At 36.1% G+C, this 56,716-nt stretch carries 65 protein-coding genes and 1 pseudogene (1 of these 66 running past the window's edge); 21 read left to right on the forward strand and 45 right to left on the reverse strand.

All coding sequences use genetic code 11. From position 1 onward, the window contains the following. The 4 genes from lpdA to pdhA all read right to left on the reverse strand — a co-directional run. Positions 1-305, reverse strand: the start of a protein-coding gene (lpdA, locus tag ACM5BR_RS07320; protein WP_416826998.1) for a dihydrolipoyl dehydrogenase. The gene continues 1,108 nt to the left of window position 1, outside the view; the window shows 305 of its 1,413 coding nt (coding positions 1-305); it begins with the start codon at positions 303-305; its stop codon lies off the left edge, out of view. 5 nt (positions 306-310) lie between these two features. After that, complete coding sequence (locus ACM5BR_RS07325) at positions 311-1,594, reverse strand: dihydrolipoamide acetyltransferase family protein (protein ID WP_416826999.1); 1,284 nt, start codon at positions 1,592-1,594, stop codon at positions 311-313. Positions 1,595-1,679: 85 nt separating this feature from the next. Continuing rightward, complete coding sequence (locus ACM5BR_RS07330; RefSeq protein WP_416827000.1) at positions 1,680-2,657, reverse strand: alpha-ketoacid dehydrogenase subunit beta; 978 nt, start codon at positions 2,655-2,657, stop codon at positions 1,680-1,682. A gap of 3 nt (positions 2,658-2,660) precedes the next feature. After that, entirely contained in the window at positions 2,661-3,776 is a 1,116-nt protein-coding gene (gene pdhA / locus ACM5BR_RS07335) for a pyruvate dehydrogenase (acetyl-transferring) E1 component subunit alpha (protein WP_416827002.1), read from the reverse strand. A 563-nt stretch (positions 3,777-4,339) separates the two neighbouring features. Between pdhA and ACM5BR_RS07340 the strand changes: the two genes are divergently transcribed. After that, positions 4,340-4,498, forward strand: coding sequence for a YjcZ family sporulation protein (locus tag ACM5BR_RS07340; RefSeq protein WP_416827003.1), 159 nt, complete (start codon positions 4,340-4,342; stop codon positions 4,496-4,498). A 111-nt stretch (positions 4,499-4,609) separates the two neighbouring features. Next, on the forward strand, positions 4,610-5,161 hold the full coding sequence (gene def, locus ACM5BR_RS07345; protein WP_416827004.1) for a peptide deformylase: 552 nt from the start codon (positions 4,610-4,612) through the stop codon (positions 5,159-5,161). Positions 5,162-5,197: 36 nt separating this feature from the next. On the opposite strand, the gene ACM5BR_RS07350 is transcribed toward def, so the two are convergent. From ACM5BR_RS07350 to ACM5BR_RS07365, 4 genes are all read right to left on the reverse strand, one after another. Continuing rightward, positions 5,198-5,347, reverse strand: coding sequence for a FeoB-associated Cys-rich membrane protein (locus tag ACM5BR_RS07350; protein ID WP_416827005.1), 150 nt, complete (start codon positions 5,345-5,347; stop codon positions 5,198-5,200). Between the two features lie 15 nt (positions 5,348-5,362). Then, on the reverse strand, positions 5,363-7,363 hold the full coding sequence (gene feoB / locus ACM5BR_RS07355) for a ferrous iron transport protein B (protein WP_416827006.1): 2,001 nt from the start codon (positions 7,361-7,363) through the stop codon (positions 5,363-5,365). Continuing rightward, the gene (locus tag ACM5BR_RS07360; RefSeq protein ID WP_416827007.1) at positions 7,363-7,596 is read right to left on the reverse strand and encodes a FeoA family protein; all 234 of its coding nucleotides are present in this window, start codon (positions 7,594-7,596) and stop codon (positions 7,363-7,365) included. The genes feoB and ACM5BR_RS07360 overlap by 1 nt, the downstream gene beginning before the upstream one ends. Positions 7,597-7,734: 138 nt before the next feature. Further along, positions 7,735-8,508, reverse strand: coding sequence for a Cof-type HAD-IIB family hydrolase (locus ACM5BR_RS07365; RefSeq protein ID WP_416827008.1), 774 nt, complete (start codon positions 8,506-8,508; stop codon positions 7,735-7,737). A gap of 322 nt (positions 8,509-8,830) precedes the next feature. On the opposite strand from ACM5BR_RS07365, the gene ACM5BR_RS07370 reads away from it, so the two are divergent. Both ACM5BR_RS07370 and rnjA read left to right on the forward strand, forming a co-directional pair. Then, positions 8,831-9,046 (forward strand): DNA-dependent RNA polymerase subunit epsilon, encoded by a 216-nt coding sequence (locus ACM5BR_RS07370; protein ID WP_416827009.1) that lies wholly within the window; start codon positions 8,831-8,833, stop codon positions 9,044-9,046. Between the two features lie 3 nt (positions 9,047-9,049). After that, positions 9,050-10,717 (forward strand): ribonuclease J1, encoded by a 1,668-nt coding sequence (rnjA, locus tag ACM5BR_RS07375; RefSeq protein ID WP_416827010.1) that lies wholly within the window; start codon positions 9,050-9,052, stop codon positions 10,715-10,717. 96 nt (positions 10,718-10,813) lie between these two features. Here rnjA and ACM5BR_RS07380 read toward each other — a convergent pair whose 3' ends face one another. From ACM5BR_RS07380 to ACM5BR_RS07455, 16 genes are all read right to left on the reverse strand, one after another. Next, the gene (locus ACM5BR_RS07380) at positions 10,814-11,398 is read right to left on the reverse strand and encodes a DUF3501 family protein (protein WP_416827011.1); all 585 of its coding nucleotides are present in this window, start codon (positions 11,396-11,398) and stop codon (positions 10,814-10,816) included. A gap of 65 nt (positions 11,399-11,463) precedes the next feature. After that, on the reverse strand, positions 11,464-11,892 hold the full coding sequence (locus ACM5BR_RS07385; protein WP_416827012.1) for a rubrerythrin family protein: 429 nt from the start codon (positions 11,890-11,892) through the stop codon (positions 11,464-11,466). 318 nt (positions 11,893-12,210) lie between these two features. Further along, positions 12,211-12,813: a response regulator gene (locus ACM5BR_RS07390; RefSeq protein WP_416827013.1), complete on the reverse strand. Its 603-nt coding sequence runs from the start codon at positions 12,811-12,813 to the stop codon at positions 12,211-12,213. Next, the gene (locus ACM5BR_RS07395) at positions 12,810-13,946 is read right to left on the reverse strand and encodes a sensor histidine kinase (RefSeq protein ID WP_416827014.1); all 1,137 of its coding nucleotides are present in this window, start codon (positions 13,944-13,946) and stop codon (positions 12,810-12,812) included. Before ACM5BR_RS07395 ends, ACM5BR_RS07390 begins: the two co-directional genes overlap by 4 nt. A 101-nt stretch (positions 13,947-14,047) precedes the next feature. Continuing rightward, positions 14,048-15,076 (reverse strand): Delta(5) desaturase DesA, encoded by a 1,029-nt coding sequence (gene desA / locus ACM5BR_RS07400; protein ID WP_416827016.1) that lies wholly within the window; start codon positions 15,074-15,076, stop codon positions 14,048-14,050. Positions 15,077-15,225: 149 nt separating this feature from the next. Beyond that, entirely contained in the window at positions 15,226-16,245 is a 1,020-nt protein-coding gene (locus tag ACM5BR_RS07405; RefSeq protein ID WP_416827018.1) for a cytochrome d ubiquinol oxidase subunit II, read from the reverse strand. A gap of 16 nt (positions 16,246-16,261) precedes the next feature. Further along, complete coding sequence (locus ACM5BR_RS07410; RefSeq protein ID WP_416827019.1) at positions 16,262-17,395, reverse strand: cytochrome ubiquinol oxidase subunit I; 1,134 nt, start codon at positions 17,393-17,395, stop codon at positions 16,262-16,264. Positions 17,396-17,675: 280 nt separating this feature from the next. Beyond that, on the reverse strand, positions 17,676-18,131 hold the full coding sequence (locus ACM5BR_RS07415) for a TlpA disulfide reductase family protein (protein ID WP_416827020.1): 456 nt from the start codon (positions 18,129-18,131) through the stop codon (positions 17,676-17,678). Between the two features lie 110 nt (positions 18,132-18,241). After that, on the reverse strand, positions 18,242-18,790 hold the full coding sequence (locus tag ACM5BR_RS07420) for a peroxiredoxin (protein WP_416827021.1): 549 nt from the start codon (positions 18,788-18,790) through the stop codon (positions 18,242-18,244). Positions 18,791-18,993: 203 nt separating this feature from the next. Next, a complete protein-coding gene (locus ACM5BR_RS07425; RefSeq protein WP_416827022.1) occupies positions 18,994-20,118 on the reverse strand; it encodes an N-acetyldiaminopimelate deacetylase in 1,125 nt (374 codons plus the stop codon). 183 nt (positions 20,119-20,301) lie between these two features. After that, positions 20,302-21,027: a 2,3,4,5-tetrahydropyridine-2,6-dicarboxylate N-acetyltransferase gene (gene dapD / locus ACM5BR_RS07430; protein WP_416827023.1), complete on the reverse strand. Its 726-nt coding sequence runs from the start codon at positions 21,025-21,027 to the stop codon at positions 20,302-20,304. Positions 21,028-21,121: 94 nt separating this feature from the next. Continuing rightward, positions 21,122-21,997 (reverse strand): LysR family transcriptional regulator, encoded by an 876-nt coding sequence (locus ACM5BR_RS07435; protein WP_416827024.1) that lies wholly within the window; start codon positions 21,995-21,997, stop codon positions 21,122-21,124. Between the two features lie 78 nt (positions 21,998-22,075). Next, positions 22,076-22,519, reverse strand: a complete 444-nt coding sequence (cbpB, locus tag ACM5BR_RS07440) for a cyclic-di-AMP-binding protein CbpB (RefSeq protein WP_416827026.1) — start codon at positions 22,517-22,519, stop codon at positions 22,076-22,078. A 138-nt stretch (positions 22,520-22,657) separates the two neighbouring features. Beyond that, positions 22,658-22,849, reverse strand: a complete 192-nt coding sequence (abbA, locus tag ACM5BR_RS07445) for an antirepressor AbbA (RefSeq protein ID WP_416827865.1) — start codon at positions 22,847-22,849, stop codon at positions 22,658-22,660. Between the two features lie 89 nt (positions 22,850-22,938). Then, on the reverse strand, positions 22,939-23,451 hold the full coding sequence (locus ACM5BR_RS07450) for a ribonuclease H-like YkuK family protein (RefSeq protein WP_416827027.1): 513 nt from the start codon (positions 23,449-23,451) through the stop codon (positions 22,939-22,941). A 270-nt stretch (positions 23,452-23,721) separates the two neighbouring features. Continuing rightward, positions 23,722-23,958 (reverse strand): YkuJ family protein, encoded by a 237-nt coding sequence (locus ACM5BR_RS07455; protein WP_416827028.1) that lies wholly within the window; start codon positions 23,956-23,958, stop codon positions 23,722-23,724. A 244-nt stretch (positions 23,959-24,202) separates the two neighbouring features. On the opposite strand from ACM5BR_RS07455, the gene ACM5BR_RS07460 reads away from it, so the two are divergent. After that, positions 24,203-24,442 carry a glutaredoxin domain-containing protein gene (locus ACM5BR_RS07460; RefSeq protein WP_416827029.1) on the forward strand — a complete coding sequence of 80 codons (240 nt, stop codon included), beginning with the start codon at positions 24,203-24,205 and terminating at the stop codon, positions 24,440-24,442. 54 nt (positions 24,443-24,496) lie between these two features. Here ACM5BR_RS07460 and ACM5BR_RS07465 read toward each other — a convergent pair whose 3' ends face one another. Both ACM5BR_RS07465 and ACM5BR_RS07470 read right to left on the reverse strand, forming a co-directional pair. Then, positions 24,497-24,979, reverse strand: a complete 483-nt coding sequence (locus ACM5BR_RS07465) for a DUF3993 domain-containing protein (RefSeq protein WP_416827030.1) — start codon at positions 24,977-24,979, stop codon at positions 24,497-24,499. Between the two features lie 265 nt (positions 24,980-25,244). Then, positions 25,245-26,462 carry an EAL domain-containing protein gene (locus ACM5BR_RS07470; RefSeq protein WP_416827031.1) on the reverse strand — a complete coding sequence of 406 codons (1,218 nt, stop codon included), beginning with the start codon at positions 26,460-26,462 and terminating at the stop codon, positions 25,245-25,247. A 184-nt stretch (positions 26,463-26,646) separates the two neighbouring features. Here ACM5BR_RS07470 and ACM5BR_RS07475 point away from each other — a divergent pair, with 184 nt between their 5' ends. Then, positions 26,647-26,817: a hypothetical protein gene (locus ACM5BR_RS07475; protein ID WP_416827033.1), complete on the forward strand. Its 171-nt coding sequence runs from the start codon at positions 26,647-26,649 to the stop codon at positions 26,815-26,817. A 115-nt stretch (positions 26,818-26,932) separates the two neighbouring features. On the opposite strand, the gene fadH is transcribed toward ACM5BR_RS07475, so the two are convergent. Next, a complete protein-coding gene (gene fadH / locus ACM5BR_RS07480; protein ID WP_416827034.1) occupies positions 26,933-27,697 on the reverse strand; it encodes a 2,4-dienoyl-CoA reductase in 765 nt (254 codons plus the stop codon). A 149-nt stretch (positions 27,698-27,846) separates the two neighbouring features. On the opposite strand from fadH, the gene ACM5BR_RS07485 reads away from it, so the two are divergent. Both ACM5BR_RS07485 and ACM5BR_RS07490 read left to right on the forward strand, forming a co-directional pair. Next, on the forward strand, positions 27,847-28,710 hold the full coding sequence (locus ACM5BR_RS07485; protein WP_416827035.1) for a metallophosphoesterase: 864 nt from the start codon (positions 27,847-27,849) through the stop codon (positions 28,708-28,710). Positions 28,711-28,827: 117 nt separating this feature from the next. Further along, positions 28,828-29,037, forward strand: coding sequence for a hypothetical protein (locus ACM5BR_RS07490; protein ID WP_416827866.1), 210 nt, complete (start codon positions 28,828-28,830; stop codon positions 29,035-29,037). A gap of 70 nt (positions 29,038-29,107) precedes the next feature. On the opposite strand, the gene ACM5BR_RS07495 is transcribed toward ACM5BR_RS07490, so the two are convergent. Next, a complete protein-coding gene (locus tag ACM5BR_RS07495) occupies positions 29,108-31,222 on the reverse strand; it encodes an RNA degradosome polyphosphate kinase (RefSeq protein WP_416827036.1) in 2,115 nt (704 codons plus the stop codon). 97 nt (positions 31,223-31,319) lie between these two features. Beyond that, positions 31,320-32,858, reverse strand: a complete 1,539-nt coding sequence (locus ACM5BR_RS07500; RefSeq protein WP_416827037.1) for a Ppx/GppA phosphatase family protein — start codon at positions 32,856-32,858, stop codon at positions 31,320-31,322. A 260-nt stretch (positions 32,859-33,118) separates the two neighbouring features. On the opposite strand from ACM5BR_RS07500, the gene ACM5BR_RS07505 reads away from it, so the two are divergent. Further along, positions 33,119-33,571, forward strand: coding sequence for a YkyB family protein (locus ACM5BR_RS07505; protein ID WP_416827038.1), 453 nt, complete (start codon positions 33,119-33,121; stop codon positions 33,569-33,571). 133 nt (positions 33,572-33,704) lie between these two features. Here ACM5BR_RS07505 and ACM5BR_RS07510 read toward each other — a convergent pair whose 3' ends face one another. Beyond that, complete coding sequence (locus tag ACM5BR_RS07510; RefSeq protein ID WP_416827039.1) at positions 33,705-34,349, reverse strand: YkyA family protein; 645 nt, start codon at positions 34,347-34,349, stop codon at positions 33,705-33,707. Between the two features lie 474 nt (positions 34,350-34,823). Here ACM5BR_RS07510 and ACM5BR_RS07515 point away from each other — a divergent pair, with 474 nt between their 5' ends. Next, positions 34,824-35,048, forward strand: a complete 225-nt coding sequence (locus tag ACM5BR_RS07515; RefSeq protein ID WP_416827040.1) for a phage holin — start codon at positions 34,824-34,826, stop codon at positions 35,046-35,048. A 7-nt stretch (positions 35,049-35,055) separates the two neighbouring features. Here the strand turns inward: ACM5BR_RS07515 and ACM5BR_RS07520 are convergent, their stop codons facing one another. After that, complete coding sequence (locus ACM5BR_RS07520) at positions 35,056-35,496, reverse strand: hypothetical protein (protein ID WP_416827042.1); 441 nt, start codon at positions 35,494-35,496, stop codon at positions 35,056-35,058. A 151-nt stretch (positions 35,497-35,647) separates the two neighbouring features. Here ACM5BR_RS07520 and ACM5BR_RS07525 point away from each other — a divergent pair, with 151 nt between their 5' ends. Then, on the forward strand, positions 35,648-35,956 hold the full coding sequence (locus tag ACM5BR_RS07525) for a metal-sulfur cluster assembly factor (RefSeq protein ID WP_416827043.1): 309 nt from the start codon (positions 35,648-35,650) through the stop codon (positions 35,954-35,956). Between the two features lie 134 nt (positions 35,957-36,090). Here ACM5BR_RS07525 and comJ read toward each other — a convergent pair whose 3' ends face one another. After that, the gene (gene comJ, locus ACM5BR_RS07530) at positions 36,091-36,483 is read right to left on the reverse strand and encodes a competence protein ComJ (protein ID WP_416827044.1); all 393 of its coding nucleotides are present in this window, start codon (positions 36,481-36,483) and stop codon (positions 36,091-36,093) included. 10 nt (positions 36,484-36,493) lie between these two features. After that, positions 36,494-36,814 (reverse strand): annotated as a pseudogene (locus ACM5BR_RS07535) (NucA/NucB deoxyribonuclease domain-containing protein); the annotation flags it as partial. Positions 36,815-37,097: 283 nt separating this feature from the next. Here ACM5BR_RS07535 and ACM5BR_RS07540 point away from each other — a divergent pair. Then, positions 37,098-37,868: a DUF3967 domain-containing protein gene (locus ACM5BR_RS07540; protein ID WP_416827046.1), complete on the forward strand. Its 771-nt coding sequence runs from the start codon at positions 37,098-37,100 to the stop codon at positions 37,866-37,868. A gap of 52 nt (positions 37,869-37,920) precedes the next feature. Here ACM5BR_RS07540 and ACM5BR_RS07545 read toward each other — a convergent pair whose 3' ends face one another. Further along, positions 37,921-39,201 carry an ATP-binding protein gene (locus tag ACM5BR_RS07545; RefSeq protein ID WP_416827047.1) on the reverse strand — a complete coding sequence of 427 codons (1,281 nt, stop codon included), beginning with the start codon at positions 39,199-39,201 and terminating at the stop codon, positions 37,921-37,923. Positions 39,202-39,411: 210 nt separating this feature from the next. Here ACM5BR_RS07545 and ACM5BR_RS07550 point away from each other — a divergent pair, with 210 nt between their 5' ends. After that, positions 39,412-40,575 (forward strand): aminotransferase A, encoded by a 1,164-nt coding sequence (locus ACM5BR_RS07550; protein ID WP_416827048.1) that lies wholly within the window; start codon positions 39,412-39,414, stop codon positions 40,573-40,575. Between the two features lie 177 nt (positions 40,576-40,752). Here ACM5BR_RS07550 and ACM5BR_RS07555 read toward each other — a convergent pair whose 3' ends face one another. After that, entirely contained in the window at positions 40,753-41,265 is a 513-nt protein-coding gene (locus ACM5BR_RS07555) for an SDR family NAD(P)-dependent oxidoreductase (RefSeq protein WP_416827049.1), read from the reverse strand. A 583-nt stretch (positions 41,266-41,848) separates the two neighbouring features. Beyond that, the gene (locus ACM5BR_RS07560; RefSeq protein WP_416827050.1) at positions 41,849-42,304 is read right to left on the reverse strand and encodes an RDD family protein; all 456 of its coding nucleotides are present in this window, start codon (positions 42,302-42,304) and stop codon (positions 41,849-41,851) included. 355 nt (positions 42,305-42,659) lie between these two features. On the opposite strand from ACM5BR_RS07560, the gene ACM5BR_RS07565 reads away from it, so the two are divergent. Further along, the gene (locus ACM5BR_RS07565; protein WP_416827051.1) at positions 42,660-43,295 is read left to right on the forward strand and encodes an SdpI family protein; all 636 of its coding nucleotides are present in this window, start codon (positions 42,660-42,662) and stop codon (positions 43,293-43,295) included. Positions 43,296-43,364: 69 nt separating this feature from the next. Here ACM5BR_RS07565 and ACM5BR_RS07570 read toward each other — a convergent pair whose 3' ends face one another. After that, positions 43,365-43,655 carry a DUF3928 family protein gene (locus tag ACM5BR_RS07570; protein ID WP_416827052.1) on the reverse strand — a complete coding sequence of 97 codons (291 nt, stop codon included), beginning with the start codon at positions 43,653-43,655 and terminating at the stop codon, positions 43,365-43,367. 230 nt (positions 43,656-43,885) lie between these two features. On the opposite strand from ACM5BR_RS07570, the gene ACM5BR_RS07575 reads away from it, so the two are divergent. From ACM5BR_RS07575 to ACM5BR_RS07585, 3 genes are all read left to right on the forward strand, one after another. Beyond that, on the forward strand, positions 43,886-44,218 hold the full coding sequence (locus tag ACM5BR_RS07575) for a hypothetical protein (RefSeq protein ID WP_416827053.1): 333 nt from the start codon (positions 43,886-43,888) through the stop codon (positions 44,216-44,218). A gap of 46 nt (positions 44,219-44,264) precedes the next feature. Beyond that, positions 44,265-44,540 carry a hypothetical protein gene (locus tag ACM5BR_RS07580; protein WP_416827054.1) on the forward strand — a complete coding sequence of 92 codons (276 nt, stop codon included), beginning with the start codon at positions 44,265-44,267 and terminating at the stop codon, positions 44,538-44,540. 151 nt (positions 44,541-44,691) lie between these two features. Continuing rightward, positions 44,692-45,312: a DUF955 domain-containing protein gene (locus tag ACM5BR_RS07585; RefSeq protein WP_416827055.1), complete on the forward strand. Its 621-nt coding sequence runs from the start codon at positions 44,692-44,694 to the stop codon at positions 45,310-45,312. Positions 45,313-45,343: 31 nt separating this feature from the next. Here ACM5BR_RS07585 and ACM5BR_RS07590 read toward each other — a convergent pair whose 3' ends face one another. Continuing rightward, positions 45,344-45,493: a YvrJ family protein gene (locus ACM5BR_RS07590; RefSeq protein ID WP_416827056.1), complete on the reverse strand. Its 150-nt coding sequence runs from the start codon at positions 45,491-45,493 to the stop codon at positions 45,344-45,346. A 412-nt stretch (positions 45,494-45,905) separates the two neighbouring features. Next, positions 45,906-46,685, reverse strand: a complete 780-nt coding sequence (locus ACM5BR_RS07595) for a carbon-nitrogen family hydrolase (protein WP_416827057.1) — start codon at positions 46,683-46,685, stop codon at positions 45,906-45,908. 99 nt (positions 46,686-46,784) lie between these two features. On the opposite strand from ACM5BR_RS07595, the gene ACM5BR_RS07600 reads away from it, so the two are divergent. Next, the gene (locus ACM5BR_RS07600; RefSeq protein ID WP_416827058.1) at positions 46,785-47,957 is read left to right on the forward strand and encodes a pyridoxal phosphate-dependent aminotransferase; all 1,173 of its coding nucleotides are present in this window, start codon (positions 46,785-46,787) and stop codon (positions 47,955-47,957) included. A 326-nt stretch (positions 47,958-48,283) separates the two neighbouring features. After that, entirely contained in the window at positions 48,284-48,541 is a 258-nt protein-coding gene (locus tag ACM5BR_RS07605) for a hypothetical protein (RefSeq protein ID WP_416827059.1), read from the forward strand. Between the two features lie 205 nt (positions 48,542-48,746). On the opposite strand, the gene ACM5BR_RS07610 is transcribed toward ACM5BR_RS07605, so the two are convergent. Both ACM5BR_RS07610 and ACM5BR_RS07615 read right to left on the reverse strand, forming a co-directional pair. Continuing rightward, entirely contained in the window at positions 48,747-49,628 is an 882-nt protein-coding gene (locus ACM5BR_RS07610) for an NAD(P)-dependent oxidoreductase (RefSeq protein ID WP_416827060.1), read from the reverse strand. A gap of 140 nt (positions 49,629-49,768) precedes the next feature. Next, complete coding sequence (locus ACM5BR_RS07615) at positions 49,769-51,049, reverse strand: GGDEF domain-containing protein (RefSeq protein ID WP_416827061.1); 1,281 nt, start codon at positions 51,047-51,049, stop codon at positions 49,769-49,771. Between the two features lie 278 nt (positions 51,050-51,327). On the opposite strand from ACM5BR_RS07615, the gene ACM5BR_RS07620 reads away from it, so the two are divergent. Together ACM5BR_RS07620 and ACM5BR_RS07625 are read left to right on the forward strand one after the other, a co-directional pair. Next, positions 51,328-51,546 (forward strand): hypothetical protein, encoded by a 219-nt coding sequence (locus tag ACM5BR_RS07620; RefSeq protein WP_416827062.1) that lies wholly within the window; start codon positions 51,328-51,330, stop codon positions 51,544-51,546. A 103-nt stretch (positions 51,547-51,649) separates the two neighbouring features. Continuing rightward, entirely contained in the window at positions 51,650-51,904 is a 255-nt protein-coding gene (locus tag ACM5BR_RS07625) for a hypothetical protein (RefSeq protein WP_416827064.1), read from the forward strand. Between the two features lie 15 nt (positions 51,905-51,919). Here the strand turns inward: ACM5BR_RS07625 and ACM5BR_RS07630 are convergent, their stop codons facing one another. From ACM5BR_RS07630 to ptsG, 4 genes are all read right to left on the reverse strand, one after another. Next, complete coding sequence (locus ACM5BR_RS07630; protein WP_416827065.1) at positions 51,920-52,222, reverse strand: ArsR/SmtB family transcription factor; 303 nt, start codon at positions 52,220-52,222, stop codon at positions 51,920-51,922. Positions 52,223-52,386: 164 nt separating this feature from the next. Then, positions 52,387-54,099, reverse strand: coding sequence for a phosphoenolpyruvate--protein phosphotransferase (gene ptsP, locus ACM5BR_RS07635; protein WP_416827066.1), 1,713 nt, complete (start codon positions 54,097-54,099; stop codon positions 52,387-52,389). Then, entirely contained in the window at positions 54,099-54,362 is a 264-nt protein-coding gene (locus ACM5BR_RS07640) for a phosphocarrier protein HPr (protein WP_416827068.1), read from the reverse strand. The genes ptsP and ACM5BR_RS07640 overlap by 1 nt, the downstream gene beginning before the upstream one ends. Positions 54,363-54,490: 128 nt before the next feature. Next, entirely contained in the window at positions 54,491-56,548 is a 2,058-nt protein-coding gene (gene ptsG, locus ACM5BR_RS07645; protein ID WP_416827867.1) for a glucose-specific PTS transporter subunit IIBC, read from the reverse strand. Positions 56,549-56,716 lie beyond the last annotated feature (168 nt).

The raw sequence follows: 56,716 nt of genomic DNA on the forward strand, positions 1-56,716 counted from the left end.
CCGCCTGTTAATTTCTTTACAACACTTTGCTTCCAAGCTTGAACTTTTGAAAAGTCAACTTTAACATTTTCAGCTGTAATCCCCATGTCGCTTGAATGTACTGCATGTTCATAGCGGTGACCTGCAGAAATAAGAGCCTTAGAAGGAATACATCCAATATTTAAGCAGACACCACCAATAGCTCCCTTTTCAATAACAGCTACTTTTTGACCAAGCTGTGCTGCACGAATAGCAGCAACATACCCGCCAGGACCAGCGCCAATAACGACTGTATCTAAATCAATGGGAAAATCTCCTACTACCATTTCGATTACGCCTCCATTATGAGTAATTGTGGATCATTCAATAGACGTTTTACGTGATTTAATGCTTTTTGAGCTGTTGCACCGTCGATCATACGATGATCAAAACTTAATGATAATGCAAGTACTGGTGCAATTACAATTTCACCATTTTTCACAACTGGTTTTTCGCTGATACGACCAATGCCAAGAATGGCAACTTCCGGATGATTAATAACAGGTGTAAACCATTGACCGCCTGCTGATCCAATATTCGTAATCGTGCAAGATGCACCTTTCATTTCGTTAGAAGCAAGGCGACCTTCACGTGCTTTTACTGCAAGTTCGTTAATTTCGGCTGAGATAGAGAAAATAGATTTGCGATCTGCATCTTTTACAACTGGAACGAGAAGACCTTTATCCGTATCTGCTGCAATCCCAATGTTATAGTAGTGCTTGTGAATGATTTCTTCCGTTGCATCATCTAAAGATGTATTTAATATTGGGAATTCACGTAAAGCCGATGTCAATGCTTTTACAACATATGGCAAGTATGTTAGCTTAATTCCCTTTTCAGCAGCTGCCTCTTTAAATTTCTTACGATGTAAAACAAGATCGGTTACGTCTACTTCGTCCATTAACGTTACGTGAGGTGCCGTTTGCTTAGAGTGTACCATAGCTTTTGCAATAGCTTTACGGATACCGCTCATTTTTTCACGTGTTTCTAGGTATTGACCAGTTATAACTGATTCTGAACTTGGCGTTTCTACCTTTTCTTGTACTGCAACTTCAACTTGAATTTCTTCTTGTTTTAATTCAACTTCCTTTTGACCGCCATTTACGAATGTATCAATATCTTCTTTTTGGATACGTCCATGTTTACCTGTTCCGCTTACTTCATGGATATCGATACCTTTTTCGCGTGCATATTTACGCACAGATGGCATTGCAATAACGCGACCATTCTTTTTTGAACTTTCTTCATTCGTACCCTTTTCAGTTGCTTCTTCTTGTTTTGCTGGTTCTTCTGCTTGTGGAGCGGCTTCTTGACCTTTAAAGGTTAGATTTTCATATCCTGGTGCATCGAATGCAACAAGAACATCCCCTACCACTGCAACTGTACCTTCATTTACAAGAATATCAAGTACCTTGCCCTTTACTGGAGAAGGAATTTCTACTACTGATTTATCATTTTGCACTTCAAGAAGAACGTCATCTTCATTCACTTCATCGCCAGGCTTAATAAACCATTTTACGATTTCACCTTCATGAATACCTTCACCGATATCTGGTAATCTAAATTCGAATGCCACGGATTTCATCTCCCTGTACTATTTATCGTTTCATAGACTAACGCAAAAGAAATACATAACTCTATTTCTTTTGCGTCTATGCATGTTAGAAATTCATCACTTTTTGAACAGCTTCTACAACGTCTTTATGATTTGGTAACCATACGCCCTCTGCTTGTGAGAACGGGAATACTGTATCTGCTGCTGCTACGCGAAGAACAGGTGCTTCAAGGCTAAGAATGGCACGTTCATTAATTTCTGCCACTACATTTGCAGCAATACCTGCTTGGCGTTGAGCCTCTTGCACAACGACTACGCGACCTGTTTTTTCAACAGAAGCAATGATTGTTTCTATATCAAGAGGTTGTACAGTACGTAAATCGACTACTTCTAGGGAAACACCTTGTTTTTCAAGTTCTTCAGCAGCTTTTAAAGCAGTATGAACCATTGCACCATAAGCGATTACGGTAACATCTGTTCCTTCTCGTTTTACATCTGCTTTACCTAATTCAATCGTGTATTCTCCTTCAGGTACTTCTTGACGAAATGAACGATACAATTTCATATGTTCTAAGTAAATAACTGGGTCATTGTCTCGAATAGCAGAGATTAAAAGCCCTTTAGCATCATAAGGGGTAGATGGAATAACGACTTTTAATCCAGGTTGCTGAGCTACAATGCCTTCTAGGCTATCTGCATGAAGTTCAGGAGTATGAACGCCGCCGCCAAACGGTGAACGAACGGTTATAGGTGCATTCCAACGGCCACCCGAACGATAACGCATACGCGCCATTTGACCAGAAATGCTATCTAATACTTCAAATACAAAGCCAAAGAATTGAATTTCAGGAACCGGACGAAAGCCTTGAAGAGCCAGACCAATAGAAAGACCCCCGATTGCTGATTCTGCAAGCGGTGTATCGAATACGCGTTGTTCCCCGAATTCAGCTTGTAATCCGTCTGTAGCACGGAATACACCACCGTTTACCCCAACGTCTTCCCCGAACACTAATACGTTAGGGTCGTTTTTTAATTCGACACGTAACGCATCTGTGATTGCTTGAATCATTGTCATTTGCGCCATGGCTTACTTCGACTCCTTCTCTGTATAAATTTCATATTGCTCCTTCAAGTTGTAAGGTAGCTTTTCATACATAATAGTCATTAAATCGGTTACCTTTTGTTTAGGAGCTTGGTCAGCCTTTGCAATAGCTTGTTTAATATCCTCTTTTGCTTGTTCAATCACTTTATTTTCTTGTTCTTCAGACCATAGGCCTTTATTTTCAAGGAATTTACGGAAACGAACGATCGGATCCTTTTGTTCCCATTCATTTTCAAGGTCTTTCGTACGATAACGTGTCGGATCATCACCAGCCATCGTATGAGGACCATAGCGGAATGTTAATGTTTCAATTAAGGTTGGACCTTCTCCATTAATCGCACGTTCACGTGCAAAATGAGTTGCAGCATATACTGCTAATGGATCCATACCGTCTACTTGTATTCCAGGAATACCTACCGCTACTGCCTTTTGTGCAATTGTCTTTGCAGAAGATTGTTTTTCTACTGGAGTAGAAATGGCAAAACGGTTATTTTGAACAATAAAGATTGCCGGTGCTTTAAATGCACTTGCAAAGTTCATTCCTTCATAGAAATCACCTTGAGATGCTCCACCATCTCCTGTATATGTTATTGCAACAGATTTTTTGCCACGAAGTTTCATACCAAGTGCCACACCTGCTGCTTGGACAATTTGTGCACCAATAATTATTTGTGGAGAAATAGCATTTACATTTTCAGGCATTTGGTTGCCAATATAATGACCACGAGAGAATAAAAACGCTTGATAAAGTGGTAAACCATGCCAAATTAATTGTGGTACATCACGGTAACCAGGAAGGACAAAGTCTTCACTTTCAAGCGCAAAATGACTTGCTAATTGAGAAGCCTCTTGACCTGCAGTTGGTGCATAGAAACCAAGACGGCCTTGTCGGTTTAATGAAATAGAGCGTTGGTCTAATACGCGAGTATAAACCATACGACGCATTAACTCTTTTAATTGATCATCACTAAGCTCAGGCATTGCTGCTTCGTTTACAACTTCGCCTTGCTCATTTAAAATTTGCAATGTTTGGAATGTTTCTTCTATTGTTTTAAACTGCTCTTCCACATTAAATGGGGACTTTTTTGTATTCGCTCCCATTTCGTTCACCTCTTCCTCTTTTATGAACATTTTCTTAAACGCTTTCAATTATACGATGGGTTAAAAAAACGTATAAGAATGTGTACCGAGCTATGTCGGTATATATTTGTCATCATGTCTTTCAATCTGTATTACCGAAAATTAATAAATAATTAATACAACGTTAATTACTTGTTTAAGTTTACAACCAATGGCAGAACTGTGTCAATTACTTTGCTTTCAATTTTATAACAAAATTTCAAAGCCAAACACTTCCATTCTCTTATAGCGACATCCTGTATCAATTAATTTTTACATTCTGTTATAATTACGAAAGCGATTACCTAAAAAAATACATCACAGAAATTTTTTCTTTAATTTTACAATCATCCCTTATTTTGCTCCATTTTATCTTTTTTTAATGTATAAATAGTTCTTATTTATAATTTTAGTTTATCTATATATTTTATGAAAGCGTTTTTTCTATTTCCATGATATATAGGCATATATCTACACATTTTTTCAGCAGTTTCATATTTTATAGTAACCGCAAAATCGCGGAAATGATAAAGGAGGTCATTTTCATGCATGGATATACGTATTGCTACCCAACCTATTCTGCTCCAACGTACGCTGCTCCCGCCTATGGCTATGGTGGTGGTTGCGGCTGCGGACACGGATTTGCTATAATCGTAGTTCTGTTTATCCTCTTAATCATCGTTGGGACAGCTTTTATTTGCTAATGCAAACGAACAAACTATTGAAAAAGGAAGGGGAATCTCCTTCCTTTTTTTCATTGGTCATGACTTTTTGAAAAACCTTTGATAGACTAATGAATGAAAGGAGTGAATTCCATGCTAACAATGGAAAACATTATTCGTGAAGGAGATCCTATACTACGAAAAGTCGCCCAAGAGATTGAACTTCCTGCAAGCGAAGAAGACATACATAATCTTCAAAGTATGATTGAATTCGTTAAAAATAGTCAAAATCCTGAAATATCGGAGAAATATAAGTTACGTCCTGGTATTGGTTTAGCTGCACCACAAATCGGTTTATCAAAACGAATGATTGCTGTGCATGTTACAGATGCCCAAGATAAACTATATAGCTATGCATTATTTAATCCGAAGATTGTAAGCCACTCTATCGAACAAACATACTTACCTAGCGGAGAAGGCTGTTTGTCTGTCGATCGCGATGTGCCCGGCTACGTTCCTCGTTACAAACGAATTACTGTAAAAGCTATAACCGTCCAAGGTGAGGCAATAAAATTACGATTAAAGGGACTTCCTGCCATCGTATTCCAACATGAAATTGATCATTTAAATGGCATTATGTTTTTCGATCATATAAATAAAAAAGATCCATTTTCAGTACCAGAAGATGTAACACCGTTACAGTAATCTTAAACAAAAATAAGAAGCAGAACGATCTGCTTCTTATTTTTGTTCGTTTTTATGACAACTACTTTTGCATGATTGGTTTAATTCGCAGGTAGCGCATTTGCCTTGTTTACTTTTCTTCATATATTTATATAAGCTATATCCTGCATAACCAAATATGATTACGCCAAAGATAATGTTAATCATACATTCACTCCCCTTCTATTGAAATCCAAACGCTTTTCCAGCTGTATACACAATAAAGCTGATTCCATATGCTAAAACAAGAGCATATCCAATAGAAAATGCCGTCCATTTAGTAGATCCAGTCTCTTTTTGAATAACTGCTACCGTGGCTAAGCAGGGAATATACAGCAATACAAACACTAAAAAACTGTATGCGCTAAGAGGAGTGAAGTTACTCTGCATATAGACTTGTAATTGATCAATATTAGGCGTTTTATATATGACTGTCATAGTAGAAACGACAACCTCTTTCGCTAAAAAACCCGTTAATAATGCGGCACCTGCTTGCCAAGTTCCGAATCCAAGAGGAATAAAAAGCGGTGCAAGAATTCCTCCAATATGAGCCAAATAACTATGATCCATATCAACATTTAGGCCATCTGGACCAGCATAGGATAATAGCCAGATAAAAACGGAACCTCCAAAAATAAACGTACCCGCTTTGCGAACAAATCCCTTTCCTTTATCCCATGTGCTCCGAAGCAAGGTTTTCCACTGCGGAACACGATATGGTGGAAGTTCAATTAGAAAATAGGAAACTTCATTCCGAAGCAATGTCTTAGAAAATAATTTTGCTAAGAGTAATGCTGAAACAATACCTAATACGTACAATGACAATACGATAAGCGCTTGCTGCTTTTGAAAAAATGCTGCAACAAATAGGCTATATACACTAAGGCGAGCCGAACAAGACATAAGAGGAGTGAGCAAAATCGTTAAGAGACGTTCCTTTGGTTGCTCGACTGTTCTTGCAGCCATAACCCCTGGTACGTTGCACCCTAGCCCAATAATCATCGGAATAAATGCTTTTCCATTCAAACCGACTTTTTCCATAAGCCGATCCATGACAGTTGCAACGCGTGCCATGTATCCAGAGTCTTCTAATAAAGAAATAAAAAAGAAGAGAATAAAAATTTGCGGAACAAAAACGAGCACTCCCCCTACACCTGCAATTATTCCATTAATAACAAGAGCACGGATAAACTCATTTGCTCCTGCTATATTGAGTAAGTAAGTAGCAGCCTGTGATAAAGGACCAGAAAAAAAGTCATCTAATAAATTCGAAATAGGAGTACCTAACCAATCAAAGGTTACTTTAAAAAGCAAAAACATAATAAGAAAAAAGATTGGCATACCAAGTACATTATGCGTTGCTATTCGATCAATACGATCTGTAAGGGAAAGTGATGCTGGCTTTACATCTGTTATAGCTTGGGCTAAAATTCCTTCAATGTAGGAAGCTCGAACTTGATGAATATACTGTTTAATTGTTCGCCGCTTCTCCTTTGAAATTTGTTGTGTAGCCTCATCTATAATATGATGTAGCTTCCCAACATCAATGGATTGTTTGAGATGCTCTAAAACGGTTTCGTTTCCTAACAAGCATTGAAGTGCATACCAACGTTTTGCACCTGACAATTGTTCAGGTAGCAAACAAACGATTTCATGAATAGCCTTTTCAATAGTAGTGCCATATGATATAAAAAATCGCTTATTATTTGTTGCTGTATGTATTTGATGTAATAGTTGTTCGCAGCCAGTACCTTTACGCGCAATAATAGGAAAAATAGAAACCCCTAACACATCAGATAACCTCTTTACGTCAATGAGACGTCCTCTTGCCTTTGCTACATCAATCATATTCAACCCAATGATAAGTGGTTTCCCAAATTCTAAGATTTCGATGGTAAGATGCAAGTTTCGTTCCAATTGTGCTGCATCTACGATATTTAAAATAGAAGAGAAAGATTCGGTAAGGAGGAACCTTGTTGCAACTTGTTCATCTTTCGAGAGGGGATGAAGAGAATACACACCCGGCAAATCGATTAAATAGCCCTCTTGGTTTCGCAGCATTCCTACCTTTTTTTCTACTGTTACTCCACTCCAATTCCCTACATACTCGTAAGATCCTGTTAAAGAATTAAACAAGGATGTTTTTCCTGTATTCGGATTTCCAAATAATCCAATTTGCTGCATCATACTTCCCCCAGACTAACTTGAATTCGGCTCGCCTCAAGACGGCGTAGACTGATGGATTGTCCGAACACTTCAATAATAAATGGCCCTCCAAATGGAAGCTTTCTCTTTAAGGAAATACTAACCCCTTCATTTATACCCATATCTACCAGTCGGCGCTGGATAGTACTATTAAGATTTGATAAATCATCAATGATAGCTCGATTGCCTATCTCTATATTCGACAAAAGCATTCTATTTCCACATCCTCACCCAAACAATAATGATAATCGTTTTCATTTAAATTATACTGCATCATTCCAAAGATGAGAAGATGTTTTTTGGTCCATTTTACTTTCATTATTTTATTACCATGCATGAAACAAGAAACATCATAATAGTCCTGCCCACTGTAACCCTGCTAAAATTCCATCCTCGTTAACATGACGTGTCACAAAATTAGCTACTTCTTTTACTTCTTCACGAGCATTTCCCATTGCAATACCTGTACCTACTGCCTGGATCATTTCAATATCATTTAACCCATCTCCAAAAGCATAGACTTGATTTTGCTGAAATCCTAATTTCTCAATGAATTTATGAATGCCTTGTGCTTTTGACCCGCCATTTGGAAGAATGTCCATGGAATAATCATGCCATCGAATAAATTGAAATTGTGGATATTCATGCAGAAATGATTTCTCTTTTCCTTCTTCGCAAAACAATAACGCTTGATAAATGTCATGATTTTCGTAATATTCAGGTTCGAATGGTGGATGATCAAAACGGAGCGAACCTAAACACTCTGTCACAAAATGATGGTCCTTTACCGTTGCCTTCATTTCATTTTCATCCAAAAATACGATTGGGTAGCCAGATTTCTTTGCAAAGTTCGTAAATTGATGCAAGGTTGCAGGTGGTAATTGATGTTTATGGATGACCTCATTTTCAAAAACAACATATTGTCCGTTAAAGCTTACATAGTTATGAATATGTAACTCCTGTCTTATATTTTCAAACATGAACGGTGCTCGTCCTGTTGCAATTGCGACATGTACCCCATTTTCCTGCAACTTGGCAATTGCTTGTTTAGTTGAATTTGGAATTTGTTTGTTATCATCTAACAAAGTACCGTCAATATCAAAAAATACGATTTTATCCTTCATTTTTTTCTTCCTTTCATTCTTTCCTATGCTAGTATAAGGGTATTTCAAAACAACTACTCATATTCTACCGTATAAATATATAAATCGCCTGTCACTTATAAATCCGTTCTAAAATTGTGCTATTTTCAGATACAGGTAGAAAATAATGTTTGAAAGTAGAATTCTTCGGGAAAACTAATCACAACAAAAACCGATTCATAGAGAATCCTCATCTGTCAAGGTGTATTTTTCTATATTTCATCGGAAAAAACATGAAAAAGAAATATCTTTCCTTTATAATAGATTAAAGATATGCAAAAAAGACACAAGGAGAGGTTTTACCATGATTTTTAAAGTATTTTATCAGGAGTCTGCTTTAGAAGTACCTGTTCGTGAAAAGACAAAGGTACTTTACATAGAAGCAGAATCGGAACGTGAAGTTCGAACAAAGCTAATAGCAAAAGGTTATAACATTGAACTTATTCAAGAGCTTGCCGGAGCTCACCTTGAATATGAAAAGCAGAATGCTGAAAATTTTGAACTACTGGAGAATATTTAGTATATGAAGTTTTTAAAAAATGATCAAACCGCTATATTTGCGCTTGGAGGTCTAGGCGAAATAGGGAAAAATACCTACGCGGTTCAATATCAGGATGAGATTATTGTAATTGATGCCGGCATTAAATTCCCGGAAGATGAGCTTCTGGGCATTGATTATGTAATTCCAGATTATACGTACCTCGTACGTAATGAAGATAAGATTAAAGGTGTATTTATTACTCACGGTCACGAAGACCATATTGGTGGAATCCCTTACTTATTGCGTCAAGTTAACGTCCCCATCTATGGAGGAAAATTGGCGATCGGACTCATTAAAAATAAACTAGAAGAACACGGTTTGCTTCGTAAAGCGAAGCTGTATGAAGTAAATGAAGATGATATTATTTCGTTTGCGAAAACTTCCGTATCATTTTTTCGTACGACTCATAGTATCCCGGATTCGTATGGTATCGTTGTAAAAACACCGCAAGGACAAGTTGTCCAAACAGGTGATTTCAAGTTTGACTTCACTCCTGTTGGAGAACCAGCAAACTTAACTAAAATGGCAGAAATCGGAAAAGAAGGCGTACTTTGCCTACTATCCGATAGTACAAATAGTGAAGTTCCAAACTTCACCATGTCTGAGCGACGAGTTGGAGATAGTATTTTTGATATTTTCCGCAAAGTGAACGGACGTATTATATTTGCAACCTTCGCTTCGAATATACATCGTTTGCAGCAGGTTGTAGAGGCAGCAGTTGCTACGAATAGAAAAATAGCTGTTATTGGACGAAGTATGGAAGCAACTTTCGAAATTGGGCAAAATCTAGGTTATATTACATGTCCAAAGGATACAATCATTGATTCCACACAAATCAATCGACTACCTGCACATCAAGTTGTCATTCTTTGTACAGGTAGCCAAGGTGAACCAATGGCCGCCTTATCTCGAATTGCCAATGGTACACATCGACAAATTCAAATTAATCCAGGAGATACGGTTGTATTTTCTTCATCACCAATTCCAGGAAATACCGTCAGCGTAAATCGAACCATTAATTTATTATACCGTGCTGGTGCAGATGTAATTCATGGACCACTAACAGATATCCATACAAGTGGTCATGGTGGTCAGCAAGAACAAAAGCTTATGCTAAGACTTATGAATCCTAAATTCTTCATGCCTATTCATGGTGAATACAGAATGCAACGTATGCACACAAGACTTGCGATTGAATGTGGAGTTCCTGAAGAAAATTGCTTTATTTTGGATAACGGAGATGTATTGACAGTTCGTGAAGATGAAGCTACTGTTTCAGGAAAAGTTCCTTCTGGTTCTGTATACATTGATGGAAATGGTGTAGGCGATATCGGTAACATTGTACTTCGTGACCGTCGTATTCTGTCTGAGGAAGGTCTTGTAATCGTTGTGGTAAGCATTGATATGAAAGCATTTAAGATTGCTGCAGGTCCTGATATTATTTCCCGTGGATTCGTATACATGAGAGAAAGCAGCGATTTAATTAATGATGCGCAAGCTTTAATTGCAAATCACTTAACGAAAGTAATGGAAAGAAAAACAACGCAATGGTCTGAAATCAAAAATGAAATTACAGACACACTTGCCCCATTCTTATACGAAAAAACAAAACGGAAACCAATGATACTACCAATCATAATGGAAGTATAATAGTACCGGATACGAAGAAAGGAAGGTATGAACAATACCTTCCTTTTCATTTACGAATGAATGCATCTTTAACTTAAAGTGATTAGTGCCCATTATTTAGGCCAAATCGTTTTGGATACTTTTTAGACAAGCTACAGGTAAAACCGTTTCTTCTGATACGTTTGGATGAATCAATTTAAGACTAACTTGTAACGTATCATCAGCATCTTGTAATCGTTTTTTCGCAGATTGCGTTAAAGGAAACTTAAGATAGTGAACACTCGTAGTTGCCTCACGATCATCATGCTCTTCCTCAAAAACAGCTTGAATCATTTCATCTCCAACTACTAGTTGTAAATAATTTTCAATCCCTTTCAAACTAATTAAAAGCTTTCCAAGATTGTCTAAATCATCCCATTCAATAAAAAGGGTAGCAGACAATTCATTTTCACTTGGAACCATATAAGAGTAAATATCAATGTATTCATCTAATTCTACCGGATCCGTTAAATCTTCACTATTTACAAGCTCAAGAATTTGAAATAATACCGTATTTCTATTTTCAAATAAGACAGAAATGTGATCAGATAATTGGACCCGGCGGTTCTTCTTATAAGCAATCATTTTTGTAACATATTCATCTCGGCTTTTGCGATATGTATCTAATGAAACAATATCTTTTCGGGTAATGGGCATCGTCATACGTGTTCCACCTCCATCAAATTAGTAAGGACCTGTCCCAAAGTTTTAGGACAGGTCTGTATTTATTAGTCTTCTAAAGAATCAAGCAATTTTTGGAAACGCTTTGCGTGCACGCGTTCAGCTTTTGCCATTACTTCCATCCATTCACCAATCTCTTCAAATCCTTCTTCACGAGCAGTAGCTGCAAAGCCAGGATACATTTCTGTATACTCATATGTTTCACCAGCGATAGCAGATGCAAGCATTTCTTTAACATTTCCTACTGGAAGTCCAGTTGCAGGATCCCCTTCACCGTTATTACGTAGTGCATCAAAATGACCAAAAGCATGTTTTGTTTCTCCATTTGCAATGCTGCGGAATAAGCTTGCTACTTCTTCAGCACCTTCTGTATCTGCTCTCTCAGCGAAGTAAAGATAGCGACGATTTGCTTGAGATTCTCCAGCAAAACCAGCCTTTAAATTTTCTGCAGTTTTTGTTCCTTTTAAACTTGTCATTACTTATTTCCCCCATTTCCATTTATTTGTTATGTAAGACCGATCTAAGATCCATCCCCCATATAATCTAGATCTAACACAGAGGTTTTATCCGTATTAACGGGCAGTAAGACTCTACTTCAAGGACCCCCTATTTGTAATAGCTTACCTATAACATATGTTAGCTTCTACCATTATTTATTGTAATCCTCTTCATGCATTATATCAAACATATCGATTTATCAAGCAAACAACAAAAAAAGCATTCCTTGTAAGGAATACTTCTCTTTGAAGCCTTTAAAAATTTACATTCTACGTCCGAATAATTTCATACATTTATCAATTCTTAAACCAACCTTTTTCTTTAGAATGAGTAATCGCTTCTATACGATTTGTCACCTCTAATTTATCCATAATAGTCGATATATAATTACGGACCGTTCCGATTGTAATACTAAGCTGACTAGCAATTTCCTTTGTGTTTTTTCCGTCAGCTACCAACTCTAATACGTCCATTTCCCTTTCAGTTAGAGGGTTTTCTTCACTATATACATCATCCATTAACTCTGGTGCATATATTCTTTTCCCCTCCATAACTCTGCGAATAGAGCTTGCCAACTCGTCACTTGGACTGTCCTTTAACAGATAGCCACTAATACTAGCCCTGAGTGCACGCTGAAAATAGCCTGACCGGGCAAAGGTAGTTAAAATAATTACTTTGCAACTTTCTCCTGTTAATTCTTCTGCTGCTTCAAGCCCGCTCATACCAGGCATTTCTATATCCATAATACAAACGTCTGGCTTATTTTGATGTACAAGAGCTATCGCTTCTTCCCCATTATGTGCTTGACCGACCACTTCCATATCCTCTTCCAAATTAAGCAGGGAACCTAATGCACCCAAAAGCATACGTTGATCCTCTGCAATGACAATGCGTATCATTTCGATTCCTCCTTATCTGAGAGACTTACAAGATTTGGAGCTTTAATAATTAACATCGTTCCTTCCTCCGCAACAACATCTAAGCTTCCATTGACAAATTCTAGTCGCTCTCTCATTCCTATCAATCCACTACCTTTATTAAAAAAATCAGCCTTACCTATAGAAATTCCATCATCACGAACTTTAATAATTGTTTCATTTGAAGTTTGCAAAAAGGAAATATAACAGGTTTTTGCCTTACTATGCTTCACAACATTCGTTACAGCCTCTTTTAAACACATACATAGGATATTTTCAATTAAGAGTGAAACATTCACAGATGGAATTTTCTTCTCAGAAACCAATTTGATTTGGGCTGCTTTTAGAATTTGATTAACTCGAATCATTTCATCTTTCAACCGAAGACCTCGCATATTAGCAACGATCTTTCTTACTTCATTTAATGCCGTTCTAGCAGTTTGTTGCACATCTTCCAATTCTACTCTAGCTTGTTCAGGATTTTTGTATACTAATTTTCTAGCCAAGTCGCTTTTCAGTCCAATAAGCGATAATTTTTGTCCCAATGTATCATGAAGATCACGAGCAATTCGTTGTCTTTCCTCCAGTTTTACTAGTTCGGCAATACGTTTGTTAGCATCTTCAAGCTTTTCTTCCAATTGTCCTCGCTCTTTTCGATAGCGTAAGCTAAATGGAAGAAGAATCACACTAATGATTATGACAAGCACAAACGGCAATTGTTTTACAAACTGATCTTGATGAAGAAGAATACCATAATTAATTGCTGCAGCCGTACAAACTAAATGAATAAAATATAACGTCAAAAAGGGAATACGATCTTTAATATTTCCAATAAAAAATGCTAAGAAAAACGCAAAATAAATATAACTGAACAAGCTGATTGATAGTACAGATATACTAATGAGGATACAAGTCCACACATATACTACCCAACCTTTTGCTATAAAAGCAAGGCGATAAATAAGTAAAAATAAGATAGTTAAGACAATACCAAAGACAATTTTAAACGTGGAGGAAGACTGTATGATAAAATAAAACGGTAAAATAGTTAGAACTGTCCATATATACGGGGAAATACCGGTGCTTTTTAATAAAATCCAATATTTTTTTAGCATGATGCTAACCTCATTTAGCTCAAGTAATCTTTCCTATATTGTAACACATTGTGATAACAAAACTCCCCTTATAGACGAAAGTCCAAAGGGGAGTTTACTAATTATAGTTCTGGCTTCGGGTTATGCGAAATCGCTTTCTTAGATAACATTCTAATATGCTTATAACCTACAAACTTCTTTGTTTGCTCATCCCATAGATGAAAACGGATAGAACGTAAGCTTGTGCGAAGAGTAATCGTTGGTACATGCTGCAATAATACCGCACGGTTATGGGCTGCTTCCAGCTTATAGTTTGGTACTCTTGGACTTAGATGATGAACATGATGGTATCCAATGTTTCCAGTAAGCCATTGTAAGAATTTCGGTAGCTTATAAAACGAACTCCCTTCAACAGCAGCCTTTATATATACCCAATTCTCATCTTCTTCAAAATAAGAATCCTCAAAGGTATGTTGTACGTAAAAAAGCCAAATGCCAGCAGAACCTGAAATCAGAAAGATAGGTACTTGTACGAGTAGAAAAGCCTTCCATCCGATAGCCCAGCAAACCATTCCGACCGTCGCAACAATCAATATATTGCATAAATACGTGTTCATACGCTCCTTAAAACTAGCGTCTGTTCGATTAAATCGATTCTTTAGTAGAAAAATAAAGATGGGCCCGAAACCAAACATAACGAAAGGATTTCGATAGATTCGATATTTTACCTTTAGCCAAAATGAAGCTGTTCTATATTCCTCTACTGTAAGAGTCCATATATCGCCTGTTCCTCGTTTATCTAAATTACCACTTGTTGCATGATGAACAGCGTGATCATGTGCCCATTGCTCGTATGGAAATAGCGTCAATACACCTGTAATATTTCCGAGTATTTTATTTGCAAGTCTATTTTTAAAGAAGGAGTGGTGGCAGCAATCATGAAATATGATGAACATCCGTACAAATAAACCTGCTTCAATAACTGTTACCATCAATGTTAGGAAGTAAGAAATCGATAGACATTGATACGCTATGTACCATAGTAGAAAAAACGGTACGATTGTATTTAGAATTTGCCATACACTTTCCTTTATTGTTGATTTTTCAAATGGAGCAACTTGTTTTCTTACATTCATAATATTGTTATGCATGTTTAATCTATTTTCCCTTCTTTAATGTTGTTAATGTAAATTATAAAGAAAAGAAATCGATCTTTGCAGTAACAGCTATCATATAGGAAGTATGATGAATATCATGTTCTAAACCATTTAGAACAGATCACCTTTTTTTAATATAGTAACTATTTCTCTTCCTTTATGTACTTTGCATCAAAAAGAAAAACACGAAGTAATAAATAAAGAGTAGGAATAAGCAAAAGAATACCAAATCCAAAAGCAACGACTAGCGCCATACCCATAGCTTCATTCGTATATCCAGAATATATTGTAATATAAGGATACAAAATATAAGGAAGATGCCCAGCTCCATATCCGAAAAACGCAAATAGATATTGAAATATAACAAATAAGAATGCAAGACCATAGCGATTTCGATGAAACAAAAAATGAGTAGCTCCTAAAAAACAAGCAAATGATAGACAAAACATACCTAGAATACCTGGCTGCATCATATGCTGAAAATGCTCTGGATTATGAGTTCGTATCGATAAAAAAACAAATATACTTGCTAAAATAGTAGGAATCGCCCAAAATAAGGAAAACTTACGCATAACGTTTACAGATTCTTCATCACCCGCACGATCTGCATAATAGGTAAGAAAAGATGCGCTTATATAGAGAACAGAAACAATTGCAAGCAAGATTGTACTCCATGAATAGGAACTCGTAGCTAGTTTGTCCGCTAATAATACAACGGTATGATCCTGCTTGCTTATAAAACCACCTTCAGAAATCATTAATGCAATTGATAAGGTAGCAGGAATTAATAAGCCTGTTGCACCATACAAAAACATGTAAATTCGACTTTGTTTAGATCCATAATTTTCAAATGCATAAAAAGAACCTCGAATTGCTAATAAAATAAAAGCAACGCTACCCGGTATAAGTAGAGAAGTACCATAATAATATGCTGTATCCGGAAACAGCCCTATAAGACCTACAAAGAAGAAAACAAATAATACATTTGTCACTTCCCAGATGGGAGATAAATATCGATTAGTTAACTTTACCAGTTTTATATCTTTTTTTCTCCACTTCGCATAATACGCGTAAAAGCCAGCTCCAAAATCAACTGACGCAAGAATTAAGTAACCAAACAAATACATCCATAAAATCGTTATACCCATCATAGGTATACTCATTGAACTACCCCCTATCTTATTTCATTTCAATAGGCTTTTCTAACTCCAATTCAGCCGGATTGGAATGAAACATCTTAATCATAACTTTCAGAGAAATGGCAGCAAATATCGTGTAAACGATAGCAAAGCATACAAATACCAAGTCGATATTCTCAGTTGGTGCGGTGGTAGCAGCTTCACTTACCTTCATATAACCTCGTATAATCCAAGGTTGCCTGCTGGCTGCTGCGAATAACCAGCTCATTTCAATCGTTACCAATGCTAGCGGACCCGAAATCATGATTCCTCTAAGCAAATAGCGATTCACCGCCCACTCTCTTTTATACTTCAATATAAATACATAGGCGAAAGAAATAAGAACCATATATATCGCAAAAATCACCTTTAAGTCAAGTACATAATGAATGGAAAGGGGATGTATCAACTTTTCCGACAAATCCCCTGTAACTACTGAACCAATACTAAAGAGCGAAGCTACTATCATCGTAAGCTTTAGCGCTTTTTGATAATATACGTTTTTTCTGCCGCCAAGCATCCTCGTTGCTGTAATTGCTGCTAGAATAAGTGCTACAGCCAAATATGAGGTAACAATAACGTGAAATGTTTTCGCTGGTGTAGCAGGATTCAACATTGCAACAAACGGCTGTACATCAACGATTTTTCCGTTAACAAGTCGAAAGCCCTGCGGTGTATCCAGAAATACACTTACCGATGTAATAAAGAAGGCTGACATTGTCGAACCTATAATGATAGGAATCGAGAGCAGCCAATGCCGATTTGGTTTTTTAAATCGATCCCAGCTGTATAAATAGATACCTAGAAAAATAATCTCAAGGAAAAACGCGAGCGTATCCATAAACAAAGGAAACCCAATCGCCTGCCCTGCTAGCTGCATAAAGCTTGGCCATAGCAAAGATAATTGTAACCCGATACAAGTCCTTGATACAACACCTACCGATACGATTATCATAAAAGCTCGCGTAGAGCGACGTGCTAACAGAATATAATGGGGATCCTGTTTCTTTATACCAATCCATTCTGCAAAGGAAATCAACATTGGAAAGCCTACTCCAATGGTTGTAATCATAATATGAAATGAAAACGAAAGCTCCGTCAGAGCTTTCGCTACTGTTACACTATCAAAATTCATGTATATACCTCCTACCTATTTTCTCACATGAATTTTCAATTTCACTATACATATAGTGTAATCAGCTACCGATCCTATACACAAAAAATCTTTGACAATTCTCTATCGAAACTTCGACAAATTTGTGAAACCACAAATTCATTCCATGCACGATAGATTTCAACAAATTACAGCTTGTTTACAAATCAAAAAGTTCAAGAAATCTTTAAACCCTTCTAGCTATGCAAAAAAGAGCAGATGTGTAACATCTACTCTTTCAATCAGTCAGTCGTTACTATCCTTATTCTGCTTGTTCTGCTTCATCAAGCACTCGATTGACTCGCTTCGTTAACATTTTCATTCCGCTGCCACCAGCTTGAAAATGACGAAGTACTCCATTTTTGTCAAATACATAATAGGCTGGTACATATTGATTTTGAAATTCATCTGTAATTTTAAAATCATTATCCACTAAAATCGGTTGCGTAATGCCATATTCAGCTGCTACATTCTTTATATCTTCAACATTTACATCATTCTCAGAACGAGGCATGTGTACAGATACAACATTTAATTTATCTTTATATTGATCACGAAATTCATTCACATTAGGCATAGCTTCCTTACATAAATGACAGCTAATAGACCAGAAATGCACCAAAGTGGGCTTCTCCCCAATCAGTTCATCACGTTTCACTTCTCCATTAAGCTCAGCCGTCGCACCAGTTAAGGAAGGCATTTCGTCACGTAATTTCATGAATAAACCTCCTTTAATTTAAAAAGAGCGGAAATGACTTGTTCTATGAGGTTCCCCTAATACAAGAAAAGGCCTAACTATTACGTTAGGCCTTTTTTGAGGCTCTTCTATTACACGTTTAAAGTAGCTTGTCCAGGTCTCCAGTTTGCAGGGCAAAGTCCGCCTGTTTGCAAAGCTTGAAGAACACGTAATACTTCATCAACTTCACGTCCAATATTATTATGGTGAACAACTTGGTATACTAATTCACCTTCTGGACTGATGATAAATAATCCACGAAGTGCTACCCCTTCTTCTTCAATTAAAACACCATAATCACGAGCTACAGAGTGATTATGATCAGCAGCTAATGGATAATTTAATTGTCCAATGCCGTTTTCTTTCACATCTGTGTTTATCCACGCTAGGTGAGTATGAATTGTATCAGTAGATACGCCGATTACTTCAGCATCAAGATCGCTAAATTCATCATAACGCTGAGAAATAGCAATAATTTCAGTTGGGCAAACGAAAGTAAAATCCATAGGATAGAAGAAAAGGACAGTCCATTTTCCAGCCTTCATGTTTTCCTCAAGACTAACTTTTCCAAATTCCTTATTAGGCAATACAGCTTGCATTTCAAAACGTGGTGCTTGCTTAGCTACTAAACGTTCTGTCATATGTATCAACCTCCATTTTTTTTATTTACAAGATTATTATAAAAGAAAGCATATATTAAAGTCAATATCATTTAATAATTATTATAAAAAACATAAGCTTTCTCTTTTCATTACCATTATAAAGTATTCGACTAGCGTTATACAAATTATGTATACAGCTAGTAGGAAAGTTTTTTCGAATTTAAAAAACAGATAGCAAATGGCTATCTGTTCCCCTTAAAACGTAAATATTGTGATATGAATGATATTGCCCTAGGTATTGCCTCCTCATTCGGTTCAAGCTTTGCATGATGGAGGCCATAAGGTGATTGTACCCCTAGCCAGAACATAAATCCTGGTATTTCTTGCAGCATGTATCCAAAATCTTCTCCTGTCATAGAGGCACTGCAATCTATGATTGTTGTATCGTCAACTTGATTTGCAAATTTCATAAACTCTTCTGTAAGCTCTTTATTATTATTTACTTGATAATAATTGGCTCCATAATCAATATCAGCATGACATTCGAACGAAGTTTCGATTCCATGTACAATAGCTTCTAATCTTTTCTTTATTTGTGTCATAGATGCAGCCGATAACGTTCGCATCGTACCTTCTAATCGAGCCGTTTCTGCAATACTATTTTGGACCATGCCGGCAGTTATTTTCCCAATCGTTACAACCACTGGATCAAGCGGATCCACGTTTCTGCTGACGATTGATTGCAGTTGTGTTACGAGATGACTTGCAGCTACAACCATATCATTTGCTTGATGCGGATAGGCAGCATGGCCACCTTTTCCTATTAAATCAATATATAATTCGGAAGTATTGGCAAATAGAAGTCCCACTCGCGTTGCAATCGTACCGACTGGATATTCAGGTGCAATATGAAGAGCTACCATCATATCCGGTTTCCATGCTTGAAACGGTTCACTTGCTATCATTGGCTTCGCTCCGCCTGGTCCCTCTTCGGCTGGTTGAAAGGCAAATAAAACGTCATCATCAATTGGCTTCTGTACAATCTCTGAAAGTATACCAAGAGCAATACTCATATGAAAATCATGTCCACATGCGTGCATATATCCCTCATGAGTAGACCGAAATGAATAGCCTGTTTCTTCCGTAATGGGAAGCCCATCAATGTCCGTACGGTAACCGATTATTTTTTCAGGATTACGACCATGTACTTTTACAAGAATTCCTGTTTTCCACAGTTTCACATCAATCCGTTCTTTCGGCAATGCCTCTATAAAGCGAAGTAAATACTGCTGCGTTTTATATTCTTGAAATCCAAGCTCAGGTATTTGATGTAGATCTCTTCGAATCGTAATAAAATCTTGTCCCATCCTATTCGCCGTCCTTTTTTTATCCTTTTTTCCTTGGCGTATTACTCTGAAAGCTTAAAAGAAATACGAAATAGACCGTCACTGATCATAAAAATAGATAAGATACGGTGGACGGTCTATTTCTTACTATATTATCAATCATTTCATTCTATTAAATCTTCCTAAGAATGAAAGACGATTCTCTTATTGTTGATCCGGATTTAGCTGGCGAAGCTCTTGTTTAATTTCAATTTTTGATTTTGTTTTTTCATCAATTTGCTTAATAACTCGAGCTGGAACGCCCGCTACTACAGTGTACGGCGGCACATCTTCAGTAACAATTGCACCTGCAGCAACAACTGCTCCATCTCCTACTGTTACACCTTCTAATACAACTGCGTTTGCACCGACGAGAACACCATCCCCAACTATTACTGGTTTTGCAGAAGGTGGCTCAATTACCCCTGCAAGGACTGCCCCAGCACCAATATGAGAATTTTTTCCGACTGTTGCGCGACCGCCAAGAACAGCATTCATGTCAATCATCGTTCCTTCTCCAATGACTGCTCCAATATTAATTACTGCCCCCATCATAATAACGGCATTGTCGCCAATATCAACTTGATCACGAATAATTGCACCTGGTTCAATCCGCGCTTTTACCCCTTTTGTATCCAATAAAGGAATAGCAGAATTACGACGATCATTTTCTACCACATAATCTGTAATAAACTTGCTATTTTCATCAATTACAGCTTTTATGTCAGACCATTCTCCAAACAATACTCCCATTTTTTTCGAAACGAAAGCTTGTACATTCTTAGGAAATGAAACTTCCTTTAATTGACCTTTTATGTATACCTTCACTGGTGTTTTCTTGTTACTATTTTGTATAAAAGAGATAATTTCATTCGCATCCATCATTTTCATTTCTATGTCTCCTCCTATTAGCTGATACTGATACTCTATCAAAGTAAAGATTAATCAGCAAGAACGTACACCTGTTTTTTGTAAAAAAAATTAATCAACCATTCGTTACAGAAAACTGTTTTACAAGCTCCATAAACGCTTCTACCTGCTTTAATTCTAGAGCTGCATCCTTTACAAGAAGCCATGTTTCTCTTGTAAGTCTTTTTCCATCTACTGATAAAGGGAGTTTATAAATATCTTCATCAATTCCCTTTAGTACAGTTTGAGGTAGAATTGCATAACCAATCCCATGAAGAACCAGCTGTTTACACGTTTCAATTTGATCGACAATAATCGTTCGTTTCGGTGGATTCGAAAATTTAGCATACCACCAGCTTTGTATTTGAGAATAATAAGTGGAATCGCTCTTAAACTGTATAAACGGTTTACTCGTATCTTTTAACATATTTTCATCTGAAATTTCCGTATCCACTAAATACATCTCGTCAGTTAATACATGCCATTTTTTCCCTAAATAATCTTGTGAACCACGCAAAATTGCGACATGAACATCACCATCATAAAAATGTCTTTGAACATCACTACTCCAACCAGTGAATAATGATATTTGCACAAGTGGGTATTTTTCAACAAACATTTTTAAAATGCGAGGCAGCCAATATTGCCCGATTATGGATGCAACAGCTATTTTAAGTGTACCATGGGTTTTTGCATGCAAGGACGTTAATTCATTTTTAATATTTTCTTCCTTTTGCAAAATTTCCTGTGCATAGGCGGTAATTTTTTCGCCTTCTGATGTAATCATTAATCCTTTTTGAGACCGAATGAAGAATCTCATTCCCCAATGTTTTTCCATTGATTGCAAGCGCTGACTTAGAGCTGGCTGAGACACAAATAATCGCTCTGCTGCCTTCCTCATATTCAGCTCTTGCGCTAAAACTACAATCATTCGAAAATCATCAAGTTGCAAAGCGATTCCTCCTAAAACTGTTCATACCGAATAATAGGTAAATATCTTTCTAAAATGCTGATATTCCCTATTCTTTCCTTATTTATTATATCTACGAACTTTTTTGTTTAAAAGCTTCAATATTGCTCGTCGTGTTACAATGCCTTCAAAAATCCCTTCATTACTTTCTACACAAACAAAAGGATGATTAATCACTGCTTCTAATGCTTGTGCAAAGGTTTCATCTACATGCAATCTAGGAATTTCTGTATTCATAACTCCTTCTACCTTCATATTCTCTAATTTTTCAAATTCAATCCGTTCTAAGCCTAAAATCCGATCTAAAATCATCGATGTGCTAATTAGCCCATGTAACTTATAAGTTATATCTAAAACAGGTATAGCTGAATAACCAGATTTCACAAGTACAAGTAAAGCGTGTTCTAAACTATTTGCTACTTGTACATGTGCGACTTTTTCGGATGATATAAGCAAGTCTTTCACAAATATTTGTTTAAATTCCTCTGTCGGTAGACTAATCAATTGCTATTCTCTCCCCTCTCCCGAACAAAAGTATTCAATTATGAAATGATAGCGTTTTCAAAAAGAATCTATTTAAAAACTATACATTCGCTATTGTATCACATCCTTGAAAAAAATGACTACCGTACACGGTAGTCATCATTCAGCATCTTTTAGTCGCTCAAACAATGTCGTTACTTTCTTATAATGTATCGTATCTGTAGTTTTTAGACCACTTTCTATATCTGCTAATTCACATGCAAGAAGCTCAGAAGCATAGTTTTGTTGAAATAACACATGAAGCAATAAAGTTTGTTCCTCATCGGTTAAATATACATAATTATTTTTCATTATAGCCATGCTCTCCCCTACTTTTATATTTCTCTCTTTAATTATATAGAAAATTATTCCGATTTAATAGAATGAAAATTTATAATTTTTTATTTTGTGTAACGATTCGCATAACTAAAGGCTGCATAGGAATCTGGTTTTATTTTTGCAGTGAGTCCCATGGATGTCACACGAGATGTCATATCCGTAATATACTCTCGCGTCAAACCATCATGACCAATATCAAGATGAATTTCCATTGATAAGCCTGCTCCATCCCTTCGATACGGGTAAATCATTTCAAAGAGTTTTCCTAAATGACTAGATGTAAATAAATATGCTGTTTCTTGACTATAAAATGTTTCAAGATAAATTTTCTCGCGTAGTCCAACTTTTCTATGTAATAGTTTTGTTTGTAAACATCCCCATGCTCCCTTTCCTACACGATGAAGATGTATAGCTGTTATAAACCGCGTTTCAAATTGATGAGCTTGTGAATCCGTTCCAATAGAAAGACGATATGCATTAGCTGGATCGGCCTGAATAAATTCACAAATTCGTTCGTATACCGTTTCAAAATCCATATTTCGCTCTGATAAATTATAAAAACGATGTTTTCCCATTTCGTCACGTCCCTTCCGCAGACTGACTTCCTTTCATTGTATGGAAAAAACATATATTCTATGTTAACAATCTTTATTTTCTAATTTTCTAGAGTAAGGTAAGATTTCCTTTCGTAAGCGTCTAGCTGTTAGTTCATAAGTAATAACGCCTTCATAATTTCTTACATACATTTATTTATATCTATTTATAAACATATTATACAAAATTTAACATTATTACATAAAACAAAAAGGTAGCATCTTTATAAGATGCTACCTTTCTACGTATGACTAGGAAATCATATCGTAAATTTCAATAGCCACCATATCCATGTTGTCAAACTGATATATTTGAGGCTTTTCACCTGGTTCGTACACTTCTAATTCATACGTATCATTTTTGTCAAAATATTTAACACTGCATTTGCGTTCGCCGTTTACTTCAAAATAACGTTGTGCAACTTCACCGTTTTCACCTTGTTCTTTCAAGCTTACGAGACGAGATAATATTCCTTGGAGCAGAGACATGAAATCTCCCCTTTCTCTAATATTCCTACGAATAGCTTCTGCAACAGCCGACATTCTATCCGCTTGGAACTAAAAAATTGTTTCAGTCTTTAGGATAACGTTAACGGCGAAGAAACTCAATAAATTTGTCGAAAAAAGTTACAAAATGAGTATCTGCATACTATTACAGTCCCCATTGCTTACTTTATACTACTATATTATAATATCTTGCAAGTATATAACAATAGAAACTAGGAGAATAACCATGAAAGAAGTACAACTATATTCACAACCGGACTGTCCCCCATGTGAAATTTTGAAAATGTTCTTTAAGCATTATTCTATTTCCTATACAGAATATAATATAGCAACAGATGATGAAGCCAAGAACCGGCTCTTGAATCATTATCATTCCCTTTCAACTCCTACGGTTGTAATCGATGGAGTAACAGTAATAGGGCTTGAAATCGATCGAATCAAACAGCTCCTTACGATTACAGAGTAAAATCATCCAATGTAAAATAAGATCGCTACGAAGATGTGCAGCGATCTTATCCTCCTACTCTTTTTCTAAATTCTGTATATCTATAGGTAGTGTCTCATTTTCGTTGTAAGCAGCCATTTTCCATTTCCCTTTCTCTTTTTGCATTACCACAATTTTATACAAGGGAGTTGGCTCTGCAATACGTTCATATATATATAATAGTTGATGATCTCTATCATATGAAATGGATGTACTCGCTGTAAATGTAAAGGGTGGAACTTTCGAAAGAAGATGCTGTCCAGAAGACTTAGTATGACTAGGATTTTCATCGGTAAACACTTGAAGAAAATTATCAGTGATATATGGCGTTAACATATTATACATTTTTTCTACTGTATAATGTTTATCCCGAATCGAATACTGTGCTTCATATCCTTTCCGAATGGTATCGAATATTTCATCTCTGTTTATTTCCTTACCAATTGCAACAGTCATATTTTGACTGATCATATAAACGAGAATCAAGAAAAACCCGATCCATATACCATACTTTTTCATATTTCCCCTCCTATACCCTGTCCTATGTTCATTGTAGCAATCCTTATTCCATATTGGGTGTGGATTCGTTCGAAAAATCCTAACACATATAGACAGCATACTAAGCATTTTTTGCTGACACCTATCACTATTTCCACTTTTATCTAGAAATAACCAAAAAAATAGATCATCGTGCAGAATTCACTGCGATGATCTATTCTCTCTTACTATTCGGGGCTGTCTAATAACTAAAAATAATAAGGAGCTCCATTTTCATTCTGATCTTTTAAAATAAGGCATCTTGTTCAAATAAATAATCGTATGGTAAATCAAGAAACAAATATTGATTATCTTGAAGTGGAAAGCTAAAGGTTCGAATCATTTGCCCAGTTTCAATATCAGTATATAAATCGGACAATCTTCCTTTTTTTTCAAAGCGCATCTTCATTATGTTTTCTAAAAAATAAGGGCGCCAGCTCCAATTTTTCATTTTATACTCAGGCTGTATACTCCATTTCCCGTATTCTTTAATCACGTTACCTGATTGTTGAAATCCATCCTCATCACAGATATAGAGCCGGAAACAACAATCTGTCAATTCTTTTCCAAGGTCTAGAAACCATACATCCATATCTTCTGTTTTTTTTAACTTTCCCAAAATTCCATCAATTCTCGTTCCTAATTGTTCAGCTAATCGATACAAATGTTCTAATTTACGCTTTTCGTGAGATATAAAATCATGACACTCTTCGCGAAAACGTTTTTTCAGCAAATCAGCAGGTAGAAAATAAGGAAGAAACTCCTTTAAATAATCTCCCTGATAATATCTCCCTCCGTTACGCCATGCATATTGTAATTGATAAAATGCATCAATATCTTCATATAGCAGAGTAGCTCCCATACGACGTGCAAACAGTGAAATAGAATATAATATATCTTGATACATCTGCAAGTTTGCGCTATGTCGTAGATTTGTTAAATCAATTTTTAAAATATCAGGATTTAGAGCACTAATTCGTACGAAATTACTCATGCCAAGCCCGATTTTATTTATGGCGATACGAATACCATATGTACGATAATAGACGAGCCGATGATTAAGCTGATTCATATCATCTTTAAAGTCATGCTCTGTAATTTCTAATACAATATTTCGCAAGCAAACTCCACGCTTTTCATAGGTTTGTAAAATTTCTAAAAAGCTATCTTCCTCATCATCCATGAGGAGTGTTGCATTACGATGTACAAATAATTGGAAGGATTGATCGGATTGTAAATATTGTTGCAATGCTTTTTCTAATACTACATTATCCACTTCTAACCGATATTCATCTGGTATGGTATCATCTTGAAAAAACGATCCAAGACTAATCACACCGTCATCGGTCTCCATTCTCCCAACCACTTCATAACCAATAATCGTATGCTCATCCGCACTGAAAATGGCTTGGTAATAAGGAAGAACCTTCTCTATGTTTGCAATTACGTCTAAAGCATCCACCAAAGTACTCTCCCCCTTTATTTGCAAAATTATATCATGATGATGAGAAAAAAGTGTACTTTCGTAAAAATTTTTCTTGCATTATGTCTTCTTATTACAGAATAACGATGTTAACACGTGATACGCACACACTTTTTGTACGTATCATATACATATCATACGAATTGGTAATAAAGGGGGAGTCATGATGAACAACAATGAACTTATGGAAATTGCAGAAGAAGTATACATCGGAAGAATTGTCACGCTTGGGTCAGCCGTTTTGTTCTTAATCGGCAGTGTAATTTCATTAGATGCAGGATATAAAGATCTCGTACGTCTTTCAAGAGAATCGCAAAACAGTGATGTAATAAAATGACAAGAATGCTTGAGAGGTTATAAACCAAGCTCTTTTTTCTAACACAATTAAAGAAGGATGCCTCGCCATGAAATCTCTCTCATTAGAGGCACCCTGCTATTTTTATCGGTTCCGTTTAAAAAGGATACTGATGTAAATGCTGTCCGCCATCAATGGTAACACATGTACCGTTAATATAAGCGGATTCATTAGAAAGCAAATAATATGCTAAGCCTGCCACTTCTTCAGGTGTTCCTAAACGCCCTAATGGAACGCTATTCATTGTCCGCTTTGCCGCTTCTTCCGATACCCATAGACGCTTGGCTCCGCCTGTGCGTTCAATAGGGCCTGGGGCAATCGCATTCACCCTTATACCATAGGCTCTTCCCCATTCCACTGCCAGTGTTTTTGTCATGGCAAGAACACCAGCCTTCGCTGCAGCAGAATGGATGACGCCTGGACCAGCATCCCATGCATAGGTTGCGACCATATTAACGATACTTCCTCGAATCCTATTAGCAATCCAATATTTCCCTACAGAGCGACTACAATAAAAACTACCATTTAACACAATGTTAATAACGGTATTCCATCCATTTACAGACAATTCCTCAGCAGGACAAATAAAATTTCCAGCTGCATTATTAACTAAATAATCAATGGTTCCGAAATGATCCACCGTCTGCTTAGTCATTCTATCTACATCTTCTGGATTTCGTACGTCCATAACAATGTCAAGCGGCTCGGCTCCCACTGCATGTATTTCTCTTTTTGTTTCTTCTAATGTTTCAATCGTCCTCCCAGTGATAACAACATGCGCCCCTTCCTTTGCAAAGCGCATAGCCATTGCTTTACCCATTCCACTGGATCCACCAGTTACAATCACCACTTTCCCTTTCATCCTTCTACCCCCTAAAAATGAATGATAATTCATTTTACCATTATCACCCATTATTTCATATATTTACTTTTTAGTTCTTCTCTTCTTCATATTTCTATGAAAAGTAAAGTATACTAGTAAAAATAAGATAAGCTGGGGATAAAATACATATGAACAGAAGAACATTTATAAAAAAAGGACTTTCATGGTTTCTATATAGTGTAATAACAACCGGTGTTGGCTACATATATGCACGTTATATAGAGCCTACAACTGTATCAATTTCGAAGCATACGATTTCGTCACACCTTATTAAAAAAGGATTTATAGGTAAAAAAATCGTACAATTTAGCGATTGTCATCTCGGTTATCATTATTCACTTTCTCAATTGAAAGCAACTGTCCAGCTAGTAAACGAACAATCTCCGGACATCATATTGTTTACTGGAGATTTAATTGATGATCAGCAAAGCTATAAAGATAGAGATCATATTGCTCCTATTTTGAAATTGATGAAATCCTCTCTTGGTAAATTCGCAATTTATGGAAACCATGATCACGGAGGATACGGTACAGATATTTACGCTCAAATTATGAACGATGCAGGATTTCAAGTGCTTCAAAATGAGGAAACAAGGATAACACTTACAGATGACAGTGCAATATCTATTGTAGGTATCGATGATATGATGCTTGGGCACCCCAAAATCGAAAAATCAATTCGTAAAATCAAAGAAAATATTTTCACGATTCTTCTTGTCCATGAACCTGATGTTGCAAATACAATAGCAAACTACCCTATTGATTTACAGCTATCCGGCCATAGTCATGGCGGACAAGTTCAACTCCCTTTCCTCGGTCCAATCATTACTCCGCCACTTGCTAAACAGTATGTGGAAGGATTTTATCAACTTACGGGTAATAGAGGAAATACATTGACCCTCTATGTGAATCGCGGACTTGGCACAACTCGTGTTCCATTTCGTTTTTTAGCAAAGCCTGAGATTACTGTATTTCAATTACAAAATCTTTAATTCTACTAGACTTGCGCCTAATTTGATATCTTTCCTTTCCGTACTTGCTCTAACAGGGGCAACTTCCCATATACTACACCGAGTCTAACTAGGGAGGTTTAACACATGTATCCATATATGTATCCATATATGCAGCCAATACCGTTTCTTCGTTCCGGTCCTGTTCCTATTGAAGGAGATACTCGTTTCTTACCATTCTTCGGGTTTCCTTTTTTAGCAGGGATTGCAGGGGGGTTGCTAGGCGGGGCAGCAATTGCAGCATTTAGTAGACCATTTTGTTGCCCACCTTATCCGTATCCGTATCCATATGCACCATATATGTATTAGGCGCTTTGCTACAATATGAAAAAAAGAGGTGGCACCAAACAATTGTTTGATGCCACCTCTTTCTTTTGTACTACTCATCCGTACTTTCATTACCAGCATATGCTAAATTAAATAGCTCTAATTGACTATTTATTTCTGGTTCCCCTTCATGGCGAACAACATAATGGTATTCCCCATTTGCATCCTGCTCACGGGTCTTCATGTTATCAGAAAGGACCAATTCCAAAATATGAATAATACGAGTCTTTATCCCCTCATTAAAAATAGGAAAGGCAATCTCAACACGTCGCTCCATATTACGAGTCATCCAGTCTGCAGAAGAAAGGTATAATCTTTCATCTCCATTATGATAGAAATAATAAATTCTACTATGTTCTAGATAACGTCCAACAATACTAGTAACACGAATATTTTCACTGACATTCGGTATACATGGACGTAAGCAACAAATACCTCGAATAATTAAGTCAATTTTCACACCAGACTGTGACGCTTCATATAATTTTTGAATAAGAGGCTTGTCTGTTAAAGAATTCATTTTCGCTACAATATGTCCATTACCGTACTGTTTATGATAGCGTATTTCCTCATCAATTCGTTCTAAAAATGTATGACGAATATCTAAAGGAGCGACAGATAATTCAGTGAAATGCGGCTTCATCGTATATCCGCTTAAATAATTAAAAAAGTTAGTTGCATCAATACCAAATTCCTTACGCGTCGTAATTAATCCAAAATCTGTGTACAACTTTGCTGTTGCATCATTGTAATTACCGGTACCTAGATGAACAAAACGTTCAATTACACCATTTTTCCGACGTACAACAAGTGTTATTTTACTATGCGTTTTTAAATGACTTACCCCGTAAATTACATGGCATCCTGCCTGTTCTAATTCCTTCGCCCAATGAACGTTGTTAGCTTCATCAAATCTTGCTTTTAATTCAACAAGAACAGTTACTTGCTTACCTTTTTCCGCTGCGGTCTTAAGTGCATGTATGACCGGTGAATCTCCACTTACTCGGTAAAGAGTTTGCTTTATGGCAAGTACATCAGGATCATCTGCAGCACTTTGTACAAAATCTAATACAGGTTGAAACGATTCATACGGGTGATGTAGTAAAATATCGGATTCAAGTGCCTTTTCGAAAATGTCATCGTCTGATTCTAGATCTTGTGGTGGTTGAGGAATAAGGGCCGGGTATGTAAGATGCTCATGTGTTTGCTCTACGTTTTTATAAAAAGAGAACATGCATGTTAAGTCTAATGGACCATCAATAAAATAAATATCTTTTTCATGTACCTCTAGCACCTCGTGTAAGAGTGCTAGGACCTTTTCATCTAATCCAGCCTTTCCTACTTCTAATCGAACAGCTGAACCCCATTTTCGTTTTTTTAATTCTTTTTCAATTACTTTCAGAAGATCTCGTGCTCCTTCTTCATGAATCGTTAAATCCGCATTGCGGGTAATACGAAAACTTGTGACAGATAGAACACTGTATCCTGTAAATAATTTATGTGTAAAATTACTGATTATATCTTCCAAAAAAATGAATCTTCTACCTTCTTCACTAGGAAGAAAAATAAATCGTTCAATCACAGAAGGCACTTGAACAATACCAAGTTTTCTTCTGTTTTCTTCGTCTTGCTGATTTTCATCATAAAGCATAACTGCCAAGTTCAAGCTCTTATTTAAAAGCATAGGAAATGGACGATAGGCATCTATTGCTACTGGTGTTAATACGGGAAAAATTTGCTCATCAAAATACTCTTCGATAAATGCCAGCTGCTCAGGGGTTAAGTCCTTGAAGGATAGTGGTTCTATGTCTTCTCTCTTTAACTCTGGAAGTAATATATTACGATATGTATCATATTGTTGCTCTATAAGAGTATGTGTCTTTTTGGCAATCATGCTAAGCTGTTGTTTTGGCGTAAGTCCAGCTTTGTTTTCAGGCTTGTTAAAACCTACTTTTACTTGATCCTTCAATCCCGCTACACGTACCATAAAAAATTCATCTAAATTAGAACTAAAGATACTAGTAAACTTTAGACGTTCTAATAAAGGATTTCGTTCGTCAAGAGCTTCTTGTAACACTCGTTCATTGAACGCAAGCCAACTTAATTCGCGGTTATTATAATAAGCGGTATTATTTAAATCAATCATGCTTATTTTTGTAGTATCCATGAACGCTGCACTTCCCTCTTTACTTTGTTGAGATTCTTTTCTTGTTTTTCTCTTATAAAGAAAATGATACCTCTTTGTGAAAATGTTGTAAATTGTTTTATAAATGTGGTGAGGCAATTTGGAAATGTAACTCAACATTTCGTTTCAACGCCTTCTCTACTTGTTTTTTTTGTTTTTCTGCTTGTACTTGTTCTGCTAAAGGATTTCGATTGCATGAAATATAAATATGTATATCGTCACCAATTATTTCAATGTGTAAATCGTCGACAACATATCGATTGGTTACATTTAAAGAGGCTGCCAATTGTAAAAGTGATCCTAGTATACGAATTTTTCTCTGTTCTTCTTTCGAAAACCAAGAATCAAACGATTCCATATATTGTTTAAAGGATAGTTTATTCTTAAAAGATGCTAATAAAGCTAATTTCACTTTATCTTTATGCATCATTCCATCAATCGTTTTATTTGCTAACAAATAGAATGTATGTTGACTGCTAGACTCATCATCAATATAAACACCAATATTGTGAACTTTGGCTGCCCTTCTAACAGAAAGCAAATCATCCTCTGTAAAACTAACAACTTTACATCTTTCTAATCCATTACACAATTTCATAACCGTATTGATTAGATCCATCACATTATGTAAATCCATTTCATATTTTTCCGCAAGAATATGAAAACTCTCTTCCATTACATTCGGATAATAGGAGAAGCCATAGCGTTTTGCATTTATTTCATAATATATGCCTTCTCTAAGTCCTCTTCTACTAATTATAAACGAAGGTGACTTCGTTACACGCAAAAGTGATCGAAATACTTCTATAGCTGGAAGAATTGTATCTGCACGATCCTTTGCTAATCCTTCTAACTTTTGCAACTCTGAAAAGCTTATATCACTCATAAATTGATGAACGAGTTCAACATCATTCGGCTTCATTTCATATAAATGAACACCTGAAATAGGGTATGAAATAATATTTTGATGAACACGAGCCATATTACGTGCACTTCCACCAATTGCAATAATAGGTACTGGTTTATCCAAGAGCCAATCCAATTTCTCCATTTGTTGAAGTATAAATGAAGACATCTTCTCTCGTTCTTCCCTTGTCGGTACATCATTAGTCACAAATTGCTGTTTTAAAGATAATGCTCCGAAAGGGAAACTATAATATTCAATCAATTGGCGGTTACAAAAATAAGTAATTTCCGTGCTCCCACCACCAATATCAATCGTGATGCCTTCTTCAAATGATGTAGAATTCATAACAGCTAAATAACCGTAAAATGCTTCCTCATATTCGGAAAGAATTCGCAATTCGATTCCAGTTCGTTCCTTTACTAGAAGTTGAATTTCTTGTTGGTTAGTAGCCTGTCGAATAGTAGCAGTTCCTACGCAAATCACATGATTTAAATTATGATATGTAATACTCTCTTGAAATTGCTCAAGAGTATGAAGTAAAATGGAGATTCCTTCCTCAGTTAGTCTACCTTTTACTAAATAGTTACGAAGTCTCGCAGAAACTTTCGTGTTTTCAATTTCACGAGAAAAACCACTGTTTTGTTGTTCATATATAACAAGTCGAATTGTATTAGAACCGATGTCAATAATTCCGTAATGTTCATTTCCCATTGCATCACCCTATTTCTGCGAAATACATAAACTTCCGAAACATTCAAATGATTAGGAACAGTTATGCCTATATATATTGTACAAAACGTTTGTAACGGTTTCCACTATTACTTTACATGTAATCTTTTGTTTTTTGTTTCATTGTGTCTAATGTATTAAATTTCTATACAAAAAAAGTATGCAGGAATCATTTGTCCTCTATTGAATCTTGCAAAAACAGGACCGTGCATGATAATGTAGAAAAGAAAGGAGGACAGGGTATGAAGTCACATTCTTCTCACTCCCAACCCACTCCATCAGCTGAACAGCTTTCGCAGGCAATATTCATCGTTAATCGCCATGCAAAATCAGCAACGGATCCAAAATATTTATATTGGCTGAAAAAAACAGCAATTGAAAAACTAATTCAAGAGGGAAAAGCAAGTAAAGAGGGATTGCATTTCTCAAAAAATCCAAAATTCAGCAAGCAGCAATCCGATGTACTAGTGCAAGCTGGAAATTATTATTTTCACATCCCGCCTTCCAAAGATGACTTCCAAAAGCTTCCCCATCTTGGCGAACTCAATCAATCGTATCGAAATCCTAAAACACACATGTCGCTATCTCTAGCAAAAAAGTTTTTGCAGCAATATATAGGCATAGAAGCGTATGAACAACAAAAAAAAGTATTGCAGCCAAAACCTTGGTACCAGCGTGCATATACGAGAAAGTGAACGAAGCATAATCCTAACAAGGTTTCATACATCAAAGTCTCTATTCAATCAAAAAAAGGTGACCCACCACAAGCATTCATGTAGGGCACCTTTTTTTGTTTTATTGTAAGTATTTATGTATGTTTATAAGACGCTATTTTACGTTAAGATTTGCAGCCTTATAAAAATCCATTTTTTCTTTATTGTAATCATTTGTTAGATTATTAAATTGATCAATTTTCACTTCTGCATCTTTGTATAGACCATTTGTTTCTTTCACTTTATCACTAATTGCTTTTAACTTTTCATCTTTGTTCTCAAGCATACTATAGAGCGATTTTTCTGACTGGAACGCTTTTTTGTATGAATCATACATTTCCGTAAAGGAATTATATCGATCGTTATACAATTTTTCTACTTTTTTAGCTTGTTCCTTTAGTTTTGTATCGCTAATTTGATTAGCTTTTGAGTCTGCATCTTTCATTTCTTTTTGTGCGTTTTTCAATACATCCATTTCTGAATCTAATGCTTTTTCTCTCTGGTCTAAAACCTGCAAAGCTTCCGTAATTATTGGTTGTACAGATGAGTTATTATCTTTGCCTTGCTGAAGAATTTTTGCATATAAATCTTTGTCTTTTTGTCCTAGTGATTCAAATGTAGATGCTTGTTGGGAAAACGATTTTTCTTGTGTTGCTGCTTTTTCAAATATGGTATACAGGTCTTGTTCAGGCTTTGAACCTATGCAACCTGATAATATAAGAACTACTGCAGCTACCATAGCCATTGAATATTTTAACACTTTCTGTCACCAATCCTTACAGTCTATTGTCGTTCCTAGAATTCAAATAGAATACATATTTTTATCATAGTTTTGGGTCTGACTCGTTTCTTAGAAAGCGGAGCCGCCAAGAGTCTATCACTCTATCATTTCCTTTCTGCCCGTATTTCAATATGAATACCCTCCCCCTTTTACAAAACAACTTACATCCAAGGTAGAATACATATTTAAACATATTATGACTAGCATGTATTATAGCGTGTTTCACATTATTTTTGTATAAGAACATTGCTAATCTTTTAAACAATTATACCACCCATGTAATGACTTTGAATATCATTTGGAAAAAAGATACATTAAATCAACAGTTTTTATTGTATCTCTCTATTTCCAAATAAGCTAGAGTATATATTATTTTTGTACATACTTGTTCCATCTAAGGCAACACAGCATATGATATAGTATAAAACAAGCATAAAGGAGGAAAGTTATTCCATGCAAAATTTTCCTGATATCCTTCGCTATATTACAGGATTTTTACTAGCCCTAAAACTACTTCTTCAATCATTTGGTATTACAGTATTTACAAATGAACAAGTTGATGCAATCGCCAATGTTGTGTCGTTTTTATTCATTCTCTATTTTGGATATAAAAATAACTATATAGGGAAAAAAGGTGCAGAGCAAAAGGAATTACTAAAAAAATACAATTTACATTAAGGAGCCATTACTGGTTCCTTTTTTCTAAGATTGCCCCTATTGCCTTATACGTTCCGCAGTTCTGATTTTGTTTTCGATACGTGTAGCTAGCTCCGAATGGAATAGCTATTTTTTGTTGGTTACTTACTCTTGCTTGAAATGATAGAGCTGCAAGTTCACCAGATTTTAACGTAACAATTCTCCAGCGTATAATTCGAAATAATATGTCTGCCTCGCCCGTATCTGTTGTAAGAGTATTTGGTATATACATAACTGCATCCCGAAGCATGTGACTTATAAAAAGATGAGTAATATCTTCCTTACCATTATTCATAACATCAATCATGATTTCAATAAGATCACCAGAATTATAAAATAAATGAGATGAAAATACATTCTCTTCAAATGAATTTTTAATTCGTATAACGACATCTAAGGGTGACAAATTCATATTAGTTGGTAATATCACTTTAATGGCACCTCCACAATGTCAATTTCTGTTCAACTCGTTAGAATAAACACATGAGAAAACACCTAATCCGTAAAGTACTTATGTAAGCTTAATTACGTGACTTAAAAAATGTGACATTTATAATAATGATTAAGAGGTGGTTCATAAAATGAATAATTTAGAACAGGAAATATATGATGTGTTAGAACATGTGAAAGATCCTGAACTCGGAATGGATATCATAAATTTAGGATTAGTCTATGATGTAGATATTAGTTCAGAAAACAATGTTACCATTACGATGACGTTAACATCGATAGGCTGCCCGTTAGGGGGGGAAATCGTAAGTAGTGTAAAAATGGCTGCTTCATCGATACAAGGAGTACACGAGGTTGCAGTTAATATTGTGTTTAATCCTCCTTGGACAACAGACCGCATGACACGTCTTGCCAAAATAGCACTTGGGGTTCGAGATTAATAGCACTTTCAGGTAGAAGCAAAACTATGATTACTATAGTAAGTATACAATGAGGCGCACCACTTTACTATGACTTCATCAATACTTACTAGTAATCATAGTTTAACCTCTTTCCTATTTCATTTATACTAACCTTATGATATGGCTGTAAAATAACATTCATAACGAATAGAGTATAATTCATCATCGGTTGGCTTTTGTAACGGTATGACTTGAACAGATAAGTTATAGGAGCCCTTAGGAACAGAAAACCAAAGTTTCTCAGACAAAATACTATACACGATAATAGTTGTTTCAGTTACATCAAATGGAACGGACATAATACGAAGTGCTCCTTCTTTTTGCACTATATTTCCAATTGAAACTGTAATTTCGCAGGAAGTATTACATAATGCCTCAAAAACAATCCCTTCATCAAAAACCATGTACCCTTTTTGTAAATCCTCATCCGTCCAATCTATAACTGGTACTTCACTCTTTTCATTTGCAACAAACAATTGATTATACGAAATGGTTAACGTCTGCATTCTATCCTCCTCATTTTACAATGAATTCTACTCGAGTACCATTTGGATAACTATCTAGCTGCTTTCCAATCCATGATCCAGCACCTCGATTATCACTCGGTTTAATATAACGGATATCCGCTCCTTTCCCCCCTTCTTTACACATTGCCATCGGCCATTCATCACGATCGAAGTTTTTCTTTGTAGGCGTCGATGCGAGGGATTGTTTTCTTCGTCCATCTACACCGTTTCGATCTATCGTACATACCTTTGAATGACCATTTGCAATTGCATCTTTAATATGAGCTCCTGTTTCTGGAAAGCGGTTGGAAGGAAATTCAAGTGTAGCATCACTTGCTATTGTATTTGTATTTGCAGCGGAGCATCCTTGCAGTATAATCATGATCATTGCAAGAATGATGGTCCATTTCTTCATCCTGTAATCCTCCTGTAGTAAGTTAATTTTATTATATCATGTCAAATTCTAGCAGTAACCTACAGTTGTTCTCTCTTCCCTATCGCATTCAAGCGAGTCATGTAGAAAACTTAAGGCAATACGACATTCTTTTTCAAAGGAGGAATAGAAACGAAGTGGAATTTGTTGTATATGATTACTGTAGAGGGAGGACTCAGGCATGATTGAAACGTATAAAACAAAAGATGTTGCGAGCAAGACAGGCATTCCTGGAAACTTAATTCGAAAATACAGTCAAACTTTAGAACTAAATGGCTACGAAATTGGAAAAGCATCTGGTGCAAGATGCTATAAGCTTGACGACATTCGACTCCTTAAAGGGATCCACGAGAAAGTTGCCGTGCATCATAAAGATGTAAATGATGCAGTGATTCAAACTCTAAAGGACTTACAAAATGAAGCTCTCATTCATGCTTCTACCAGCTCCCTGCATGATAATGAGAATTCAACTCATGATGTATCCCTATCCATTCAGGAACAAAATAAAAAGTTTGAAGAATTTATGCATAAGCTTGATACACTTGCAGGGTTAAATGAAGCGATCATTCACCAAAACTCTACGCTAATTACCCAAAATAGACAAAAAGATGAAAAGCTAGACGATCTAATGCACCAAGTTTATATAAGTGAAACAGAGCAAAAGGAAATTCTTATCGATATAGTTGGGCGCATGAAAAAAAGTGATGCAAAACAAGAGGACAAGCTAAATAGCTTAATAAGTCATATGTATAAACGAGAGGCAAAACAAGAAGAAAAAATGAGTAAAGTCATCAATCAAGTATACAAAAAAGAAGCGAATCGTGATACACAGCTGATGACGCTCATACGAGAAATGCAGGAAACAAAAAAAATGATTGCCGCTTCCCAAGAAAACACAGTATTAAAATCCATACGGTCCATGCTTTCTAAGTTAAAATCCGAAAGAGTTTAGTCGTAATGTTACTACAAGGGGCTATCTAACACTAAAAATAGGTGGGCCCCTTTTACATTTCTTTATTCCATGAAGGAAGGCTAATCATAGCTTCCGTACCTTTCCCAATCTCACTTGTGTATAAGATTTTTCCATTATGAGATTGAATAATACGAAATGTTACCATTAGACCTAATCCTGTACCTTTTTCCTTTAACGAATAATAAGGCTGACCTAGCCGTGCAAGCTGTTCCTTTGACATTCCTACACCGCTGTCCTTGACTAAAATAATAATTTCATTCTCCTGCTTATAAGCATTTATTTTTAAGTATCCATTCTTTTGTTGAATCGATTCGATACCATTCTTTACAATGTTCATAATCGCTTGTTTTAACTTAGCTTTATCGCCTATTGTATATAAGTTTTCTTCAATTTCTACTTGTAAAATGACACCGTTCATCGTTGCAAATGTTGACATAAGTGTAGTCATCTCCATAAGTTGAGATGATAATAAAATAGGTTTTTTCTCTTCAATTTGTGGTCGTGCCAAATTTAAATAATCGGATATAATTCCTTCTGCTCGATCTAATTCTGTAAGAACGAGCTGCATATACTCTTTATTTTTATTCACTTCCGAACCTTCTAAAAGCTGAAGAAACCCTCGTACGACTGTTAACGGATTTCTCACTTCATGGGCAACAGATGCTGCTAGCTCACTAATGATATTTAATTTTTCCGATTTTATCATTTCGATGCGAAGCATTGCATTATCATTTAAGTACTCTGTTACGTACACATGGAACGTCATCGTTATAGCCATCGTTACAGCTGCTACGAGGAAAAATGCATACAAATGGGCTTTATTAGGTAAAGATCCTATCTCGATATTTAATTGCCATACATTAACGAATATATGAATGAGTGCGTAGAAAGAAGCAAGAAAAAATGAGATTACTATTTTTTTATTTGTACTAAACACTTTCCAATACTTTGATAGAAAAAAAGAGATGGCTGATAGAAACGCTGTTTCGAGGAAATCGGTGAAAAAGCCATTTGGCCCGTTCAAAATAATACCGTACAAAACGGAAATAACTGCTGGGAAAATACCGAGTGACCCATAATATAAAAAGGCTGCAATAATTGGAATATCATGAAACGAATATTCAATCCCATCCCCTACATTTACTGGATACGACATACTCAGCATTACGATAACCGAAAACAATATAGATGGAAAATAGCGACCGGGATTGGGAGCTATTACATAGTATCGATTGAGTCGAATCATTTCATAGATAAAAAGCGGTAAAATGATACTGGCCATTTGTATCAGCAAATCACGAACTTGCTCCAAGCTATTCCACTCCCTACACCTTATTTGAGTTATTATAGCATTATCATAGGTATTTTTTGTAAAAAAATTAAATTTTTCTAAATTTATACTCAAAAGGAAAGATTATATAGACTTTATTTCGTTCCACTTAGCATCTGATAATAAAACCAAAACACACCATAGTATGGTAAAATGAACTACATATTTGTTCTAAAGAAAGGAAGAATCAGTATGGAACATTTGTTAAATCCACTTGTAAAAGACATTCAAATTTCCGGAATACGCCAATTTTTTAATATGATTCAAGAGTACGATGACCTCGTTTCGTTAACAATTGGACAGCCTGATTTTCCCACTCCTTCTCTCGTAAAGGAAGCGGGAAAAAGAGCTATTACAGAAAACATTACCGGTTACACCCCAAATGCAGGTCTGCTAGAAACGCGTAAAGCTGCATGTAAATTTGTTAAAGAACGCTACCAACAAGAATATGATCCTTATGACGAAGTAATTGTTACCATCGGAGCAAGCGAGGCAATTGATATTGCATTTCGTACAATATTAGAGCCTGGTACGGAAGTAATACTCCCAGCTCCTATTTATCCAGGATATGAACCCATTATACGATTATGCGGTGCCAAACCAGTTCTAGTAGATGTGCGTGAAACAAACTTTAAACTAACAAAAGAAGCATTGGAAGCAGCTATAACCGAAAGAACTCGTTGCGTTGTGTTACCCTATCCGTCTAATCCGACTGGCGCTACTTTAAACCATAACGAATTAGAACAGATTGCTACTGTACTACAAGACAAGGATATTTTTGTACTATCAGATGAAATATACAGTGAGCTCGTATATGATAAAAATCATGAATCAATTGTTCAATTTCCGAATATGCGGAATAAAACAATTGTCATAAACGGATTATCAAAATCACATGCAATGACAGGATGGCGAATCGGCTTCCTATTTGCACCACGGTATTTGACGAAACAAATCATTAAAGTTCATCAGTATAATGTATCGTGCGCCTCATCTATCTCTCAATACGCTGCAACGGAAGCACTTACCGTTGCCAAAGATGCACCACTAATGATGCGAAACCAATACAAAAAAAGACGAGATTATGTATATAATCGTCTTACGAATATGGGATTACACGTAGAGCTTCCTACTGGTGCTTTTTATTTATTTCCATACATAGGACAATTCGGAAAAACTTCATTCGACTTTGCCTTACAGCTCGTCAAAGAAGCTCGGGTTGCCATCGTTCCTGGTAATGCATTTTCACAATATGGCGAAGGCTATTTACGCATATCCTATGCATATAGTATGGAGGAATTAAAGGAAGCCTGTGACCGTATAGAGCAATTTTTAACAAAACAAAAGAGAGGTTAACCTCTCTTTTGTTTTGTTAAAAAAATGTTAGCGTTTACTTTTTTGCGTATATAATAAAGCCACAGTGATGAGAAGGTAGAATAACTAAGGAAAGTGCCGTCAGTGAATTTGATCTCCACTGACGGTTTGTACGAATTACACAATTAGATAATTGATATCTCCAACTTTTACACATTTCTATAAAGATGTATTCGTCGCAGATAAAGAACCAGAAAACCCCATCATACCGAATGTAGGGATTTCTACGTTTCCCCTATTGCTTTTGCTAGATTGTGTCATAACGGAAGTACCTACGGATTTACCTTTTCTGTAAATATCCTTGATTGTATTGGTTATTGTAGTAATCCATTGCTCTTCATATTGATCATTACATTGAATTTGATACAATCCTGCATTATTAAACAGCATATCAATGCGTCTATAAGCTTGAAGCACTTCCTTTACGACTCGATTCCATCCTTCTTCGTCGTTTACATTGTGAGTAACAAAAATAGCTTCACCATGAAAATTTAGGATTTCGTCAACAGTAGCTTGACCATTTCTTTCATCTATATCAGTCACCACTACTTTTGCACCTTCTTTTGCTAGCAGTAAGGCTGTTTTTCGGCCAATGCCAATCCCTCCGCCTGTTACTATCGCTACTTTACCCGCTAACTTCATCTTCACTGCCCCTTTTAGTAGTCTTCCCATTGTACAGTATACTCCTTCTGTTACAACATGAGCAAGAGTTAAGGAATCGTTTCCCTATTTCATTAGTTAGCTACGATTGATTGGCCGTATAGATAGTAAGATTCATATTCCAATAGCCTGTCTACTATTTTGCTGGACTGTATCATCATGTATCATATTGGTACATTATACAATTCACAAAAAATCAGAAAGAGTCACTAATAGTATTTGCTATTTCTCCCAATTGCATAGTGCGAAATAAAAAGAAGGCACGCCTACCGATGCGTGCCTTTCCATGGAGGGTACTCATATAGGAGATGCCAGTCCTATATATACACTATTATAACAAGAATGCGATCAAATTTTCATAAAATTTTCAGAAAACTATAAAAATATTGTTATTTATATGTATTTCTTGACTATATTTATACATTGTTACCCTTTTGTACTTGCTGTTATGACCATTTACTTTTATGTCCCTAACCCCCTAATGAAAAGGCGGAACTTTACAGTGTATTTAAAAAATAAAATAGAAGCTCCTATAAAAGAGGCTTCCCTGAGTAAAACTTCTATATGTAACGTATGTATGAAACAAAAAAGCCTCTTACAACGAACTTTTCACTCTTGTTCTAGCTATTAAATCATGATACCCGCGAGCGTCTTCGCGAAACATTATCATGTATGCACTAATGATGACCGGTATTCCAAGCAGAAATACACTTGGTACGATTATTACGAGCAAACGCACAAATAGTGTGACAAAATCAAGACGTTCTCCATTCATTTTAACAATTCGCAATCTTGTTACTTTTTTTCCTACCGTCAATCCATTCCAAAACAATGGTAGTAGTATAAAATAGAGGAACATGAGTATACAGACAATTATCAAATCAAAACGATAATCGCCAGTGCTTACGCCAAAGCGTGCAAAAATATCCTTATAATTTCCTGTCAAAATTGCCACAATGACTCCATAAACAAGTGAAATAATAAACATATCCAGTAACGTTGCGCCTACTCGATTCATGATGATGGCTGGTGAATTCATTCTTAATTTCATTCGTTTATTCTACCTTTCTGTCCAATCTAACGATGTTCATCGTACCCTCCGCTATGCAACCCTAGATATACATCATTATACATAACTATTACATTTTTAGATTGATTTCACTAAATTTTCACCCTATCTAGAAAAATCATTGATATATTCACTATGATTCCATATATAATTTGTATAGTAAGACGATTATCTATTTATTCAAATTAGTGTATAAATTAACCATTCAAAACGCCATCTGATCTGACACAGCTGATGAACATCGTAATTTTATTTATTATTCACCATTGCATGATAAAATATAATGAAATGGGGATTGGAGCATTTCTACTAAAAATAAGAAATAAGGGGAAGAACAATGAAAAATCACTTATATGCTCTTTTGATCGCAATAATTGGGATTGGATGTAGTATTTTTGGATATTTATACCTGCCTGATCGTGTTCCAGTCCATTGGAATATCAATGGGACAGTTGATCGATATGGCAGTAAGCTAGAAAGTGTTATCATATTTCCTATTGTTATTATTATTGTTTATTTGTTACTTATTCTACTCCCGAAAATTGATCCACGAAAGGACAATTACAAACGGTTTAAAGATTCCTACTATATCATTATCAATAGCATTCTAACTTTTTTACTTATTATACATGGCATGACCATAGCAGCAGGTATGGGTATTAATGTAAATATCAGCATGTTCATTCCGTTTATAATAGGAGTATTGTTTATCATTATCGGAAATTATACCCAGCGGATTGAATCCAATTTTTTCATTGGCATTCGTACACCTTGGGCACTACAAGATGAAGCTGTATGGAAGGATACCAATCGTTTTGGCGGAAAAATGTTTATTATTGGCGGACTGTTACTTATGATTGCGGCATTTGTTCCTATACCATACAAAATCATTTTATTTAGTATCGCAATAATAGTAAGTGTAGTTGTACCAATAATATACTCCTACTTCCGTTATAAAAAACTGCATCCTTAACACGCAAAAAAGGCTCTCACTATTCTGAGAGCCTTTTCAATGTTATTCAGAAATTATATTAGAGCAAACTTAAACTTCACTACCTTCAAATTTCACGGTCTCAAATGCCTCTTCCATCTCATTATCATGATACTGAACATATGTAAAGCGTGACAATTTTACAAGCCGAGCGATTTCTTGGAGTGCAGGCTGTACATATTCAGTTTCGATAGCAAAGTGCAGTGAAAATTTAGCTGTATTTTGTTCGGGTATATGTGTTCCTACCTCTACATACACATTTTCTACTCCCTTTACAGAACGAATATAGCTTGCTAATTGATAAACCGCTTCTCGATTTGATAGTACCTTTAATGTATACATACCTTCATCCCCCTTCTACATTCACTATACAACGAAAGGGAAGAGATTCCAGTTTCAAAATCGAACGTTTATTGAACGAAGAGAAAATATTTCCAATACAAAACTATGAAATTGTCGTGCCCGTACAAAAATAAACGTTTGTCCTAGTATATTTGTCCATGCTTTTCTCCATTTTCTCGCATACAGTATCCTGTAAACACTCTATGAGAGAAGAAAAAGGAGAGGGTACCGTGTCAATTAATCGCTTACGTAATTTATATCATCCAAATACAAACCAAACTGCTTCAGATGCAGCAGGTATTCCAGATAATGTGTTAAGTGGAGAAGTAGGGACTCATACAAATGCTGCCACAATAACAAACAGTGGAAATTCAAGTGTAACGTTAAATGCAGACCCAACAGCAACACCAGCAAACGAAAATAGTCAAGATCCTAGTGTTAGTGCACAAATGCTACTTAATATGCTACAACCCTTATTAGATGTAAGCAGAGAATTGAATAAAACTGCAATTAACAATTTATCAAATAATTCTAATAAGATTAAAGGAAATGAAACGATTTAAAAGACTATAAAAATAGCTCTTGTCTTGCCAGAAGGAGGGATGAAGGATGCGTAGTAACTACGCCAATATTTCAAATAGTGGAAATTCTAATGTAAACATAGACATTCAAGTAGATATGAGTTCAATTGCCTATACAATGGCATGCTATTGGCATACGAGCCGTGTCATTTCAGATGAACAATTCAAGCATATGCTCCATAATCTTAATAGTTTATTAGGAAAAACCGAATCGGAGTTGCCTCCACTATTATCAAACGCCTATCCATCTCCTGAAGCGACTCACACGAAAAATGACATTCGCACATTACGAACCTTTATTTAAAATCCTGTCAGCACTTTCCTATTCAGAAAGCCACCCTATAGGTGGTTTTTTTCATTGAACATATGACAAGAAAAAAAGAAACTTCGATTCGTACAAGCAACCAGGGTAACCTGTACATATAATGCTGTAATCCTATATCGAGGTGTCAAATATGGCCTATTTAAATGTATGTATTAGTATTGCACCAGGTGCACAAGCAGGGAATGATCGAATTCGACAGGACATATTACTATCTCATGACATTTGGCATCCCATCTCATTTCGTATAAAATCAATTCTCACGCTAGATCAATCCTTTGCCTTTCATGATCGCGAAATCAGCTATAAAATTCCTTTTAAGCAACAAAAGAAAGTATATCGATTACTAGAATATTGTAAAATGTCTTCGCCCGATGCCAATTTATATATCATCTATGTTAATGGTAACTACTTTACAGAACAACATGTAATTGGCTGTGCCTACACAGAGATTACTGGCTCACATTGGAAAGGTTTTATCCTTGTAACGAACACTGCTGCTTCTTCCTCTAACCTGTTAACTGTCCCGCACGAAATTGGACATATCTTACTTACACGAAGAAAAAACGGAGAGCTAACCAATGAGGATCCTCATTCTTATACCGGCTCTCCGCATCATTCGAATCCAAGAAATTTAATGTACCCCGTCATTCCTCGCTTAGAACATACAAAACAACTCCAGCATTTGATAACAGAGAAGCAAAGACGTATAGCACTGCAAAGCCCCATGCTATACTCTACATGGAGAAGTTAGAATGGGAGCGATGCTTTATAGTCATTGCCCATTATGGTTCTAATTTTTGATTAAAATGTTGCGAAAGCTTTTCAATCGCTAACACAACTGCATCCAATTTCGTTTCAACTCTATGCAATAAATAAAGTGTAACGACAATTGGAAATCCTACATTAGCAATTAACGGCACCCATTGTTCCACTTGTCTCCCTCCTTCCTCTCACTTATAAAATATAGCCGTTACGTAGAAAATGGGAATGTAGAAAAAGAAGTTGTATTGTTTCATACTTTTTTATACGCAGCATCCATTTTGAAAGTTCAAAATGCTATAGTAGAGGTATAACAGGGTTGCATAAATAGAGGGAGTGAAATTATGAAAGCACTATATTATATCGTTATAGGAATATGCGCCATCTTTCTTTTAAAAATCCTTTTAAGCTTAACAGGTATTGCAATTAAATTTCTTTTATTCTTATTGTTTACTGGCTTTGTTGGGTATGTTGTCGTATCACTTTTCAATAGAGGAAAAAAATAATTCCTATATCAGAGACCCTTGATACGATAACTCTGATTTGCAAGGGTCTCTTGTCCTTATAATAAAAGCTAGATATTCCTTACTTATATAACTCGGGTCTGCGATCTAAGAATACAGGAATTTTATTACGTACTCGAGTTATTTTCGCTACGTCGAATGTTACAATCAAATTTTCCGCCTCTTCTCCTGCTTCAGCCAAAATATCCCCCCATGGATCTATTACCATCGAATGTCCTGCATAGGTTGTGCTAGGATCACTTCCGCTACGGTTACATGCAACGACAAAGCATTGATTTTCAATAGCCCTAGCTTGAAGTAACGTACGCCAATGTGCGAGTCGCGATAGCGGCCATTCAGCCACGATAAATAATACTTCTGCACCTTCAGCAGTATGTGTACGTATCCACTCTGGAAATCGGATATCATAACAAATGAGTCCTGCACATGGAATGGAATCCAAAGTAAAGCTTCCTTTTCCCATACCTGCCGAAAAGAATTTTTGTTCATTCATAAGTTGAAATAGATGTACTTTACTATATTCACTAACTAGTTCACCTTTTTTATTAAACACGTACATCGTATTCGTGACAGAATCTCCCACTTTCTTCGCAATGCTGCCGCCAATAATATTCACTTCAAAGCTTTGCGCCCATCTACTTAACAACCTGCGAGAAGAAATCCCATCTTCGTCTGCAAGAACATCTAGACGCTCTAAATCATAGGCAGTTGTCCATAATTCTGGTAATAACACAACGTCCGGACGTTCCTCCATAGCATGTTGTAATTCTTTTTCTACATATTGTACATTGGCTTCAATATTCCCAAAACAAATATCAAGTTGTAAACAGGCAACCTTCAATGTTGTCTCCCCCTTTATGAAAATATACTTTACAAACAATTAATAAGGATATATTATTGGTCACTAGAATTGTAACAATTTTTAGAAGAGGTGCAAAGAATGGAATATTTCAAACCTTCGCAATCATTAACAACATTACCTACGCAGTTTTTTGCCTCACTCGTTCAGAAAGTTAATACGATTATCGCACAAGGGCATGATGTAATTAATCTTGGACAAGGTAATCCGGACCAACCTACACCTCCCTCTATTGTACAAGCATTACAATTGGCTGCTAATGACCCACTTCATCATAAATATCCACCCTTTCGTGGTCATTCTTCTTTAAAAGAAGCCGTTGCCTTATTTTACGAAAGAGAATATGATGTTTCACTAAACCCAGAGACAGAAATTGCCGTTCTTTTCGGAGGTAAAACCGGACTCGTAGAACTGCCTCTATGCTTTACAGAACCTGGTGACACCATTCTGGTTCCTGATCCAGGTTATCCAGATTACTGGTCAGGTGTCGCGTTAGCAAAGGCAAAAATGGAAATGATGCCACTTTTGGCAAGCAACCATTACTTACCGGATTACAAAGCTATATCATCACAAATAGCTAAAAGAGCAAAGCTTATGTTTTTAAATTATCCGAATAATCCAACTGGAGCCATTGCCACAAATAACTTTTTTAAAGAAACCGTTGCTTTTGCAAAACAGCATCATATTCTTGTTTGCCATGATTTTGCTTATGGTGCCATTGGATTTAAACAAAAGCCATTAAGCTTCTTACAAACAGAAGGTGCAAAGGATATCGGTATTGAAATATATACGATGTCCAAAACATTTAATATGGCTGGCTGGCGTATTGCCTTTGCGGTAGGTAATGCAAACGTCATTGAAGCTATACAATTACTCCAGGATCATATGTATGTCAGTGTTTTCGGTGCCATACAAGAAGCAGCTAAGCAAGCCTTGCTTCATGAACAGAAGTCCGTCAAAGAGTTAGTAGCCATGTATACATCACGCAAAGAAACATTCATAACAGCTTGTCATGAAATAGGTTGGAATGTTACAGCACCGGAAGGCTCATTCTTTGCATGGCTTCCCGTCCCTGAAGGGTATACTTCCCAAAGTTTTGCAGACATGTTGCTAGAAAAAGCACATGTTGCCGTTGCTCCTGGTATAGGATTTGGAGAACACGGTGAAGGATTTGTTCGGGTAGGTCTGCTTCATAGTAAAGAACGCCTACGTGAAGCTGTTAGACGAATCGATACTTTACATCTTTTCAAATAACCTTTGTTGAAATAAGAATAATAGGATACAAATTTAATGGGTATCTCCCGTGTATTCAAATACTGCTATTGAAACCTCTCACCTCCGAGAGGTTTTTTTATTTTAGACCTATACATCTACCTTTCACGAAACAAAATTAATAGAACTCCCTCATTTGTGTGAAGGAATTTTGCTCAAAGAAACTCCTTTAATTTTTTTGAACAAAAAGGTACAAAATTGTGAACTTTTTATGAACATTTTTGAAACTTTTGTGTATAATAGAATTAGATAAGTTATTTTATTCCAGATTTTCTTTTTTTAGGCTTCTACAAAAAGGAGATGATTCCATGTTTTATTTAATCAGTGCGATAATTATTGGCATGATTTGTGGCATAGTCCCTGCGACAATAGGAGCAATAAGAGAAAAATTAGAACTAGGAATGTTCGGTTTCATAACTTCTGTTGTAAGCGCTGTTATTTTCGGCTATTATTTAGCCATCCCCGTTTCGTTGCTGTTCACATTTTTCATTATGAAAAATAAGGTAAGAGCTGAAATTAAAGTAATTGCAGATGTGGATACCATTCAAAGCTCCTACGAAAGATAAGATGGCAAAGCCTAATTATTCTAGCTACGAATGTAAAGATAAGCTGGACACTATTTCATTCCTTCCTAAAACCACCAAACAAAAAAATCGAATCCCTCTTTCTTCATTTCAATTATTCCTTTCTTATTGTTTTCCAACTAGCTTTAACGTATCAAATGAAAAAAGTCCTTTCTAAGCAAAGGACTTTTTTCATTGTGCACTTCTGTTATGCTTTTATGTATCGTTTAATTAGCGCCTGGGTCCCGCTATTTTCTTCCCCTTGTTTTGCTAATTCCTCGTACATTTCCTTTGCTAAAGATAAACCAGGTGTTTCTAATTCCATCGCTTCTGCTTCTTCTAGTGCAATTTTCATATCTTTAATAAAATGCTTAATAAAGAAGCCCGGGTCATAGTTGGATGCAATCATACGAGGAGCTAAATTGCTTAGAGACCAGCTGCCAGCTGCACCTGTTGCAATGCTTTCAAGCACTTTCTTTGGATCAAGTCCTGATTTTTTTGCATAAGCTATTGCTTCACATACCCCAATCATATTAGAGGCAATTGCTATTTGATTGCACATTTTTGTATGCTGACCACTGCCTGCTGGTCCCTGTAAAATAATATTCGTACCTAACAATTGCAAGATGGGAAGACAGTCTTGAAACACATTTTCATCGCCGCCAACCATAATTGCAAGCTTGGCTTCTTTAGCCCCTATATCTCCCCCAGATACGGGTGCATCTAAACTATACATATCTTTCTTTTTCGCTTCTTCATAAATACGCTTTGCTAGAGTAGGAGTCGAAGTAGTAAAGTCAATAAAAGTAGTGCCTTTCTTAGCATTCTCTAAAAGTCCTTGTTCCCCGAAATATATTTCCTCTACATCATAAGGATAGCCGACCATTGTCATTACAATTTGTGCCTTTTCGGCAATTTTTCGTGGTCTTTCTTCCCAAATAGCTCCCTCTTCTAGTAAATCCATAGCTTTTGCTTTCGTACGATTATATATGTGTACGGAATAGCCGCCTTTTTGTAAATGACGTACCATACTTTTTCCCATTACTCCTGTTCCGATAAATCCAATGACACCCCTTGAAGCTTCATTCATTATTTCATTCCTCCCTTTTTATATATTCCTTAATCTTTTCATACATTTATAATAGTATAGCAAACTTTTCCCATGCTCTGTTTCCATTACCAGATGCTTTCTAAAAAAAATCGCAACCATGTCGGTTGCGGATCTATGACTTACTCTTTTCTATATACGATTATTTGGTTGCTTCCCTTCTCTTGTGCTTCCATCAAGGCTTCGGTAGTTCTTTGTAACAGTTGATCCCTTGCCATCCCGTCTTCGTACATTGCTGCACCACAACTAGCTGTAATTTTTATCTGATTTGTAAACTTTTTCGTCTCGATAAAAAATCGAAGTTTCTCTGCACGAATAAACGCCTCTTTCCAAGAAAGATCTGCAAACATAATAATAAATGTACCTGTATCCCATCTTGCTACCATATGTTTGTTTTCAACATGTAAAGCAATTAAATCTCCAAGTTGTGCTATTACTAAATCGCCAATATCTTGCCCATATTTCTTATATATTTCAGGTAAGTGATCGACATCTAATAATACAATAGAACAGATTGAATTCGTTTCCGCCATATATGCCCAATAGTTTACTAGCAAAGCTTCAAATTTATAACGAGTGTAGTGATTCGTTAAAGCATCGATTCCAATGATTTGTTCGTTTTCATTTTCATATTCATCAAAACGTGTCATATCTGTACATATGACTACATAATGAGAAGCTTCATCTTGTAACAAGCTAGCCCGAACTAGAAATACCTTTTCAAGTCCTTGCTTATTTTTCATTTTTATTTTCCGAGGACATTGTGTACTATCTTTAATCCATTGATTTCTTTTTTTGGGATAATAATAACCTGGTTCCTGGACAAACAGATTGAAAAGTATATCATGCAATTCATGGTACTCATACTCATAATCCCAATCTATAAATTGTAAAAAATTTGTATTACAGTCGATCAATTCGTCATTTTTTAGTGAAAAAATTAAGTCTCCTTGAAACTCAACAATAGGACGCATCATATCCTTTAACTTATTCACTTCTGCTTGTAAAGAAAGCTCAAATATACTTTCTTGAATAAGCTGTATGATGTGTTCCGTTGTAACAGGAGGCATAGCGAAAAAGCGGACGCCTAAGGAGATTAATTTCGTTAGTGCAGCTCCATCCTCTTCCTCACAAATAACAATGAATCGCTTAGATTCCCATTTTATCTTACTTATAAATAGGAAAGCTTCATCCATAGGTAAATGCACGATAATGATTTGAGGACGCGCTTTCTGGACGATATTCCATCCTTCTTCTAGATCATGAGTATAAAACACGCATTTACTTTTCATACCTGCCTGCTGTTTATCCATTTTACTGATATACAGTATATTTAGTTGTAATTCATGCAATACCTGTTGAAAAATAGTGTTGTCTGATAAAAAATGTAATATATTTCTCACACGCCTGTCCCTCACTTTATGCTCGTTCGGAACTTCTTTCATATGAATAGGATTCCATCGCCCTTGTATCGGTTCCTCTTTGCATGCCCTATTCGTAATACAAGTCTTCATTTATCTATCTATCCTATGACCTCTCATGATCAAACGTTTGTGTCAATATCCTACCTTTTATAAAAAAGGCATTTTTAAAGAATTAAAACCGTTCCATGATTTATAATGTATTTTTGTTACACCTATGCTACAATATTTACAAACTATAGATATATGGAGGAGTAGATTTGAAAGTACATGGAAGCTTTGTAGCGGTACTCTGCTATCTCGTAACCGTTTTGCTTCTTTACTTAACAGGGGACGTTTTCAATATTTCTATACTACAATTAGCAAAAGAGTCTATAAACCCAAATGGAATCATAGACCGAATTCTCCATTCGCTTTTTCCGTTTCTCTTGGCAATTCCGGTTTATTTCATCGTATATTATAAAACGAAGCAAAGATAAAGAGACATCTGTAAAGAGATGTCTCTTTATCTTGTACTATTATTCCGAGGCGTAGTCAGACAGTTCCGTGATGAATATATTGAATAACGGGAGGGGATTGACAATGTTTTGGGTTAACAGATACATTGATAAGTATGATATGTATGATGAAATAGAACATAAGCAAGACGATTTGCTACATGAATTATCTCCCGGAACCGTTATTACACAATTGTTGATACGAGATTTATATAAGCCTTTTAATATGATTACTTATGAAGGAATGTCTGGTCACATTGCATTATTTTCTGGCGGTTCTATTCCACGCTCCGGATTATTACGCCTAAATGTTAAAGATATCGTTGCCATCATCATATAAATTGGATAGGCAAAATTAAATACATGTTTCTTCAACCGTGGTAATTAATTGCTTTAATATCATAACTGATTCTTCTATTTCCAGAGAGTAGTAACGCTGAGTTCCTCTCTGTTTAATGGAAACGAGATGATTGTCGCGTAATATTTTTAAATGGTGTGAGATAGCTGGTCGTGATAATGTTGCATGTTCGGTAATTTCATTTACTGTGAGAGCGTTCCGTTCTGCAAGTAGCAAAATAATATCTTGACGTGCAGGATCGCTTAACGCTTGAAAAAGAGGAATACACGCTCGAAATGTTTCAATTGCATTTTGCGCCACATAAATTCATCCTTTCATTCGCTTAAACTTATGAACGAATCATATTAGAAAGGGCACAAAATGTCAAGCTGATTTCAAATATGTAGTAGGAATGTTGAAAAGCCATTTGAAAGAAAACGAGGATACTAGAACAAAAAAGCTAGCTATAATAGCTAGCTTTTTATTTATGAAATGGATTTCACAAGTTCTACAACTTCACTAGCTGTAGACATAGTCAGTGCTTTTGTTGCAAGTTCTTCCATTGCTGTCTTTGAAAGGTTACGAATTTGTGTCCGTGCAGGTAAAACAGATGTTGCACTCATACTGAATTCGTCTAATCCAAGTCCGATTAATAGAGGAATCGCAATAGAATCTCCTGCCATTTCTCCACACATACCAGCCCATTTTCCTTCTTTATGCGCTGCATCAATAACCATTTTTACAAGGCGCAAAATAGATGGATTATATGGTTGATACAAGTAAGATACACGTTCATTCATACGGTCTGCTGCCATTGTATACTGGATTAAATCATTCGTTCCAATGGAGAAGAAATCAACTTCTTTGGCAAATTGATCAGCTAAAACTGCAGATGCTGGGATTTCCACCATCATACCAACTTCAATTGCTTCAGATACAGCAATACCGCTAGCAACAAGCTTTGCTTTTTCTTCTAATAGAACGCTTTTCGCAGAACGAAATTCATCTAATGTTGCAATCATTGGGAACATAATTTTCAAGTTTCCATATACGCTAGCACGAAGTAATGCGCGAAGTTGTGTACGGAAAATATCTTGTTGCTCTAAGCAAAGTCGAATAGCACGATACCCTAAAAATGGGTTCATTTCTTTCGGCATTTCTAAATATGAAAGTTCCTTATCCCCACCGATATCAAGGGTACGAACAACAACAGGCTTTCCTTTCATATTTTCTAATACTGTTTTATAAGCATCAAATTGTTCCTCTTCAGTTGGAAAAGAATCGCGTCCCATATATAAAAACTCTGTACGATATAAGCCTACGCCTTCTCCACCATTATTTAATACGCCTGCTACATCTTTTGGCGTTCCAATATTGGCAACAAGTTCAACTTGATGATTATCACTTGTAAATGTAGGCTCGTCCTTTAATTGTGCCCAAATTGCTTTTTGTTCTTCGAATTTCTGTTTCTTTTCTTGGTAAGAACGAAGAACTTCTTCAGAAGGATTGACGATAACCTCTCCATCTAAACCATCTACGATAACTATGTCGCCATTCTGAATACTTTCCATTACAACTTTTGAACCAACAACTGCAGGAATTTCTAGGGAACGGGCCATAATCGCAGAGTGAGATGTACGTCCACCGATATTAGTAGTGAATCCTAATGCATACTTACGGTTAAGTTGAGCAGTGTCTGATGGTGTTAAATCATCTGCAATAACAATAACTTCTTCAGAAATTGTACTTGGGTTTGAAAATTGAACACCTAGTATATGAGCAAGTACACGCTTTGTTACATCACGAATATCAGCAGCACGTTCTTTCATATACTCATTGTCCATTCCTTCAAATAGACTTACAAACATGGTAGCAACTTCGTTCATTGCGTACTCTGCATTAACAGATTCATTTGTAATTTTATCCTTTACTGGATTTACAAGTTCAGGATCATTAAGTACAAGTAAATGTGCTTCAAAAATAGCAGCTTTATCAGCTCCTAATTCTTTAAATGCAACATCTTTAATCAAAGAAAGTTCTTCCTTCGATTGTGCAAGCGCAGCATCTAAGCGAGCAATTTCACTGTCAACGTCAGTAATCATTCGTTTTTCAATAGTAAGATCAGGATTTTCTAAGCGAAATGCCTTTGCAATAGCAATCCCGCTTGATGCGGCAATCCCTTTAATTGTTAAGGTCATTATTCGCCTAATCCTTCTTTTTTCAATGTTTCTTCAATTGCTGCTAGCGCTTGACCCGCATCGTCACCATTGGCAGTAATTTTAATTTCTGCACCTTCTTGAATACCTAAAGACATAACACCCATAATAGATTTTAAATTTACCGTTTTGCCAGCATAAGCTAAGTTGATTTCAGAATTAAATTTACTAGCTGTATTTACTAAAAGAGTTGCTGGACGAGCATGAATTCCAGAGTCACTTGTTACTTTAAATATTTTTTCCATTATTATAGTCTCCTTTATAAATCATTTGTTTAGTGTAAATGCTTTAAAGCTACACCTAGACATTGTATATAAAAGGTGACGTAGGGTCAACTGCATCACCTATTATTAATTTTGAACATTTTAAGGCATTACTTAAGTGTTACTGCACCTTTTTCACCTTTTGTAACATTTCCTTGCTTATTAAGAACAATATGTTGTCCTTCTTGTAAGTTTGTGAACACAACTGGTGAAATGATGGAAGGCGCATTATCTTTCACATAATCAATATCTACTTTTAATAGTGGTTGACCTTGTGTTACTTTATCACCTTGAGCAACAAGGAGTTCAAGTCCTTCACCACTTAATTTAACTGTATCAATACCGATATGGATTAGAATTTCTTTTCCACCTTCAGAAAAAATACAAAGTGCATGCTTTGTAGGGAATACATTTACAATTTCACCGTTGACAGGAGAAACAACTGTACCTTCAGTTAGCTCGATTGCAAAGCCATCTCCCATCATTTTTCCTGAGAACACTTGATCTGGTACTTCTGTAATTGGAAGTAGCTTCCCTTCCATAGGAACAATAATTTCTTCTGCAGCATTTGTTATAGTCGCCTTCTTAGCTGGGGCCTCTACTTTCGCAGCTTGAGGCACTCGGCCCATCATAATATCTTTAATTTGTGTTTTCAAAATATCTGACTTAGGTCCAAAAATTGCTTGAATGTTATTACCTACTTCAAGTACCCCAGCAGCACCTAATTTTTTCAAACGATCTTTATCAACTTGACTTTGTTCGTTAACTTGTACACGTAAGCGAGTAATACAAGCATCTAAAGAAGCGATGTTTTGTGTACCACCAAGTGCAGCAAGAATTTCACGAGGAAGTTCACCTGCTTCGGAAACTGCTCCAGAATCAAATTGTTCTTCAGGATCTTCACGACCTGGTGTTTTAAGATTCCATTTACGAATACAGAAGCGGAATCCAAAGTAGTAAATTACCGCGAATGCTAAACCTACGATAATTACCCACCACCATGCAGTACGGCCAGGTAAAACACCGAATAGCAAGAAGTCAATCAAACCACCAGAGAACGTCATGCCAATTTTTACGTTTAGAAGCTGCATTGTCATGAAAGAAAGACCTGCAAAGATAGCATGTAGTCCGAACAATGCTGGTGCTACGAATAAGAATGAAAATTCGATAGGTTCTGTAATACCTGTTAAGAATGATGTTAATGCAGCAGAACCAAGGATACCTGCAGCATATACTTTATTTTCAGGACGTGCTTCGTGATACATAGCAAGTGCTGCTGCTGGAAGACCAAACATCATGAATGGGAATTTACCTGTCATAAATGTACCAGCTGTTAATGGTGCACCATCTTTAATTTGAGCAAAGAAGATTTGTTGGTCACCATGAACAACGTGACCTAAGCTATCTGTATAGGATCCAAATTCAAACCAGAATGGAGCATACCAAATGTGGTGTAATCCAAATGGAATTAACGAACGTTCAACTACACCAAATACGAATGCGGCAAGTGTTGGATTTGCATCGATCATGTTATGTGAGAAAGCATTTAATGCGTTTTGGATTGGCGGCCAAATCATACACATTGCCAAGCCAAGAATGACCGAAAATGCTGCAGTTGCAATTGGAACGAAGCGCTTACCAGCAAAGAATCCTAAATATGCTGGCAATTCCATATTAAAGTATTTATTATAACAATATGCCGCCAGTAAACCGACTATAATACCGCCGAAAACTCCTGTTTGTAACGTAGGAATACCCAAAACATAGGAATATGCTGGATCAGAAAATCCAATGTTTAACGGACCTTTGTCGCTTAGCACGGAAACTTTCGCTGCAACATTTAATGCAACACTCATCGTTTCATTCATGATAAGGAAACCTACTAATGCAGCGAGTGCTGCAACTCCTTCTCCTCCTGCTAAACCAACTGCTACCCCAACTGCAAATAATACGGAAAGATTAGTGAAAACAATATTTCCTGATTGTTCCATAACTTTGGCTACCATTGTAAACCAATCAGCCTTTAAAGCAGGAATATACTGAGTCAATGCCGGGTTTTGAAAGGCATTACCAAAAGCAAGTAAAAGCCCTGCAGCAGGTAAGATTGCAACTGGAAGCATTAATGCTTTACCAACTTTTTGAAGAACACCAAATATTTTTTTGAAAATTTGGAATCTTCCTCCTTTTTGCCGTTTTGTTTCTTTCGACAAATGCAAAAAGGCATGAGTGGGAGAGCGCAAGAAAATAGCTATCAAATGGTAGTATAACCCTTTTGTTCGCTATCATTCTGAACTCTCCAACACTCATGCCTGATCGAATCAGTAACACGTGTCGAA

The organism is Ectobacillus polymachus, assembly GCF_048159605.1.
GTDB lineage: Bacteria > Bacillota > Bacilli > Bacillales > Bacillaceae_G > Ectobacillus > Ectobacillus polymachus.

What these genes read in the sequence shown, in the direction of transcription:
- ACM5BR_RS07495 (WP_416827036.1), bottom strand. Translation starts at nt 31,222, where the DNA reads ATGGATACTACAAAAATAAGCATGATTGATTTAAATAATACCGCTTAT.
- ACM5BR_RS07450 (WP_416827027.1), bottom strand. Translation starts at nt 23,451, where the DNA reads ATGGGAAAACATCGTTTTTATAATTTATCAGAGCGAAATATGGATTTT.
- ACM5BR_RS07365 (WP_416827008.1), bottom strand. Translation starts at nt 8,508, where the DNA reads ATGAAGGATAAAATCGTATTTTTTGATATTGACGGTACTTTGTTAGAT.
- ACM5BR_RS07555 (WP_416827049.1), bottom strand. Translation starts at nt 41,265, where the DNA reads ATGGGAAGACTACTAAAAGGGGCAGTGAAGATGAAGTTAGCGGGTAAA.
- ACM5BR_RS07360 (WP_416827007.1), bottom strand. Translation starts at nt 7,596, where the DNA reads ATGCTTTTGTCGAATATAGAGATAGGCAATCGAGCTATCATTGATGAT.
- fadH (WP_416827034.1), bottom strand. Translation starts at nt 27,697, where the DNA reads ATGAAAGGGAAAGTGGTGATTGTAACTGGTGGATCCAGTGGAATGGGT.
- ACM5BR_RS07340 (WP_416827003.1), top strand. Translation starts at nt 4,340, where the DNA reads ATGCATGGATATACGTATTGCTACCCAACCTATTCTGCTCCAACGTAC.
- ACM5BR_RS07580 (WP_416827054.1), top strand. Translation starts at nt 44,265, where the DNA reads ATGCGTAGTAACTACGCCAATATTTCAAATAGTGGAAATTCTAATGTA.
- ACM5BR_RS07455 (WP_416827028.1), bottom strand. Translation starts at nt 23,958, where the DNA reads ATGTCTCTGCTCCAAGGAATATTATCTCGTCTCGTAAGCTTGAAAGAA.
- ACM5BR_RS07600 (WP_416827058.1), top strand. Translation starts at nt 46,785, where the DNA reads ATGGAATATTTCAAACCTTCGCAATCATTAACAACATTACCTACGCAG.
- ACM5BR_RS07585 (WP_416827055.1), top strand. Translation starts at nt 44,692, where the DNA reads ATGGCCTATTTAAATGTATGTATTAGTATTGCACCAGGTGCACAAGCA.
- ACM5BR_RS07570 (WP_416827052.1), bottom strand. Translation starts at nt 43,655, where the DNA reads ATGTATACATTAAAGGTACTATCAAATCGAGAAGCGGTTTATCAATTA.
- ACM5BR_RS07525 (WP_416827043.1), top strand. Translation starts at nt 35,648, where the DNA reads ATGAATAATTTAGAACAGGAAATATATGATGTGTTAGAACATGTGAAA.
- ACM5BR_RS07475 (WP_416827033.1), top strand. Translation starts at nt 26,647, where the DNA reads ATGAACAACAATGAACTTATGGAAATTGCAGAAGAAGTATACATCGGA.
- ACM5BR_RS07425 (WP_416827022.1), bottom strand. Translation starts at nt 20,118, where the DNA reads ATGGGACAAGATTTTATTACGATTCGAAGAGATCTACATCAAATACCT.
- def (WP_416827004.1), top strand. Translation starts at nt 4,610, where the DNA reads ATGCTAACAATGGAAAACATTATTCGTGAAGGAGATCCTATACTACGA.
- ACM5BR_RS07565 (WP_416827051.1), top strand. Translation starts at nt 42,660, where the DNA reads ATGAAAAATCACTTATATGCTCTTTTGATCGCAATAATTGGGATTGGA.
- ACM5BR_RS07395 (WP_416827014.1), bottom strand. Translation starts at nt 13,946, where the DNA reads ATGCTAAAAAAATATTGGATTTTATTAAAAAGCACCGGTATTTCCCCG.
- ACM5BR_RS07605 (WP_416827059.1), top strand. Translation starts at nt 48,284, where the DNA reads ATGTTTTATTTAATCAGTGCGATAATTATTGGCATGATTTGTGGCATA.
- ACM5BR_RS07410 (WP_416827019.1), bottom strand. Translation starts at nt 17,395, where the DNA reads ATGAATTTTGATAGTGTAACAGTAGCGAAAGCTCTGACGGAGCTTTCG.
- ACM5BR_RS07385 (WP_416827012.1), bottom strand. Translation starts at nt 11,892, where the DNA reads ATGACAAGTTTAAAAGGAACAAAAACTGCAGAAAATTTAAAGGCTGGT.
- ACM5BR_RS07610 (WP_416827060.1), bottom strand. Translation starts at nt 49,628, where the DNA reads ATGAATGAAGCTTCAAGGGGTGTCATTGGATTTATCGGAACAGGAGTA.
- ACM5BR_RS07370 (WP_416827009.1), top strand. Translation starts at nt 8,831, where the DNA reads ATGATTTTTAAAGTATTTTATCAGGAGTCTGCTTTAGAAGTACCTGTT.
- ACM5BR_RS07460 (WP_416827029.1), top strand. Translation starts at nt 24,203, where the DNA reads ATGAAAGAAGTACAACTATATTCACAACCGGACTGTCCCCCATGTGAA.
- ACM5BR_RS07560 (WP_416827050.1), bottom strand. Translation starts at nt 42,304, where the DNA reads ATGAAATTAAGAATGAATTCACCAGCCATCATCATGAATCGAGTAGGC.
- ACM5BR_RS07515 (WP_416827040.1), top strand. Translation starts at nt 34,824, where the DNA reads ATGCAAAATTTTCCTGATATCCTTCGCTATATTACAGGATTTTTACTA.
- ptsP (WP_416827066.1), bottom strand. Translation starts at nt 54,099, where the DNA reads ATGACCTTAACAATTAAAGGGATTGCCGCATCAAGCGGGATTGCTATT.
- feoB (WP_416827006.1), bottom strand. Translation starts at nt 7,363, where the DNA reads ATGCAGCAAATTGGATTATTTGGAAATCCGAATACAGGAAAAACATCC.
- ACM5BR_RS07640 (WP_416827068.1), bottom strand. Translation starts at nt 54,362, where the DNA reads ATGGAAAAAATATTTAAAGTAACAAGTGACTCTGGAATTCATGCTCGT.
- ACM5BR_RS07420 (WP_416827021.1), bottom strand. Translation starts at nt 18,790, where the DNA reads ATGACAGAACGTTTAGTAGCTAAGCAAGCACCACGTTTTGAAATGCAA.
- ACM5BR_RS07330 (WP_416827000.1), bottom strand. Translation starts at nt 2,657, where the DNA reads ATGGCGCAAATGACAATGATTCAAGCAATCACAGATGCGTTACGTGTC.
- ACM5BR_RS07500 (WP_416827037.1), bottom strand. Translation starts at nt 32,858, where the DNA reads ATGGGAAATGAACATTACGGAATTATTGACATCGGTTCTAATACAATT.
- ACM5BR_RS07405 (WP_416827018.1), bottom strand. Translation starts at nt 16,245, where the DNA reads ATGAGTATACCTATGATGGGTATAACGATTTTATGGATGTATTTGTTT.
- dapD (WP_416827023.1), bottom strand. Translation starts at nt 21,027, where the DNA reads ATGAAAATGATGGATGCGAATGAAATTATCTCTTTTATACAAAATAGT.
- ACM5BR_RS07380 (WP_416827011.1), bottom strand. Translation starts at nt 11,398, where the DNA reads ATGACGATGCCCATTACCCGAAAAGATATTGTTTCATTAGATACATAT.
- ACM5BR_RS07540 (WP_416827046.1), top strand. Translation starts at nt 37,098, where the DNA reads ATGATTGAAACGTATAAAACAAAAGATGTTGCGAGCAAGACAGGCATT.
- ACM5BR_RS07350 (WP_416827005.1), bottom strand. Translation starts at nt 5,347, where the DNA reads ATGATTAACATTATCTTTGGCGTAATCATATTTGGTTATGCAGGATAT.
- ACM5BR_RS07490 (WP_416827866.1), top strand. Translation starts at nt 28,828, where the DNA reads ATGTATCCATATATGCAGCCAATACCGTTTCTTCGTTCCGGTCCTGTT.
- ACM5BR_RS07415 (WP_416827020.1), bottom strand. Translation starts at nt 18,131, where the DNA reads ATGAAATTACGTGACGAAATGCCTTCCTTAACTGGTGCGACGGCTGAG.
- comJ (WP_416827044.1), bottom strand. Translation starts at nt 36,483, where the DNA reads ATGCAGACGTTAACCATTTCGTATAATCAATTGTTTGTTGCAAATGAA.
- ACM5BR_RS07485 (WP_416827035.1), top strand. Translation starts at nt 27,847, where the DNA reads ATGAACAGAAGAACATTTATAAAAAAAGGACTTTCATGGTTTCTATAT.
- pdhA (WP_416827002.1), bottom strand. Translation starts at nt 3,776, where the DNA reads ATGGGAGCGAATACAAAAAAGTCCCCATTTAATGTGGAAGAGCAGTTT.
- ACM5BR_RS07505 (WP_416827038.1), top strand. Translation starts at nt 33,119, where the DNA reads ATGAAGTCACATTCTTCTCACTCCCAACCCACTCCATCAGCTGAACAG.
- ACM5BR_RS07465 (WP_416827030.1), bottom strand. Translation starts at nt 24,979, where the DNA reads ATGAAAAAGTATGGTATATGGATCGGGTTTTTCTTGATTCTCGTTTAT.
- ACM5BR_RS07550 (WP_416827048.1), top strand. Translation starts at nt 39,412, where the DNA reads ATGGAACATTTGTTAAATCCACTTGTAAAAGACATTCAAATTTCCGGA.
- rnjA (WP_416827010.1), top strand. Translation starts at nt 9,050, where the DNA reads ATGAAGTTTTTAAAAAATGATCAAACCGCTATATTTGCGCTTGGAGGT.
- desA (WP_416827016.1), bottom strand. Translation starts at nt 15,076, where the DNA reads ATGCATAACAATATTATGAATGTAAGAAAACAAGTTGCTCCATTTGAA.
- abbA (WP_416827865.1), bottom strand. Translation starts at nt 22,849, where the DNA reads ATGAAAAATAATTATGTATATTTAACCGATGAGGAACAAACTTTATTG.
- ACM5BR_RS07390 (WP_416827013.1), bottom strand. Translation starts at nt 12,813, where the DNA reads ATGATACGCATTGTCATTGCAGAGGATCAACGTATGCTTTTGGGTGCA.
- ACM5BR_RS07625 (WP_416827064.1), top strand. Translation starts at nt 51,650, where the DNA reads ATGTTTTGGGTTAACAGATACATTGATAAGTATGATATGTATGATGAA.